Origin of the sequence: Thomasclavelia cocleata (genome assembly GCF_900102365.1) — a bacterium.
Taxonomy (GTDB): domain Bacteria; phylum Bacillota_I; class Bacilli_A; order Erysipelotrichales; family Coprobacillaceae; genus Thomasclavelia; species Thomasclavelia cocleata.
On sequence record NZ_FOIN01000017.1, the window covers coordinates 7,736 to 54,219 of the forward strand.

A 46,484-nucleotide genomic window follows, 5' to 3' on the forward strand; every position below is an offset into this window, starting at 1 on the left:
GCATTGAATTCAGTTACTACTGCTGGTACTACTTTATCTAATTGTTCTTCTGTTACATTACCTGCCATTTCAACTGCAATTTGTAATGCTGTTTTACTTACTGCTGTTTCTTCTGCTTTTACTAAAGCTTCTTTAGCTTCTTGTAATACTGTTATAGCATTATCTACTTCTTCTTGTGTTGCATTTACATTATACAAGACATCCTTTGCTTCATTCATTGCTTTTAATAATTCTTTATAGCTGGCACTTGTATATTCATTTTCATTTAATTCTTTTGCTTTTTGCAACTCTATAGATAAATTACTATAATCAGTTAATGCTTCTTTGTTCTTATATAAACTTATTTCAGCTATTGCACCAAATATATTTTCATTTGCTGCACTTGTTCCATAAGAACTGTTAATATTTATTCTTAAATAACGGGCAGTTATAGTATTTTCAAATTCAATCATAGTTGTACCATCTTTTTTCATTGTACCGCTATTAATTTCATGCCAGTTTTCACTATCATCACTTATCTCAATAGTATAATCTCTAATACTTCCATTACCATTACGACTTATATATTCTAATTTATCAAATTTCACACTGTCATTTAAATCTATTTTTAACCAGTGTGGACACTCTGGTTTACCACCTAAATATTGAGTATGCCAGAAAGTTGAAGGATTATCATCTATTGCATATTGAGCTGGACCTTCATTAGATGGTCCACCAGTTTCAACTGAATCCGCAGTTGCCTGCCAGGCTGTCTTATCAAGTTTAATATCACCATCAGCTAATTGATATTGATTATATTGTTGTTTAATTTCATCATAACCAAGTGCTCGATTAAGAACTTGAATATCTCCAACATTAGCATTGAAATTACTATCCCCTAATAATACTTCACCATAATTGAATTGTATTTGTTCATTTTGTTGATAAGAAGTTGTTGCAAGTTCACCATCTATATACATTTTTACCATTCCATTTAGTTCTCTAGTAACAGTAATATAATGTAAATTTCCATCATTAACTTTTCCAGTTTCTTCAGTTACAGTAGATGTAGGAACATAACTTTCTGTACCGAATCTACCATTTGCTTTTTCTACTACTGTAGTAATATTTTGTTTAGAAGACAATGTTGTTGTTGCATCTTGATAAACTACATAACCTTCTTTATCAATGCTTAATGTGTAACCATTATCTTGTTTTAAAATATTACTATTTTTATCAGATGTTTGAATAAGCATTGAAATACTGTAATCTTTAGTATTTGAATCAAATACATTGCTTGTATTTAATTTATAGCTATTATCTAATTTTAATAACTGTTGTTCATTTCGATTAAATGTTTGAGTTTCTACTTTAGCTCCATCAACTAGATCATCATTATTTTCTACTTTTGAAATAATATAATCTTGGTAAGCTTTAAAAGAAACAGTCTTACTTATACCTACTCCATTTAATCCTTTTAAATTATCAATTTCCAAATCAATATTACTATCTTTTATTAATTCTTCACTAGTTTTAATCTCAATTGTGTGATAATCAGCTAAAATATTTGCTTCATCTGCTTTTTTACCATTAACAGTGAATTTATTTGCATCTTCAATTCTTTTATTAAATTTAATTCTAATTGTATTTTCATCAATATTCTTTACATACTCTATTGCTGGTACTTCTGTATCCTTTAAACCATATTGATAAATAATTGTTTGATAAGGTTCTAATGTAACAGTGACCTCATCACCATAACTTACTGTTTGATTACTAATTTCTGATGTATATGGTAAAATTTGAGTTTGTCTTAAATTTTCCATATTTGTTGGTACCCCAACTAAATTATTTAAAGTCAAAGTATATGTCTTAGTTGTATTAGTTGGATTTCTAAAAGATACTATTCCCTCATCATTATTCCATGATGAATATCCATATACAGACTTTTGTTTTGGAGCATTACCAAATAATTTTGCATTTTTTAAAATATGATAATTATTTTGTGTAAACTCTAATACATCAGCTGTTACTTGCCATTTTTGCTCATCCATAATACTTGGTGAGAAGTACAATTCCCAAAAAGCTGTTCCACGTACTGCGTTTGACATTAAATATTGACGGAACTCATCTGTTGTCATAGTAACATTAGCTGATACCCCATAAATTGGATCATGATTATAAATATTTTTTAATGGGAACTGTAATTGTGCAGTTCTTACATTAGTAAAGTAAATATTATCACGTCCACTAATCATTCTTTGTGCAGAAGTTCCACCATTTGTAGAATCAAATTCATTATCTCCTGCATTTTGCATCCATACAGTATTTACCCATTGAAGCATCCATGGACTTGGATTAACATAACAAGTTGCATTTATAAATAACCCTTTACCTTCTTTTACTCTTTGAGCCCTCATTGCTTCAAAGGTATCAGTCCAGCTTTCCCATAAATCACTAGTAAAATACATATTGTTATAACCACCAACCATATGATCATGATCTTCTTGAACACATGGACGAGAAGCAAAACCATCTAGTTTCCAATAATCAATATCAAAACGTTCTTGATAGTCAGTAAATAAAGTTGTCAAGTTTTGAATATATTTTTTTGAACCTGTACAAATTACTTTCCCTAATGCAGCAGTAGGATGTACATATCCAGTATCAGAACTTTCAATATATTGTGAGAATGTTCCTTGTAATTCATATCCTCCCTGTGGCCCTAACCAAACTCCAAAACTTGAATCAAAATTAGCAGCCATTTGTTTAGCAGTATAAAATTCATTTGGAAATTTATCATTAAATTCCCAGAATCCAGTTTGGTTATAAGATAAACCTGAACGTCCTTCATCTATTCCTGTATAAGTAGGATCATTATAGTTATTCCATCCATCATCTACTACATAAGAATCTAATGGTTCTATACCATTTTGTGCCAATCCTTTTTCTGAACCAAAGAAAGATTTTTCAATACTTTCATCAGTAATAGCCATTCGATTATCATACCATGAATTATATTGTTTTCTAAAATCAGTTTTAGTTGCAATACTATCAATGTATGAAAAGAAGTCTGTTTGGACAACATCCATTTCTGTTCCCTGAGCTGCCCCTACAACATTAGGCCAGGTAACCATCTTACCATCAGTTGTTAATTTATTTTCTTCTCTCAATTGTTTTAACGTTTTTCCAGAATAATAACGTATTTGCATTTGATTGTTATCTACTTTTGTATCAGTAGCTGGGAATTCTGATCCAAAAAACATTCCTTGAGCATATATTGGCTGCCCAAGCAGCATTTCAGTCTCTTGAAAACTATATGCTCCTGCATTTACTTTGAAATCATCTGGCCTTGACCATACTCCTTTAGTATCTTCAGATAACTCAAAATGATCAAGATCAATATAATCTATTTTAGCTTCTTCTTCCTGATCAACTTTAGTTTCTAAATAGCTTCTCATAAAATGATCTTCATTTTCCATAACTACGATATAGTTAATATCCCAATTTATGTCATTGAACTCATATGGTTCAAATTCAAAAACTAATTTTTTACCAGCATCAATATCATCTACTTTAATATTTTCTATTTTTAAATCACTTGTTTTAATTTCTGTCTGCTGTTCAGGCGCTTTAACATACGCATCCTCATATAATCTAAATTCAGCTCCACAGAAAGTTGCTAGACTGCTTAATGAACAAGATTTTGTTATTAATCTAACATACTGTGCTGTATATTCTTGATCAAAATTTGCATATACTAGATCTGCTACATTATATACTCCATTAACCACATGTAAATTATAATCTTCTCTTGTAAACTCTCCACTACCTGCATCTAACCAGTTGCTTCCATCTGTACTAACCTGTAACTCGTATTCACCAATGGTTCCATTTATTCCCCAGGCAGGATTGCTGTTTCCAACTCTTTTTTGAAAAGAAAAAGATTTAAATGTTTCTTCTTTTCCTAAATCAACTGTTAAAACATAAGGAAAATTAGTTGATGTATCATAATATTCTGTTTCAGTTTTATCATCTCCATCAAATAAATTCTTAGCATCTATTTCCTTGCTGCTTCCCTGTCCTGTTACATGACCTTTCCATGTACTACGATCAATTTCCCTAACAGGATTTACATCTGTATCTTCTACAGGCACAATTGTATTAATTAAAAAGTCTTCTGAACCTGTTTGTGGAATTAATGTTTCCCCTATTCTTTTATTTACTAAACTGGTTGTTTGTAAAATATCATCATGAATTGAAAACTCTCTAGAAATATATTCATTTTCAATACTAATTTTCTCGCTGTCTTGATTTACTTCAACACCATTTTTTGCATATACACCCTCTGGAATATATTGAAAGAGCAGTGAAATAACCAACGCTGATGAAAAAACTCTTTTCAAATCCTTTCTCTTTAGCATAATTTCCCTCCTAATATAGTTTTTTAGCCACTAATCTTTCATTCGACTGCCCTCCTTCTTTAATTGTTAGCGGTTTCATATATAATTATATAGAGTTTACTATTTTTAGGTCTTTATATTATTTAGTGATTTTTTTGCTCTTTTTATTTTATAAAACAATTTATTATGTTATATAAATAAAAAATCCAACTCAAATATGAGCTAGATTTTTTATAATCCCTTAACATTTATTCTAGTAATCGCTTTTTTAAGAGCAATTTCTGCTCTTAATAAATCTGTTTGTTCAGTTACTTCTTTAATTCTCTGTTCAGCTCTACGTTTAGCTTCTTTAGCACGATTTAAATCAATCTCTTCTTTAGATTCAATTGAATTAGCAATCACTTTTGTTTCATCATCATTGACATATATAAATCCACCACCAACAGCAAATTCATAACGCTGTTTATCAATGATATAACTCATCTGTGATATTTCAACTCCACTTGCAAGAGGCATATGATGAGCTAAAATTCCCACTTGTCCTGCTGTAGTACGAAGATTTAATTGATCAACTTCCACTTCCTGGTAGATACCACCTGGTGTTACTATCTTAAGCTTAAATTTAGTCATTTGCTAATGTCTTCGCTTTTTCAATTGCTTCTTCAATTGTACCTACATTGTGGAATGCTTGTTCTGGTAAATCATCATGCTTACCTTCTAGAATTTCTTTGAATCCTTTAATAGTATCAGCAACACGGACATATTTACCATCCATACCAGTAAACTGACTAGCAACTGTAAATGGTTGTGATAAGTAGTTACGAACACGACGAGCCCGAGCTACTGTTAATTTATCTTCTTCACCTAACTCATCCATTCCTAAAATAGCAATAATATCTTGTAATTCCTGGAAACGTTGCAAAATCTGTTGTACCCCATGAGCTACCTCATAATGTTCAGTTCCTACAACTAATGGATCTAACGCTCTTGATGAAGAATTTAACGGATCTACGGCAGGATATATTCCTAGCGCCGCAATTGAACGATCTAATACTACCTTAGCATCAAGATGGGCAAAAGTTGTTGCTGGAGCAGGATCAGTTAAATCATCAGCTGGTACATATACAGCTTGAACTGAAGTAATAGATCCCTTTTTAGTTGATGTAATACGCTCTTGTAAAGCTCCCATTTCAGTTGCTAAAGTCGGCTGATACCCAGCTTGTGATGGCACCCGACCAAGTAATGCTGATACTTCAGAACCAGCTTGAGTAAAACGGAAAATATTATCAATAAATAATAAAACATCCTGCCCTTGTTCATCACGGAACTCTTCTGCCATTGTAAGACCAGTAAGAGCTACTCTTAAACGAGCTCCTGGGGGTTCATTCATTTGTCCAAACACTAGTGTTGTTTTAGATAAAACCCCACTTTCTTTCATTTCATAATATAAATCATTTCCTTCACGGCTACGTTCACCAACTCCAGCAAATACTGATAAACCACCATGTTCAGTAGCGATATTATTAATAAATTCTTGAATTAATACTGTTTTACCTACTCCAGCACCACCAAATAATCCAATCTTACCACCCTTAATAAATGGACAGATCAAATCAACCACTTTAATCCCAGTTTCAAGGATTTCAGTTTCTGTTCTTTGTTCAGCATATGTTGGTGCAGAACGGTGAATTGGCATTTTCTTAGCATTATCACCTAATGCTTCTTTACCATCGATTGGTTGTCCTAAAACGTTGAACATTCTTCCTAATGTGTCATTGCCAACAGGTACAGAAATTGGATTTCCAGTATTAAGAGCATCCATTCCTCTTTTTACCCCATCAGTTGGTCCCATTGCAACACAACGAACAACATCATCCCCGATGTGTTGAGCAACTTCAACCACTAGAAGTTCATCACCATTTTGAATTTCAATCGCCGTATTTAATGCTGGTAAGTTTTTATCACCATCAAATTGGATATCAATTACTGGCCCTTTGGCACTAATTATTTTACCAATATTTTGTGACATACGGCACCTCCTTATTGTGCATTAGCTCCAGCCACAATTTCACTAATTTCATTAGTAATTGCAGTTTGACGAGCTTGATTGTATTTTAATAATAATTGTTCTGTAAGTTCATCGGCATTATCATTAGCATTTTCCATTGATGTTCTTCTAGCAGCATTTTCACTTGTAGCCGATTCAATAATATAACCATAAATTACTGCTTGAAGATACATTGGAATTAAACTATCTAATACTTCCTCTGGACTTGGTTCAAATAATGTTGATTTTTTTGAGATTTCGATATGATCAAAATCACTTGGATCAACTGGTAATAACGTAACAATTCTTGGTCTAAATGTTAAGTTATTAACAAATTCAGTATAAACAATCTTAATTTTACTAATTTCTTTTTGACGATACATATTTGTTAATTCTACAACTAACTTAGTTACATCTTTAAAATCAAAAGTTGTATTTAAATCATCAAATTTATGATCTGTTACCCCTTGATGATTCTTTAATAAATAGCTAGTTGCTTTTGAACCAATACTATAAACATAATCACCTGGTTTAATAACACCCTTAATTTCTTTAAAAATATTAGCATTATATCCACCACAAAGTCCTAGACTTGAAGCAATAACAATAAACACTTCTTTTTCAATCTCTTTATTTTCAACTAAATAAACACTATCATTATTACCCTTACAGTTAGCTAAGATTTCTGCTACCATTTGAGCAACATTAGTATAATAAGGTTTTGATTGTTCTAACTGATTTCTTGTTTTACGAAGCTTAGAAGTTGCGACTAATTCCATTGCTTTAGTAATTTTTTTAGTCGATTCAACTGATTTAATTCTACGCTTAATTTCTTGCATTCCTCCAGGCATAGTAAACTACCCCTTTGTTTGAGTCTTTTCAAATTGTGTTACAAAAGCACTCATAACATCTTTCATGCGTTTTTCTAAATCAGCAGAGATAGCTTTTTGTTCATTGATTTCATCAATAATATCCCTTTGAGTCATATTGATATGTTCAACTAATTGATCCATAAAAGCAGCTACTTGCTCTACTTCTAAAGTTTTAGTAAATCCATATTTTAAAGCAAACAATGTGATTACTTGTGTAGATACAGTACGAGGCGAATATTGTGCCTGCTTTAAGACTTCACGCACTTTAGCCCCATGATCTAAAGTAGCTTTAGTTGCTGCATCTAAATCAGAACCAAATTGGGCAAATGCCTGCATTTCTGCATATTGTGCTAATTCAAGTTTTAATGAACCTGAAACTTGTTTCATCGCTTTAATTTGGGCAGCTGAACCAACTCGGCTTACTGAAAGCCCAGTATCTATTGCTGGTCTAAATCCTGCATTAAATAATTCTTGTTGTAAGAAAATTTGCCCATCTGTAATTGAAATTACGTTAGTTGGAATATATGCAGAGATATCTCCAGCTTGAGTTTCAATAATTGGTAAAGCGGTAATTGATCCTCCACCATTTTCTTCGTTTAAACGACAAGCTCTTTCTAATAATCTTGAATGTAAATAGAAAACATCTCCAGGATATGCTTCACGTCCTGGTGGTCTTTTTAATAATAATGATACAGTACGATAGGCTACGGCATGTTTAGATAAATCATCATAAACAATTAAAACATCTTTACCTTGGTCTAACCATTCTTCAGCAATTGCACATCCTGCATATGGTGCAATATATTGCACTGGTGCAAGTTCACTAGCAGATGCTGATACAACAGTTGTATATTCCATCGCACCACCTTTACGTAACTTTTCAACAATTTGAGCAACAGTTGAATTCTTTTGTCCAATTGCTACATAAACACAATAAATATCTTGATCCTTTTGATTTAAAATAGTATCAATTGCAATTGCAGTCTTCCCTGTTTGGCGGTCTCCAATAATCAACTCACGTTGCCCACGACCGATTGGAATGATTGCATCAATCGAAGTAATTCCAGTTTGTAGCGGCTGATCAACTGACTTTCTTGTCATAACCCCACTAGCAACTCTTTCAATTGGGCGAGTATGTGCTGTAATGATTTCTCCATTACCATCAATTGCTTGTCCTAAAGGATTTACAACTCGACCTAACATCTCATCTCCAACTGGTATTTCCATAATCTTTCCAGTACGTTTAACTTCGTCTCCTTCTTTAATCGTACTTTCAGATCCAAGTAGTACGGCTCCAACACAATCTTCGTCTAAGTTCATTACCATCCCATAAACATCATTAGGGAAGGCAAGTAATTCACCTAGCATGGCATTATCTAAACCATGAATTAAACTAACACCATCTCCAACAGTCATGACTGTTCCGACATCTTTAAGTTCGATTATATCATCAAAGTGCTTAATTTGTTCTTTAATTAGAGCACTAATTTCATCTGGTCTAAGCCCCACTATTTTCACCTACTTTCTTAATAGTTCTTTTTTCAATAATGCAACTTTGTTTTTGATAGAGCCATCAAAAACACGATTATTTATTTCGACTTTAATTCCACCAATTAATGATGAATCCTTAACTACTCTTAAATGAATCGTTTTATTTTCTTTTTTACTCAAAGCCTTTTCTACTACCTTAACTTCTTTTGCACTAATATCATAGTTAGCATATAAAATACCTTCTAAGATTCCAAAATGCTCATTAGTTAACGCTTTAAATGCTTCAATAATTTCCATAACGTAACGCATTCTTCTTTTTCTAACTAAAAGCTTTAAAAAATTAACAACATAATCATTAACTTGTCCTTTAAAACTTTTATCAAGCAATGCACATTTAGCTTCATCTTCTATTAAAACATGACTAAAGAACGGAACAAAACTTGGATCACTTTCAAAAACATTTCTAATTAAATCAATATCTTTAGAATATGCCTCAATTTGATTCATCTCTTTCGCTAAATCAAATAGTGACTCAGCATATCTTATGGCTATTGCATTCATTAGTTAACCACTTCTTCAACAAAGTCTTCAACTAAAGCTTTGTTTGTTTTTGTATCCATTTCTTTGTTCATAACTTTACTAGCTACATCAATCGCAACTTCAACAATTTCTTGTTTCATTGCTGCTTTTGCTTGCACCTTTTCAGCTTCAATCTCACGACGTGCTTGATCAAGTTTAGCTTTATATTCCTGATTAGCTTGTTCTTGGATTGTCGCTTTAGTTTTTAAAGCATCTTCTTTAGCTAAATTAACAATTTCACGATATTGAACTGCAGCTTGGCGTGCTTGTTCTTCACTTTCTTCCATCAGTTTTCTAGCTTTTTCATTCATATCTTTAGCTTCGTTTACAGTTCCTTCAATAAATTCTGCTCGTTTTGCAAAATAGTTTTGTACAGGAACCCATAAATACTTTTTAAAGACAAAAAGTAAAACCCCTGTTGAAAGTAATTGAATAATAATTGTAGTTACATTAGGGAATAATTTCGATGCTATATCTGGCATATTTATTCCTCCTCAGTTTGTATTAATATACGAATAATAATATTAATGAAATTAATAAACCATAGATAGCTGCAGTTTCAGTTAATGCGATTCCTAAAATCATTAATGTTCTAATTTTACCTTCCATTTCAGGATTTCTACCTAAAGCTTCTACTGCTTTACTAGCACAAATCCCTTCTCCGATACCTGTTCCTAAACCAGCACATACTGCAATACCTGCACCGATTGCAATTAAACCTACATCTGTCATAATTTAAATTTCCTCCAATATTTCTATATATTTTTTGTAATTTATATCTAACTAGTATCACTAGATTAGAGCTTATTCATCATCTTCGTTTTCCATCATGATCAAGATCGATGATAAGGTTACGAAAACTAATGTTTGGATACACCCTGCAAAAATATCAAAATAACAATGGAATACAGGGGCAATGATTGGACCTAAAAAGTTAAAGTTGATTACATGAAATGAAATCCATGCTGTAAACTGGTAAATCAAGGTCATTAAAATTGAACCACTTAAAATATTTCCAAATAAACGCATTGAAATTGAAATTAATGGTGATAGCACACTTAAAATATTAGTTGGGGGCCATACTGTATCCCACACATATTTAAAAAATCCTTTTTTCTTCAATGCATTATATTGAATCAATACAAACGTAATAAATGTCATTGCAAAAGTAATAGAGTAATTAGATGTTGGTGCTTCAAAACCAATTAAACTTGATAAGTTACTGATCAATATATAACAAAACACCATGGCAAAGTATGGATAATAATTTTTAGCAAACTTTTTTGGCATAATTGTTTTCATATAATCATCAATTGCTTTAACACCAGTTTCAACAACTAATACAATTCCTTTTGGCTTGACGGTTGGATCAGCTAACGCTACCTTTTTACCAGCATAAACAAAGAAGATTCCTAAACAAACCATAATGATTAGTGAATAAATTAATTCTACTTGAATTGCCACTCATTTCACCTCCTTAAAATATTTAGCGTTTTATATATCCTAAAATATTAATTGTAATCTTCGTTACAAAATAACCAAAGAAAACACTAATTAAACTAAAAGTATTATCAAATTTAATTGCTAACATAAACCCTGCAATATATAACAACATTTTTGCTACAAACATTATTACAACAAAACGAATTGTCTGACCCATTTTTAGAATCATGTCACTCATTACTATAATAATGTAAAATGATAAAACACTAACTGCATATCCTAAGATAAATCCTAATGGATAACTAACCTGTTTTAGGACAAATCCCAAAATACTAAAAATAATTAATCCGCCAATAAATACTTTTACGGATTGTTTTAAAACGTCTTTTTCGTTCATTCTTTACCTGCTCCTAAAAGTATTTTAATAACGTAGCCAAAGGCTAAAAATAATAAAATTAGTAGAATCACTGGTTGGGTATTGAACTGCTTATCTAGCCATAATCCAACAATTACAGCAAACAAAAATATTCCAATTACTTGAAACCCTAATTGTAAGCAAAAGAATAAATCCTTTAATAATTTCTTTTTTTCTTTATCCATAATACCTCTTGTATTCTACTATAGTCTCTTGATTATGTAAACTTATTATAACCACTCACAAAAATCACTTTACATCATAATAATTTATTTTTTAAGCAAATAGTAAGTTGACTTATAAATAATATGTTAATAATGTGTCTTAAATATTAATCTGTACCAAATAACCGATCTCCAGCATCTCCAAGACCTGGAACAATATATCCATGCTCATTAAGTTTTTCATCAAGTGTTGCTAAAATAAGTTCAACATCAGGATGATCTTCTTCAATCATCTTCACACCTTCTGGTGCTCCAACTAAACAAACCAAACGAATATCTTTTGCCCCACGAGCTTTAATATTAGTAATAGCAGCACTCGCACTACCACCAGTAGCAAGCATTGGATCAACAATAATTACAATCGAATCTTCTAAACCACTAGGAAATTTAGCATAATATTCTTCTGGTATTAAAGTATCTTCATTTCGTGCCATTCCAATATGACCAATTTTAGCAGTTGGGATAATTCTTCTAAAACCATCTACTAAACCAATTCCTGCTCTTAAAATTGGTACTAAAATTATTTGCTTTTTTAATTCTTTTCCAATCATTGGACAAATTGGTGTCACAATTTCTTTATCTACTAGAGGTAACTCTTTTGTTACTTCATAAGCCATTAACATTGCAATTTCATCTAGATTATCTTTAAATACAATTGTTTTAGTATCTTTTTCACGCATAATTGTTAATTTATGATCAATTAATGCATGATTAAGTATGGTCGTTGCCATTTATTTTTCACTCCTTAAATGTATTTTATATCATGATACATTTCTATTTTATCAGTTAATGCTTTAACTCTTTTCAAGCATTCTTCTTTGATTTCATCAGTTTCTTCATTTTTTAAACGATAAGCAATAATCTTACCAACTTCTCTAAAATCTTCTTCCATAAACCCTTTAGTAGTCATTGCAGGGGTTCCAACCCTAATACCACTAGCTTTAAATGGTTTTTCGCTGTCGAATGGGATAGCGTTTTTATTTGCAGTAATATTAATTTCATCTAATAAACGTTCCGCTTTTTTACCAGAAATACCACAACTTGCTTTAACATCAATTAAAATCAAGTGATTATCAGTCCCATCTGCTACTAATCTAAATCCTTCTTCTTTTAAAACATTTTCTAATGTTTTAGCATTTTTTATTACTTGCATAGCATATTCTTTAAATTCCGGCTGCATTGCTTCATAAAAACAAGCTGCTTTAGCTGCAATTATATGCATTAAAGGTCCACCCTGCATCCCTGGAAAAACAGCTCTATCAATATCAGCAGCATACTTCTCTTTACACATAATTACTCCTCCACGAGGTCCTCGTAAGGTTTTATGAGTTGTAGTTGTTACTACATCTGCATGTGGAAAAGGTGAAGGATGCAATCCTGCTGCTACTAATCCTGCAATATGTGCCATATCAACCATAAATATAGCACCAACTTCATGAGCACATTTAGCCATAAATTCAAAATCAATTGTTCTTGAATAAGCACTTGCTCCAGCAACCACTAATTTTGGTTTGATTTCCTGACATTTTTTCTTAAAATCTTCATAATCGATTGTTTCAGTTTCTTTACTTACTCCATAACTATAAAAGTCATAATTAATTCCTGAATAATTTAATGGGTGTCCATGAGTTAAATGTCCCCCATCAGCCAACGACATTCCTAATACTTTGTCACCATGATTCAACAAAGCCAAATATACAGCTGTATTTGCTTGTGCTCCACTATGAGGTTGAACATTGGCATATTCAGCACCATAAATTTCACAAAGTCTTTCTTTAGCTAGTGTTTCGACTTCATCTACAAATTTACATCCACCATAATATCTTTTTCCTGGATAACCTTCTGCATATTTATTTGTTAATACTGTTCCTGCTAATTCTAATATTTCTGGTGAAACAAAGTTCTCAGATGCAATTAGCTCTATATTATTTCTTTGACGATTTAGTTCTCTTTCAACACTTTCAAACACTGCAATGTCTTTCATCTTATTCATCCCTTTCATAAGCCATCATTTTTGCAATTCTCTGATCATGACGACCACCTTCATATTCGCCTTCCAACCAGGCAGATAAAATTTCTATAGCTAAACCCTCGCCAATTACTCGTTGTCCCATGGCAATCATATTAGTATCATTATGAGCCCGAGTTGCTTTGGCACTAAATACATCATGGCACAAAGCACAACGAATACCTTTTACCTTATTTGCAGTAATACTTACACCAATACCAGTTCCACATACGACAATCCCCCTGTCACACATCCCACTAGCTACTGCTTTAGCTGCTTTTCCAGCATAATCAGGATAATCACAACTATCCTCACTGTATGTTCCAAAATCTTCTACCATATAACCATTAGTTTCTAGATAGTTTTTTAAAACTTCTTTTAATCTTAAACCACCATGATCACATGCAATTGCAATTTTCATTTAATTACCTCCGCTATTTGTTCTTTAGAAATATCACCTATTCTTAATATTTCCACTTTACCCTTACTTAAATCAACAATCGTACTTGCCCTTTTGCTGACACTTTCACCTTTAACTATCAAAGGAATTTTTCCATTAAATACTTTCATTACAGCTTTGTCATCAACAAGACTATCTTCCCCAGAAAGATTAGCACTAGTTACCAACATTGGCCCTGTCATATCTAATAATGACAAAACAAATGGATCATCAGGAATTCTGATTCCAATCGTATTTAATGATGCTGTAAAATAATCATCAATCTCTGGGCGTTTTTTTAAAATGATAGTGATCATCCCTGGCATAAAAGCGGTAATAATTTTTTTAGAAATTTCACTTACATAAGCATACTTTTCAATATCTTCTGCCTTACTAATCATCATAGAAATTGCTTTTCCCCTATCACGATGCTTTAAATCATATAATGCTTCTAAAGCCTGGTAAGAGCCAAATTTAACTCCCAAACCAAAAACAGTCTCAGTTGGAAAAGCTACAACTCGACTATCGCTAACTAATTTAGCAACTTGTTCAATAGCATCTTTTTCGACCGAAACTGTATACATGGAATCACCTCATTTGTCCCATTATACAATAAATATTTAAAAATTTGTAGCTATTTCGTAGATATTTTTTTTTACATTAATTTTAAAACAAGTATTATAATTAAAGATCTTGTTTGATACCCATATTAGATATAATATAGGCTTTTTTATATAATTGATAAGGAATATAAAACTAATACACCAAAATTATTTTTTTATAATATTTATAGTAGTTTCTTTTTTATTTTGATAGAATATATTAAGGAAAGGATTTTATTTATGAAAAAATTAGGGAAATTATTATTTGCATTAATATTATGTTTTAGTATTGTAGGATGTGGAGAAAGTAAAGATACAAAAGACTCTGCTGAAATAACTAAGGCTTTTAAAGAAATTGGTTATGAAACAAAAGCGGTTAAAGAAGATGGGGTTGATACACTTTCTTTTATTAAAGATGATAAGGGGATGACTAACCAATTTATTAGTTATTTTGAAGATAACAAACTACATTCAATAGCATATCTTTCATCACCTACTGATTCTAAAAATTATGACGATTTAACTATTGGTTTTATTTATGTATCTGACAATATTGATGAAAAAGACAAAGAAGTAGTTAAAATTAATAAGGATGTTGTTAAAACTGCTGAAACAATTTTAGAAAAAGTTGATCTAAGTCTTGATGAATTTATTAAATATGTTGAAGATATTCATAAATAAAAATTACTAAACCTATGTGATATCTATAAAGATATCACTTTTTCTTTACTCCATTATATGCCACTTACACCTTTTTAAATCTACATTTCCATTATCTTTAAAAATTACTCCTTCTTCCAATAATAAATCTCGTTGCTCAAACCAGCCTGGTACTAGTCGACCAGCACTATTAACAACACGATGACATGGATAATCTCCATACATTGAAGCATAACTTAATATTTTACCTACTAAGCGAGCATTTTGTGGTCGACCAATTAATATTGCAATTTGTTTATAACTAGCTACTTTCCCATGAGGGATCTCTGATACAATAGCTAAAACTTGAAAAATTAAATCCGTATCCATTACTTCATCCTCTTTTCTAAATACCCATAAATAATAATAACACTAATTAAAATAATTATAAAATCTGTTATATATTTAACTAATAAATTTTACAATTTCATTAGTTATTTTACTTTTTTCAACTATTAAGATATAATGTATTTTGGAACAAATACAAAGGATGGTAAATATATGAAAAAGTTTAGCAAGTTATTATTAGTTTTATTATTATGTTTTACATTTATTGGCTGCAGTAGCAAAAAAAATACTGCTGAAATCACTAAATTATTAAAAGATGCTGGTTATACAGTTAAATACAACAAAGATGACTATACAACTATAACTATTAGTGAATCTAAAAGCGGTAAAGATAAAAGTCAATTCATAGCATATGTAGAAAAAGATGATATTAGCTCAATTGCTTTTATTCAATTACCTGAAGATTCACAAAATTATGATGATATGATAATTGGTTATATTTATGCAAATGAAAAAAGTGATGCACAAGTAGATGATAAAGCACAAAAAGCATCTGAAAAAGTTTTGAAAAAATTAAATATTTCTATTGAAGAATTAACTGATTACTGCTTAGATGTTCATAAAGATGAGGGTAAATCATTAAAAGATTAATTTTTTAATCTTTCACATATAAACAAAATCATACAAGAAGAATAAAAAGTCAGGAGAAAAATTTCTCTTGGCTTTTTTATTCAGGAAATTCTTACATCATAACAATCAAGTTATATGTGTCTACATATTACTTTATTCATTTTTCTTATCCGTCCAATCCTTAATTTCCTTTTAACAAAATATTCTCTTTGCAGACAATATTTTTATTCATTAAAATAATATAACCAATGATTTATGATACTTAATCTTTACAAATCATTGGTTATATATTTCACTATTTTAAATTTTTTCGTTTTTTCCAAGTCTGATATAGAATGTCTTTTAATACCAGCATAGCATCCTGCTCACTATACTGATATTCTTGTTTTAGTTCATCAATCATTATGTTTATCCTACGTGCATAGTTTAGAGTGTTCACTTTCTGCTGATATTGAACTAAAATTGGAAATTTTTTCCCCCATGCAGATGTCCAATTAATCTTTTCTTCAATATTTTCATCTGTTTTTTCAATAATTTCTTGTATTTCATCTAATTCAACATCAAATTCGATTAAACTGTCCAACGAAATATTGTAGAGTCTTGCCATTTTCTTCGATTGATAAATATCTGGGATTGTTTCATTGGTTTCCCATTTAGAAATAGTCTGCCTACTTACTCCAAGTTTTTCAGCCACTTCTTCTTGTGATAAACCACATTTTTTCCTTGCATGAAATAAACTATTACCTAAATTCATCTTCATTCCTCCTATCAATTGACAGTTAAATTATAAAGAATGACAAAATAAAATTCCACCAATCATTTTTTACATTTTCGCCCGATAACTTTACAGTTGAATAATTAACAACAAAAAGTCTTAAATCTCCTACACTATTTACAACAAAGAAACCATTTACAAAAAAGTACAGATTTTATTGATACTGTAACAGTGTCATTTTCAATAAAGCAACTGTTCCTAGTACTATCATTAGACTAGAATTTAATCCATCAATCTTAATTTTTGTTAAAATAGAAGTTAATACTGCAAGAATAGCTAATAAAAGTATAAAAGCTACTTACATTATTTCACTACCTTTAATTGTTTCAAAACGCTCTAATATCAGATAATTCAAATCTTACTATTCTATAATTCTCTCAAATAAAATATTATATATACTTTACATTTATAAATAATAAGTGCAATAGTAAAATAACTTTCTCTAAAAAACAATTAATTTTTTAATTTTAGTATTTTTCGATTATAAAACTTTGAAGATTTCTGAACTTCTTCATTTAATTTTTCAAAACCTATTTCTTCTATTAAAGTTGCTTTATTAGAATATAAATTAGTTCCTAAACCCAGTTTATCACCATCAATTTTAGCTCCCATTGATGCCAAAATAGTTGGATATAAATCCATTGTACTAAATTCCCTATTTTTATCATTTATTGGTTTTAAAGTACTATTTATAATACAATTATATGGTGTTCTAATATAATCTTTATCAAGTTCAGTAAAAAATTTCTCTGACATACTATTATGATCCCCAGTAATTACTATTGTAGTATTTTCATACCATGGCTGACTTTTACACCACTCAATAAAATTATTTACTTGCCTAGACTGACATTCAATAACATTTGCATATTGGCTTTTATGATCTTCTTTACATAAATCGCATAAATATCCATCAGGTGTATGTGTATCGATAGTTGCAATCTCCATATTAAACGGTTTCCCTTCATCAGCTAGAAGTGATAAATCTTTTTTTGCTAGTTCAAATAATTTAGCATCTTCAATACCCCAAAACACAAAATAATCCTTTGATATTTCACCACTTTCAACAAAACTATCATAATCACGAATAATATAATTTCCATGTTGCTTATAAAAATTTGAAGTTCCACCAAAATCTGCTTTCGAGCCACACATAAATTCATTTACATATCCATTGTTCTCTAAAATTTCACCAATTGAATACGCTCCTGGTAAAAAAGCTCTATCTTCATCATAATCCGGACTCGTTAATGGCAAAGTTAATGGAATTCCCATATTTTGTGATACCTGAGAAGCAATTGTCCACTGAGTTCCATCAACAGTTTTGCTTCCTCCCAAATCATTATTATTAGAAAAACTAATATTTTCTTTAGCTAAAGTTGTTAATTCTGGAATATAATTAGTTGCTTTTTCATTTGCTATTTTAAGATTTGAATAAGTATTTTCTACTGATTCTAAATATAAATGAATCAAATTACGTTTTTCATTATTAAAACTGATATTCACTTCTTTAGGATCTACATAATATTTTTCATATATATCTGTTTCTTCAAATATGTTAAACATATACTTTATAAGATTATAGTTGTTAATTGTAAATATTAATGATCCAACTACTGCTAATATTCCTATTTTAATATAGTTGTTTCTCATAAATGAAAAAATTTGTTCTTTTCTTTTTTTAAAACAACAATGCAAATTAAAAATTATTAATGTCATTATTCCAGTAATTAATATGCTAAATGGGATTGTTGTAATGAACCAATCTAAATATATTCCATTATCTGTTCCTTCCATTGGAACTTTTAAATGAAAAACAATTTGACTAAATGTTTTTACTGAAAATGTTCTATTCCCCCAAATAACTGACATAATTATCAACACACTAATAAACAATAACACTGATCCAATTATATATTTTTTATTCTTCATTTTCTTAAACCTCTTTAAATTTTTTTATTTAAATACAATAAACATTTTACATGTCAAATATTACCAGAAAATGTATTAATAAAAAATAGGTTTCCTATATAAAACCTACTTTTAAAATTATTAAATTCTATTTAAAAACAACGCCTCATATTTATTTATAATTAAATCCCATGAATATCGATCTTGGATTATTTGTTTAGCTTCATTTCCTAATTTTTGAATATATTCATTAGAAAATGTCTCTACATTGTTTATAATATCTGCTAAACTATTTATTTGTTTTCCCCAATATATTGCTGCACTACTACCAACTTCAATATTAAAATCAACATTTAATAACAAATTAATTTTTGTTGTTGCCATAGCTTCTAATAATGATGGATTTGTTCCACCAACTGAATGTCCATGAATATACGCATAAGCATTTATTCTTATTGCCTTTAATAATTCCTGATCATATACAGTTCCTACAAATTTAATTCTTAAATCTTTTTCAAAATCTGTATTTTTTTTAAGATTATCATAAAATTTATTATTTTCAAGATTAGTAATAATTACCAAATCCTTTTTTGAATTGGAAATCATAAATTCCCTAATCATTATTTCAAAATTATTTTCTGGAACAAATCTTCCTACGATTAAATAATAATTATTTTTTTCTATTTTATTACTCTTATACCACTCATCTAGTTTTTCTTGATTTATCATAAAATTATTATCTATGTTAGCACCATAAGCAATATAGGTTGTATTTGGCTTATATTTTTTATAATCCTTTTTAATATAATTTTCAATGCCAACAGAATCACATATTGCCAGATCACAGTTTTTAATCATTAATCGCTCTGATAATTTCCAATATTTTTTTATAAAAATATTCCATTTAGCTCTTTTCCATTCATGACCATCTGGATTCACATACAAAAAACAATCTAACTTATGTAATTGTTTTTTATAATGATTTATAAATGGTCCAATTCTACATGCCAATATATATACAATTGATCCATTTAAATTATTTGTTTTAATATACTTCATTACTTCTTTAAGTGCATAAAGATCGTACAAAACAGCTTTTGCTGGACCAATATCTGGTACACTTACTTTAAAACATCTTGCATTATTGTATTGAAACTCCTCATTATTCTCCCCCATACAAGCTACATGATACTTTATTTCTTTATTTATCTTATTTTCTGTTAACTTTTCTACAAATGTTTCAAAACCACCATAATTTGCTGGAATACCTTTGGATCCAATTATAAATACATTTTTCATATTTACCTCCATTTAATAAAAAGACTTGGCAAAAAGCCAATCTTTTTATTTATGTTTTATTCAACTGGTTGAGGATATTTAATAATAAAACCTCTAAAAATTCCTTTTCTATTTTCATTACAACAATCAAAAGTATATGAATATCCTAATGAATCACTATAATCTAATCTTCCATCTGTTGCATGTTCTGGATCACCTAAAATATTATAGAACTTATGCAGATTTACTTTTCCATCCATTTTAAATGTATAATCTTCAGTAACTACTTCAACTGAGTTAAAAACTTTTTCATAATCAAATGAAGATAAACCATCATATTTTACTTCAATCTGGGTTACTTTTGCTTGTGCTACTGAAATTTCTTTATCAAAATCATTTTTGTATCTAACTGGAAAACGTTGTGATTCTCCATCTTCTGTTTCAACATTAAGATAAGCAACCATAGCAGATATTCCATTTGCATCTATTTCTTCATCTTCTACTGAATTTCCAGTATCATTCAATGTAACAGTTCCTAATTGACTTAAATAGTTAGCATATTCACCAACAGTTTCAGGAATAGAAAAGTTTTTATCTTCAATTGTAAAATATTTGATTAAACCTTGTGACTCTTGAAAATCATCTACTGTTTTAATATCAACATTTACTTCCTCAACATCATTATCTTTTTTATCAGCTTTATCATCTTTTTCATCTAATTTGCTACATCCAGTTAATCCTAAAATAAGTCCTGATGTAATAACCAAAGTACATAGTTTTTTTAACATTTTATTTTCCTCCATGTCACATAACACATCTATATATTACACTAATTTTAATTTTGCGACAATATTTTTTTATTCTAACTTCATTTTAATCAAATACCAGGTAATATCTGGATAAAGCAACATTGCAATAATTTTTTTTATCTTGGATTTACTTTCATAAAATCTTCGCATATTCAAACGTCGTATATATGTTTTCTTTTCACTTTCTGATATAAAATTTTTATCATATAAAAATTCAATAACTTCATTTGATGAAATTACCATTTTATCAAAATCACTTGATACATTTTTACCAGAATAAGTATGAATATACAAATTTTCATAATTTATAGTTATTTTACAATTATTTTTTAACATTAAAATCCATAAGAGTAAATCATCAGCACCGTTAGTTTTCACTCTATATTCTAACCATTCTTTTGCAATTGCATCTTTTTTTATAATACATTGCCCTGGTGAAACAATCATACATCCGATTTTAAAATAATACTTTAAATTTTGGCTTTTCTCTTGATGTTTTCTACTATGATATATCATTCCATAATTGAGTGGATTTTCATCAAAACCATTTGCAATAATCATGTCATTATCTTTGATTTTTGTAAACTGTGATACTAGTGCATTTTCTTTAATTAGATCATCTTGATCAATCATAAAAATATAATTTCCACTTGAATTTAAAATACCATTAACTCTAGAACCATGAATCCCTATATTTTTATGATTAGTTATTATCTTTATATTTAATCTCTCAAATCCCTGGTAATTTACCTTACAATTTGGACTATCATTAACTATGATTATTTCTACTTTTATTTTATCTATCTGTTTAATTGCTATCTCTAAAGCAGATAATAACTTTGATAATTCATTATTTCCATTATAAAATGGAATTATTATCGATAAATCGTATTGCATCATTATTTCCACCTATCCACTCTTTTATATACAACTTTTAATAAAGGTCGTAAATAAATATATATGTACAGTGCATATCTATTTTTCTTTCTAATATTTTGATCTTTTAATACATCTTTTCCATATTTTCTAATTATTTTTTTTGCTTTTTCAATTGTATCTTTATATTCAAAAGTATTTGGTGCATTTAAATAAACCCTTAAAGCTCCTGCTACATTATATGATTTAGCAGCATTTTGCAGATTAATATCTTTATCACTAGCAAACTCACATATTTTATCACATATATTTAAAATAACATTATCTTTCTTTGAATATTTTTTAGTCGTTATACTATTTTCATGATGTACATATCCATATAATTCCATTTCTCCATAAATAATTTTATTACATTGATAAAATAATTCATGCATTATATCAATATCCTCAAAAATTATTCCTTCTGTAAACCTAATATTTTTAAATAATTCTCTTTTATACAATTTACCCCAAGCACTTGGTAAAAAACTTTTTTGATACCAAAGCTCACATATTGCATTATTACGATTATAGAAATGAAGCTTCCCAGTACTTTTAAAGCTAACAACATCATCAAAAATATGTTTTGCGTTACAAATTGATATATCAGCATCATTATTTTTCATCATCTCAATAAGTATCCTGCACAATTCATCTGATACAATATCGTCACTATCAATAAACATTAAATATTCGCCATTAGCATGTTCAATTCCAACATTTCTTGCACTCGACAAGCCACCATTAGTTTTATGAATAACTTTTATTCTACTATCTTTTTTTTGCCACCTATCACAAATGATCCCACTATTATCACTAGCTCCATCATCAATTAGAATTATTTCAATATTTCGATATGTTTGGTTTACTACACTTTGTAAACATTTATCGAGATACAGTTCGACATTATACACAGGTATTATTATACTAATCATTTTTTTCTCCTAAATCATTTTTTCTTACTATACTTACTATATCACCTAAAAATGTTTTTAATCTTCCAAATTCATGATATTTTCCACTAATATAATATTTAACTAATTTAAATATCTTTGCTTTTTTAATATATTTAATTCGATCTTTTAAATATCTCTTATTTCTTAAACACATTTCACGATCCTGAGATGTTAAATCTAAATTTAGTACATATTCAATATTTTCTAATTCTGATTCTAAATAGCTGATTCTATCTTTAGTTCGTTTATCTTTATTTTCTAAAAAAGTTTCATCAACTTCATCCAATCCAATTGTATTAGCATCATGAATTCGATAATCAATTAATTTCTCATTATAAAAATAACACCCATTATGTATTGAAGCAATTAAATTCAAATCCCAATCATGTGGCAATTTACCTTTAGTAACCTGCAAATATTCATTAACTAATTCTTTTCTAACTGCCATTGTACACCCTTGAGCAATATTATTTCTCAAAAGATACTTTAAATCAATCTCAGTTAATTTTTTTGTTATTTTAAAATCAATTATATTATTATTTGATTTATTTTTACTTTGTTTAATTGTGAATGGCTCATCATTTTGGTTTATGAAATTAAAACTTGATGATATCGCCAATATATCGTTATTCATCACTGCTAGAATCTTTTCAACTTTATCAGTATGCCATATATCATCTTGATCTGCTAAAAATATAATATCTCCATTTACTAATGATAATCCTTTTTTAAAATTATTTTTATATCCTAAATTTTTTTTATTTATAATTAGTTTCCAATTATATAACTTATTTTTTTTAATAAATTCTTCAATTATTTCAACTGATTTATCTTTTGAACAATCATCTATCAAAATAACTTCTTCTATTTTTTTTGTTTGATTAATAATTGATCTAAGTTGTCTAATTAGATATTTTTCACCATTATAAACAGCCATAATTATTGATATTTTCATAATCCCACCACACTTTATTTTTTATAAAAAACTAGTATCAATTATAACTAATACTAGCATTTTTATTTTTAATAATCAATTTCTTTTAAGTGTTTAAATTTTAAATCTAAATTTTTATTAATTATATCTTAAATATTTATTAATAATTATTAATAAATTCTTTAAGAATTCTACAACCTATGTTAAGATATTTTGTAATAAAGATAAAAAGGAACGATAAAATGAAACAAATTTCTTCTCAAGACATACAATCATTAGAATTAAATATTTTAAAAGCATTTAAAAATTTTGCTCAGGAAAATAATATAATATATTATTTATGTGGTGGAACTTTATTAGGTGCTATACGTCACAAAGGTTTCATACCTTGGGATGATGATATTGATATCTGTATTCCAAGAAATTCATATGATAAACTAATAGAATTAGTAAAGGAAGATAGATATATTGAAAATACTTCTTATAAATTCTGTCTGCCATTAGATGATAATTATATTTATCCATATATTAAAGTTGTTGATACTAATACTATTGTATATGAAAAAGATATAAAAAAAGAATATTGTTTAGGAGTATGGATTGATATCTTCCCATTAGATGAATTTCCAAAAACTAGTCCTGAAATAAAAAAAGTAGTAAAAAAACATTCAAATTATAAATTTTTTAATAAAATCTATGTATCAGGGAATTTATCAACACCATTAAAAAAAATAATTGCTTTTTTTGCTAAAATATTTTATTCAATTGTTTGCTTTAATAAAGACAATAAATATTGGGTTACAAAAATATTATCACTTGTTAAAAATTATGATTCTAATTATATTGGTAATTTAGTGTGGCCAAATCAATATAGAGAAATATTTGATAAATCAGTTTATGCTGAGACTTTAGAATACCAATTTGGAGATGAATTTTTTCCTATTCCAGCTGGTTATGACGAATATCTAACAAATATGTATGGAAACTATATGGAATTACCTAAACCATCTGAGCGTGTATTTCATGATTTTGAAGCATATATTTTAGACAACGATAAAAATTAAAATTATACTTGATCACGCATTGCGTGATTTTTTTATAAAAAAGAAGAAGCAAGATATCTGCTTCTAATTTTAGTCATACTTATTTTTCAATTTTCTCTAAATATCTACCTAAAGCATCTTGCCATGTAGGTAAACGTTTAAATCCATTTTTATCTAACATTTCTTTTGACATTCTACTATTGCTTGGTCTTTTAGCTTTAGCTGGAAAAGCATTTGAATCTACTGGAGTAACCTCAACATCCATTTTTGCTTGTTTGAATATTTCACATGCAAATTCATACCATGAGCATAATCCCTCATTAGTTGCATGATAGGTTCCATATTTGTCAGTTAAAATCATATCTACTGCTAATTTAGATAGATCATATGTATATGTTGGTGATCCAATTTGATCATTTACAACACTTACTGCCCCTCTTTCTTTTCCTAAACGAAGCATAGTTTTAATAAAGTTATTACCATTAACACCAAATACCCAGGCAATTCTAACAATAAAATGCTTTTCTAAAGCTTCAACTGCTAATTCCCCTTCATATTTAGTTTGACCATACACATTTAATGGATTTCTTTTATCATATTCATTCCAAGGCTGATCTCCTTGTCCATCAAATACATAATCTGTAGAAAAATACATTATTGGGATATCTAATTCTTTGCAAACCTTAGCAATATTTTTAGTTCCATCTACATTTACTTTAGTACATGCTTCAACCTCATCCTCTGCTTTATCTACTGCTGTCCATGCAGCACAGTGAACTATAGCATCATAATTTCCAGATTTAATTATTTCTTCTACCTTTTTAGAATCTGTAATATCCATTTCTTCGACATCTACACCAATTGCTTCAATATTTCTTTTTTTGCATTCATTTACAATATCATGCCCTAATTGACCTTTAACACCAGTTACTAATAATTTCATAGATGTTTTCCTCCTATTTTCTATCTAACACAAACGCTTTTTTTAAACTAAAGTTTGGGTTATAAAACTTATCATCAAATAAAACATTTGACCATTTATCTTTCATATAATCATGCTCTGAAACAAATCTCTTGTATTTTTCACTTGTAGTATCTAATCCTCTAGATTTTGATTCATGATGATATAATTCCACATGATTTAAACATACATTGTAGTAACCTTTTTCTAATAATTTTAAATTAAAATCGATATCATTGAAAGCTACTTGTAAATATTCTTCTAAACCACCAGCTTCGATAAATTTTTCTTTTGATACCATCAAACAAGCCGCAGTTACTGCACTATAATTAAATGGCACAGATAATCTTCCATAAAAACCTGGATCCTCTTTTCCACATCCAATAAATGTATGTTGAGCAATTCCACCAATTCCTAAAATTACTCCTGCATGTTGTACTGTATTATCTGGATATAATAATTTAGCTCCTACAGCTCCAATATGTGGCTGCATTGCATACCCTACCATTAATTCTAACCAGTTTGGAGTGATAATTTCAGTATCATTATTTAAAAGTACTATATATTCACCATTAGCTTCCTTTACACCTTGGTTATTTATTTTAGAATAGTTAAATTCATAGTTTGCATCAATTACTCTAAAATTATCATACAAACCTTTATATTTATCAAATAATGCAAATGTTTCTTCTTTTTGGCTATTATTATTCATTACAATAACTTCAAAATTTTTATATGTTGTTTTTTCATATAAAGATTTTAAACATTGTTCTGTTACATCAGGGTAATCTTTTGTCGGAATAATGATAGAAATTAATGGTTCAATTTCATATTTATACTCAACTATATAATATGGGACTTTTGGATGTACTTTAACATTAGCATTTATCCCTCTACGTTCCATAGCATCTGCTACAGCCTGACGTCCTCTTTCAATTGCATAACCTTTGTTATCGATTTCAGCCGCAGTTGAGCCCTCAATCATTCGCCAATGATAAAGTATCTTAGGAATATGATAAATTCTTTCTGGTGTAGTTTGTTCAAAGAAGCGTAAGAATATATCATAATCTTGTGCACCTTCTAACCCTACTCTAAATCCACCGATTTTATCAACAATACTTTTTCTCATAATTTCAAAATGACAAATATAGTTACTTCCTAAAATACTATCAGGTGCATAATCTGATTTAAAATGAGGATCTCTTCTTTTTCCAGCTAAGTCTATTTTATCCTCATCACTATAAATAAAATCTAAACTCTGATTTTCATTTAATACTCTTACACATTCATATAATGCATTTTTTGTAAGTAAATCGTCATTATCCATCAAACCAATAAATTCACCTGATGCAATTGATAGAGCATCATTAGTTGCTTTTGAAATATGCCCGTTTTCTTTTCGATGAAATACTTTAATTCTATTATCCTTTTTCTCATACTCAGCTAATGTATCTAGTGTTTCTTTTAATGTAGAACAATCATTAGATAAACAAATCTCAAAATTTTGATATGTTTGATTCAAAATAGAATCTAGGCATTCAGATAAATATTTTCTTTCAACATTATAAACAGGAATACAAATACTAATTAACGGATTATAATCAAAAGATAATATTTCTTTTTCTTCTTTTTCATTGATTTCTAACCATTCTAAATAATCTTCTTGTTTCATAAAATTATAGAATGTTATTTCTTCTTCTAAACGACTTAAATTATATTTTACTCTTTTTATACTACCTTTAAAAGTATGATTTTTTAATATAAACTTTAACTCCTTAAATAATACACGAATTATATATTTTAACTTTCTAAATCGATGAGACATATTTCCAAATATTTTTCGCAAAATCATTCGGATTTTAGACTTAATTCTTTTCATTCTTGTATTTTCTCTAATACAAACCAACTGTCTTTCATTATTAGCTATCAAATATACTTTTACAAGCTTGTCATTATTTGTTAATGAAACAATTAATTCATAATTATCAGATGCTAAATCTGGTTTAAATTTGGCATTCCTTTTAACACCATCAACTTCAACTTCAAAATCATATTTTTCTAAATCACAGTTTCCATACATAATAAAGGTTGGATTAATAATCCCATGTACATGGGCATCTCTAACATTTATATAATCTATATCAATAATTTCTTTCATAATCAACCTGCCAAATTTAAATTTCTTCTGCAAAACCTTTTTCAAGTTTTCTAAATATTTTCAAACCGATATAAAAACATATTCCAGCAATAACTAGTATATAAATAATACTAGCAAGTGATGGTAAAGTATGATACATAAATAAATCACGATATGCATTTACAATTTGTGTAAATGGATTTAAATTTAAAACCCATCTTATTACACTTGGAAATACTTCTGCTGGATATAATATTGGTGTAGCATAAAATAACATATTAATAATAAATTGGATAATATATTCAGTATCCTGAACATATACATTAATCGCACTTAACCCTAATACTAGACCAGATGTAATTAAAAACTGAATTATTGCGATAAATGGCACTAAAATTATATGCCAGCTTACTCCCAAGCCTCCAAAAACACAGAATAAAACAATAATAATACATGCAATAAAAAAATTAACTAAACCACTTAAAGAAGCAGATATTGGTAAAATTTCTCTGGGAAAATATACTTTATTAACTATACCTGCATTATTTTTAATACTTCCCATTCCTAGTCCCATTACTGTTGTAAAGAAATTCCAAGGGATTACTCCACAAATTAGATATTGTAAATAGTTTTCAGTTTTAATTCTCATAATATATGGAAAAACAATTGCATATACAACAACCATTAATAAAGGATTTAAAAAAGACCAAAGTATACCTAAAAAAGATCCTTTATATTTCCCTCTAATATCTTTTTTTACATTGGTTTTCAGTAATTCACGATATTCATATAAATCTTTTATTAGTTTCATTTTTATACCTCTATATAATATTTACTTTTAAATCCTTTTGAGAAATTATATTACCTTTATTATCTATTAACTGTGCTATTATTAAATGTTCTCCCATTTCATGACCATTCATATCTACAACATAAGTAAAACCACATTCATCATCGTTTGTTCCATAACCACCATATTTTTCCTGATATGCCATTAATACATCTTCACGTTTTACTAAATGATGTAATGTCAATTCTTCATCATCAAAAAATACTTTCAGCTTTCGATCAATACAATCACTTAGATACCATCCTGAAACTGCAAAACTATTTCTCTTAAAATTAATTTCTTCAAATGATTTAGGAACATCTATAACAATAATTCCATGATAATTATCATCTTCTTTTTGTTTCTTTTTTGCTTCCTCTTTATGATCTATTTTAACTTGTTTTAAATATTCATCAATTACATATACTGGATCACCATCTAACCTAAATTCACCTTTATAAATCCATACTGCTCGATTACACAAATCTTTTACTGTATCTAAACTATGTGAAACAATCACAATTGTTTTATCACTATCTCGTAATTCTTTTAATTTATCAAAACATTTGTCTTGAAAATGTTGATCACCAACCGCTAAAATTTCATCAATTAATAATATCTCAGCATCTACATTTATCGCAATCGAAAAAGCTAATCTCATATACATCCCAGATGAATATGTACGTATTGGATTATCAATAAATTCTCCTAATTCAGAAAATGCAATAATATCATCAACGCGTTTTTCTATTTCTTTTCTAGTTAATCCAAATACTGCTGCATTAAAATATATATTCTCTCTTCCAGTAAAATCTGGGTGAAACCCTGCTCCTAATTCTAATAAGGAAGTTAACTTACCATTTGTTTCAATTGTTCCATCATTTGGATAAATAATCTTTGTCATCAATTTTAAAAGTGTTGATTTACCACTACCATTTGTTCCAATTAAACAAACACTTTCACCTTTTCTTATATCTAAATTAATATTTTTTAAAACAGTATGTACTTCTTTTTTATTTTTTCTAGAAGATACTAGTCTTTCTTTTAAAGTATGTGCCTTATCATATTCCATTTTGAAGTATTTGGTCATATTTCTAACTTCGATCGCATTATTTATATCCATAAGTCCTCCATTTATATTTTGCCCGTATTATATCATATAAATGCTTAATTTCAAATTTATTATATTTTAACACATAATTTTTATTGTGCATACATAGATACATTAGTAATTATCAGGTTGAAAATAATCTTCTTCTAATCTTCTTTAATCTAGACCAATTATACTCAAATATTAACTTTTCTTCATTCATGTCAACCTTAGAAAAGCAACGAATACAATTTGAATTAATTGGAATTTCAATAATTGTCTGATTTGTTTTAAAATTATAATTACAAAACGCTTGCAAAACTTCAGCTTTATCATTTTTGATAATAAACATATCAGGTTGAATTTTATCACTTATTATAATAACTAATTTAGGTTTGAAAAAACCTTTAACATATTTTTCTGCATGTACTAAATCATTTACTTTTAAATAATTTGCAGAATAATAACTATTTCTAATTTCATCATTATAATCACTAATATTAAAAGATAATTCTAAATAATTAAGATTTTTAATTTCTACCCATGGATCATCATTCATTGATATTAGCGATTTGCTTACTGTTAATAACCCACTTGTTGTTAGCTTATCTATTGAATTACTTTCACCATTAATAATTAAATTATCAATTTTATACCCTGCTCGATTAACTAAATCAATTCTAAAGTTTAGTGATCTTGAAAATTTTTTACTGTTAAATTTTACAGTTTTATCTATTATTTCAACTTTAATAGATTCTTTTTCACTATAATTTCCATCTTTTGCATAATATATTTGTAAAAACAATTTACCTTTATTAATTAAATTTTGTCTAATTCCATTTTCTCTTACAAATAATGGTGATTTTCTAAATAGAAGATTATAATTTTGATATAATTTTTCATAATCCATTGGTTGTTTATGCATATTTTCAAAAGCTTTATTTATAATAGTTTCAAACAAAAAATGTTCTTTAGCAAATTTTTGACATTCTTCAATATCTTTTAAACATTCCCCATATCCTTGAATAATATTTTCTACTAATTCAATATCACTATATTTACATCTTGAATATCTACCAGAAAAGTTAAACTTAAATGAATTATTAATATTTTTTTTAGTAATATAACCATCTCCTCCAAAATGATCATAAACATAACATGGTATTCCTAAAGCTATTCCTAAATTTATTGTTTTTCCAATAGAAATTATTACATCATATTGTAACAATAAATCTGCACTTACCAATTTATAAATATGCTTTTTACCATAAATATCTACACTTATTCCCTTTTTTTCAAAAATAGCTTTTATTCTTTCAACTTCATTAGGAACATGATTAGAAACAACACAAATGCTTTCTATTTTATTTTTTGCATTATGTAATACCTTTAATTCTTTCTCCATAATATAATTTGGAAATATATTAAAATATTTATTATCATATCCTTCAATTCTATTTTGTTCTTTAGCTTCATAACTCAATGTAGATACTAAACTTAGAGATTGATAATAATCTGGATATGCTTCATAATTTGCATAAGATGACAGACTTAAATAATGAATATATGTAGCTTTTATTTTTTTATCAAACAAAAGAAAGTCTAAAAATGGATAATGATGCGCCCAAATATAATCATATCTATCATTTAATTCCTCATTTTCAAGATAATCTATTACTCTTACTCGATGATCAACACTTTTTAATAAAGGATAACCTTTATCTAAGGTAAAGATATCTACACAATATCCATTTTCTACGAAATAATTTGCAATACTTACAGTATCAACTTCTGAACCTGTATAATTTTTAATATATGCATTGGTCATTAAAATTTTCTTCATAAATTTTACCTGATTTTCCTTTCAATAACCGCTCCTAAAGAAATTAATTTTTTATCAATATTTGCATAACCTCTATCAATATGATAAACATTATTAATTTCTGTACTCCCATTTGCAAGTAATGCTGCTATTATTAACGCAGCTCCACAACGCAAATCAGTTGCATAAACAACTGTACCATATAATTGAGTAGGTCCAATAATATTACATTCCCCCTCTTTTTTCTCTATTTTAGCCCCCATACAATTCAATTGCTCACAATGTCCAAATCTTTCTGGATATATTCTTTCTACTACTTTTGATGTCCCATGACATTGAGTTAATAATACAGTTAGAGGCTGTTGTAAATCAGTTGCAAAACCAGGATATATTTCTGTCATCACATTTACTGGCTTTAAATTATTTTTTCTTCCATAAACTATAATACTATCTTCCATGATATCCATTTGTATCCCTATTTCTATCAGCTTTGATATTAATGCTTCTAGATGGTGAGAAATAATATTTTTTATCTCTATTTTTCTTCCAACTGTTGCAGCTATTATTAAAAATGTACCAGCTTCAATACGATCAGGGATCATTTCATGATAACACCCATGTAAAGTTTCTACACCATCTATTACAATTTTATCTGTTCCAGCACCTTGTATTTTAGCACCCATTTTTGTAAGTAAATTAACAATATCAATTATTTCAGGCTCTTTAGCTGCATTTTCTATTATTGTTCGACCCTGAGCTTTAACTGCAGCCAATAAAATATTAATTGTCGCCCCAACAGAAGCAAAATCAAGGTAGATTGTATTTCCTACTAGTTGCTTTGCAGTAATTATATAAACATCATCTTTATACTCTATCTCTGCTCCTAAAGCTTCAAAACCTTTTAAATGTAAATCAATTGGTCTTGGTCCTAAATAACAGCCACCAGATGATCTTATTATTGCTTTTTTAAATTTTCCCAATAATGCACCCATTAAATAATAAGATGCTCTTAACTTGTCTACAGAATCCTTAACCAATTTAGTATTTTTTAAATTTGTTGGATCTATTTGTAAAATATTATTTTCTTTTTTTATATCACAGTTTAGCTCTTTTAATAAATTACTTAAATAATCAATATCACTTATCTCTGGTATTCCACTAATAGTTACTTTACTATCTGCAAGTATTGCCGCAGGAATCAATGCTACTGCTGCATTTTTTGCACCAGAAATAACTACTGTCCCATTTAATTCATGACCACCTTCAATAATTATTTTTTCCATCATGTTCATCTCTGTCCCTTTCATCTCTTTTTAAACATAGATAGCCCTGATAAAACAGGGCATTTATTTACTATTAAAATTACATTTTTAAAATAACTAATTCTTAAATCAAATTTTTTGTTTCCCTTCAAACATTAATACCTTTGAATATAAACCAAAATAAGCTATCTGTGTAAAAACATTAATAATAACTATCAAAATTAAACATATTATCCAACAAAAAACATAATTCAAACAAAATTTATCAACTTTTATTTTCATATTTTATCTTCATTACTATTTTTTATAATAAATATTGTACCTAACACCTGCATTAATATCATCAATTTTATCAAATGATTCAAATCCCATACTTTCAAGATAAAGATTATCTTCAGATGTTGGTAGTACAATACAATTTATTGGATATCTTAATAGCATTTTTTCTAATTCATCTGCAGTATCTGTATTTGGATTAACTAAAAAATTATCAAATATTCTCTGTTCATCTGCATTATAATCCGCAAACGCCCCTGTTTCACATGTCCCAAATCTTCCAATTGCAGAAATAGAGCGAATTTGGGGAGCAAATGTTCTAATAATTATTGCTACTGAGTGCATATCACCATCAGCCATAACCCCCTCTGGCATTATTACATTAATCGCTTTGTTTCTTTGATTAGCCAATGTTGTCAATTTACTACCTAGCTTAATTGTCGACGAAGGTATAATCGCTTTGTTTTGCCATACTGTTTTATATGATGATAAAATACTCCCTTCATAAATATGGGCTGATCCCAATGCTCCAATAATTAATAAAATAGTAGATAATGAATACATCAATACTAATTTATTTTTCATAAATTCTAATTTATTTAATAATATATATATATATATGCTTACCATTATAATCATTGTATAAATTAATGTTGTTAAATTCCTTGCTGCAACAAAATCATAAACAGATAATTTTTCAAATATATTATTAATAGGATCGAAAATTATTAATATACCAATTATTAATATAGTTAAGTTACATTTAGTAACTACTTTTGATTTAAAACTAAAACTAACTAATAAAATTATAACAGCTAATACTAAAAACCAATTATCTATATTATATGAAATCTGGGTTAAAATAACTGAACTGATTTTTTCTGTATTACCTAAAATAGTCCCAATTACTATTAATATAAATGTTATCATAATTGCAATGAATCGGTATTTTTTTTCTGAAATAATATATGTACTAAGTAAATAAGCGACTCCTGATGTAAAAATTACTGGTAAAGCAATAATAGATTTAGATGTTAATGCAATAGAAATTAGCAATACTATTAAAACATCTTTTAACCCTATTTTTTCTTTATCAATAAAATGTATTATTATCAACATTATCCCCATAGTCCTTACAATGGATGAGCCATAATACATTGCAGTATTAAACTGCCAAGAATCTTGTACCATAATAATACCACTTTGATTTAAAAAATCCCAATTAAAAATAAACAAAATAACAATACAACTTATGTATTGAATTGTACTTTTATTATAATTAATATTGCATGATTTAATAATTTTTTCCGCAAATACAAATATACAATTAACTAATAAAAAATAATTAAAACCTGACATGAATATTCTTGCAAATATTGAAGGAGTTACTTGGGTTAAAAACATATATACTGAATTTTCAAGTTCACCAGTAGTAAACACATCAAGTCTAAATATATTACTAGACCCTAATAAACCTGTGGCCGGAGCTATGATAAAAGGATTATCTATATATGGTAAAGTTGCCATTTTATTCAAATATTGCCCATCATCTAAACAATTATTTAACCAAATCCAATCCTGATAAGAGAGCGAAATTACAATCAGTATTAAAGATATTACAAATAAAAACCAATAATTTTTCAAAAATTTTTTTAAACTTAGAGGAAATAATTTAATATTTTCTTTCTTAATCTTATAAAATGAAAATATTAATAATATTATAACTACTAAAATAAAATATCCAAAAAATACATTCCAGGAGGTATTTAACTGCTGTATTATAATTCCCCCTACACCAATTAAAACACTATAGATTAAGTATCCTGTAAGAAAACGATAAGGTTCTGAATCATTTTTTAATATTGAACTACCTACAAAATACAGAAACAATATAAATACAATATAAAATATCATTCCTATAACATAATCATATATCATAATTATTTAATAAACATTAACTTGTTTATTTTCTCCTTTCATCAAATATTTTCCTCTACTATTCTATAAAAAACGCACTGTTATTATACATCAAACACACGGTATAAACAACCTTGCATAATAGTTATACAGTAATATAAAAATGTTTAATATTTTAATCCAATTTCCATAAGCACTTTATAAAGAAAATTTCTCATATCCTTTTAAAACATTACTATAATATTTCATCATTATTACTTACAACTTCTACAATTTCTTTACCAGTGCTCTTTCAGCATTAATATAAAATCATCAATACTATTCTTAACAATTTCATAAACAGCATCATCTCATCTATTAGTTATAGTAAATATGACATTTTGATTAACTTCAATTACAGTTATTCAAAATCCTTCATCTTTTAAAATCATTATAAGTAAGAATTATTTTATCTGTAATAAATCTTTTCATTTAGATCATGATATATTCTTCTAGTTTTAACATAATAAATTTTTCTCTATTACTCAATAACTAATATAATTTTCAACATAATTAATATATCTATCTTTAAAAGTATCAGGTGAAAAATTATAATAATTATTCTCAGCATTAATTGATATTTCTTTCAGTAATTTCTGTTCTGTAGTTAATAAAATAACTTTTTCAATAAATTCATCATCATTATCAACAATATATCCATCAACATCATTATTTACAACTTCATTTGTCGAATCTCCCCAACTAAAAGTAACAATTGGTACTCCACAACGTTTAGCCTCTAATACCGTTAATGGTAATCCTTCATTAATTGATGCTGATAAAAGTGCTGTATATTGATTGTATATTTCTTTATTGGTTGTAAAACCTTTTAAAAAAACTATTTTCTCTAGATTATGAGTATTAATATATTCTTCTAATTCTTTTTTCAATTCACCTGAACCATATATATCTAAATGTAGTGAATAACCTCTTTCTTTTATTTTTTCAAATATTTTAATTAATCGTAAAGGATTTTTATTTCTATCTAATCTTCCCATAAATAAAAAATTATTTTTTCTTTGGTCAAAATTATATTCTGGCCTAATTACATTTCCAGCAAAGTTATAAATATAATCTGCATTATAACCTTTATTCAAGGCTTTTTTTGCATCTGCCTTACTCCTAAAAAGAATTAAGCCAGGTTTTGTCATTAACTTAATTTGTAATTTAGATCCAAAATTCCCCTCCCAAAAATATTCATATTTAGTATGAATTTCTAGAATAAATTTATTTTTTTTACTCATAAATATTCCAGCAGCAGGTGATGTGACAACAATTCTTTTTTCATCTCTAAACATTTTTGCCATTTTATAACGACAAATTGGAATATATAAAAAGAAAATAATAACACTAACAATTGCTTTAAATACCTTTTTTATTTGCTTATTTTTTAAATATTGAATAACTTTAAAAAAACGATTATCAATATTAAATTTATTAGTAATTATTATATTATAATCTTTAAATAATTTTAAATTATCTTCATCACAATTATAAATACTAACAATATTTATATCATAATCATATTTTAATTTCTCACAAATATTTAAATACATTCCAATTAGTCCCCCACTTTGTGCAGAAGGAATTTGATCAAAAACAAAATATATTTTTTTCATCACTTTACTCCCTTTTTCGTGAAAATCATCAAAAGCTCATCCTTAGTTATAATTAATAAAAACATATAAATAATAATTGCTACAAAAATTTGTAATACTGTAGTATATATATGGGTCCCTAAATTAATAAAAATAAAGTAACACGGTATTACAGAAATTAATGAAAATAATAGATATTTAAATACTCTTTTATATAAACCATTTAATTTAATATCTTTAGTCATATAATAGTATTGAATAATTGTTACACTGAATTCCGCAAAAATTGTTCCTAATACTGCACCATAAACACCCCAAATTGGAATCGTTAAATAATTTACAATTACATTCAAAATTGCAGAAAAAATACTAGAAATAGTAAGATATCTCGTATTTTTAGTTGGCACTAAATATTGTGTACTAGATATACTTGATAGTCCTCTAGCAATGATAACAGGACATAATGAAATAATAATTGGTGCCACTTCATCATATCCAGGACCATAAAACCATGGCACAAAACTATAAGCAATACTAATTAATCCTAATGTCATTGGAAAAACTAATAAAAGTGTATATTTTATTGTAATACGAATACTTTCATTTAATTGATTTCTATCATTACTAGCAAATAGATTTGCACTTCTAGGCAACATTACAGCAGAAACTGCGGTAATTGCTGTAACTGGAATTTTTACAATTTTATCTGCTTGATCATAGAATGCAATAATAGTAGAATCATGAGTAAAATATTCAAGCATAATCTTATCCATTTGATAATATACTAGGATAATAATTTGAGGTAATGCTATTTTTGATGTGGCTAAAAGATGAGGAATAATTTTTATTCTTTTCCAATTAGGTTTACAAATCAATTTGATCATACTTGGATAACAAATCAATACCCCTAACACTTGGCAGAACCCCATAATCAAGATGTATTTAGTAATATCTTGTTGTGATTTTACTAATAAAAAGATTAATAAAACATTGAATGTTTTAATTATACAAGTTCTTAAAACAACTGTTTTAAAATCCTCTAAACCATTATAAAACCAAATCACATCTAAAAAACTACCAATAAACCAAATTAATTGATACATTGAATATTTCTCATATCGTGTACCTACAAAAAAAGCATAATAAAGCACGAATGTAATTATCAAGAGGATAATCTTTAAAATCATAATCTCAAAAAATATTTGAGATCGTTTTTCTTTATTATTTTTAACATAGGCTATTTCACGGATACCATAATTAGTTAATCCTAAAGCACCAATTACTGCAAATATTTGAGCAACAGAATCAATATAACTATAAATTCCTAAATTAGTTGGCAATAAAACCCTTGAAATATATGGAGAGGTTATTAAAGGTACAATTATTGCTAATAATTGTGATGCACAATTATAAAAAATATTACTAATTGTTTTTTTCATCCTATTTATCCCTCTTTGCTAATGCAACTGCTTTGATAAAATCTTTTAAAATAGGTTTATCAACATTACGATTGCTCACTTGTTCCTTTTTTATTGCTCCTTTAATTACAATTATTACATTAGTTATAATTCCTTGTTGTCCAAAATGTTCTCTTTTTTTCCAAAAATCTAATTTTTTATCTAAAATTTTTTGATAACAAGCATCTAATTTTTGTTCTTTAATAAATTTATCCAAATAAATTAATTGAGGTAATCGTAATTCTGCATACTGATTTTCTATATTATTCTCTTTATTTTTAGAAAATAACTTTTTTATTTTATCAAATCCATATTTTTTTCCAATTCCAATTGTATTTTTATCATGCTGACGATAATAAATTAATGGCTCATTTATATTTTTTAAACCTCCATACAATGCTGCAACAATTCCAAACCAGTAATCATGAGCCCATCCATTATCTAAATCTCCTATATAATTCAATATTTCTTTCTTAATTGCTGTAGTTGCTCCAGTAACAAAATTATCATTCAACAAATAATTAACTGTTTCATATTGATTATTCAAATAACTATTTTGATAACTCAAATTTTCAAAAAGATTACCTTTAATCTCTAAATTTTCATTTGTAATATGTGCATTTGAAAATACTAATAATGCATTTGGATTATCATTAAATACTTGACACATTAATTCAACTTTATTTTCTTTCCAAATATCATCTTGATCACAAAAGAAAATAATATCACCTGAACATAGTGTTATTGCCTGATAAAAATTCTTAGCAAATCCTAAATTTTTTTTATTTATTTTTAACTTATACTCAATATTACTTGTTTTCAAAATTTTATTACAAATTTCTAATGTACTGTCTTTAGATCCATCATCACAAATAATGATTTCATCCACTTTTTTTGTTTGATGTAAAATACTATTTAATTGTTCTACAATATACTTTTCTCCATTATAGGTACACATTGCAACTGATATTTTCACATTTACACCTCTTTATCATGTAATTCTTTTTCTAATATAGCTATATGTTGTATTAAATTTTTTTGCTTTTCTTCTAATGATGACACTCTAACAAATAATGTATAAACTACTATAATTAATAAAAAGATTATAAATGCGAACACCATATTGGCAGTTGAAATAACTCCTATAAAATCTGCAGCAAAATAGGCAATCTGAGGAAAAACAGCAACAATAATTAAAGCAATAGATGATAATAACCATACAAGAGCATAGTCAGAACGTAATTTACCCTTTTTTACACTTTTTATCAGTATTAAAAATAGAAAAACTGATAAAATAATTAAAATTAATTGTAACGTCAATGTCATATTTTTCACCTATCCTTTAATTAAAAAATATAATCGTAATAAGTACTCTCAACATATATTGTATCGAACTACCAATTCCAGCATAAATACTTGTTCCTGCAACACGATCTTCCATTTTTACCTGAATTTCTTTTACCCTAAACCCCTTTTTCATCTGATATGCTAAAGTATCTGGTTCAGGTTTCCGATTTAATTCATAAGCATAATCTTTAATTAGTTTACGATTAATAATTCTCATCCCACTTGTTGGATCATTTATTTTCTGACCTGTTGTTAATTTAATCATAGCTGTAATTAAACGACTTCCTAACATACGAGCAGATAAATGTTTTTTTTCTTCAACGAATCTTGAACCAATTACAATATCATACCCATTTTCAATTTCTTTTACTAGTGCTGGTATATATTCTGGTAAATGTTGTCCATCTCCATCAAATTGAATTGCAGCATCATAATTATTTTCATATGCATATTTGTATCCAGTTTGTACTGCACCAGTCAATCCTAAATTTACTGGCAAATCAATATGATTTATTTTATTTTCATCAAGAATTTTAGGTGTACTGTCTTTTGAACAATCATTGATTACCACATAATCACTCCCTATATCAGCTTCTTGCAACTGTCTAACAACCCTTAAAATATTCTCTTCCTCGTTATATGCAGGAATTATTACTAAAACTTTCATTTTTTCTCCTTTAACCATTATTATTTTAACTATTTATTGTTACCATAAAAAAACGATATATTTTATTCAAATAACTTTTAGATGTAAATGTTAATAAAAATCCATCTTTTATAAATTTCAAATATTTTTTTTCTTCTATATCTTTCAATACAATATTAAATCTTTCATTTGCTTTTAAATATCTTTTTGCCCTACTATAATTATTATAATTATTTACATATTCTTTTGCCTTATCAATATCAGCAATTTCTTTTTCTGAATACTTTTTAGTTATAAATCTTGCAAAAAGATACTGCTCATATAAATTACTTCTAGAAATACTAGAGGATGTCATTCGATACTTTAATATCGTTTCATTAATATTAGATATTTTATATCCATTTAAAACTGCCCTTAGTGTAAAATCATAGTCTTCACATAACGGCATATTTCGATAACCATTTAATTTATCAAAGACTTCTTTTTTCCCAAACCAGGTTGGATGTGAAATAATTTGATTATATCTTAGTGCTTTCTTTATTTTATTTATATCAGTAGGTACTTTTTTTATTGAATAGATGCTTTTTCCATTTTCATCTATCATTTGTGATATTCCACCAATTAGATCATATTTATTTTCTTCTAAATACTTCTTTTGGTTTTCTATGCGATTACTAATTGAAATATCATCAGCATCCATTCTACAAATATATATACCTTTAGCCAATCCTAGCCCTTTATTTAAAGATGCTGTAAGTCCTATGTTTTTTTTATTTATATAAAACTTAATTCGTTTATCTATATTTGTATATTCTTCAATAATTTTAATATGTAAATCATTATCAGGATTATCTAAAATGATTATATATTCAAAATCTTTATATGTTTGATCTAATATAGATTCTATTGCCTGTCTTAAAAATATTTCCTCTTCTTTATAAGTAGACATAATAACTGATACTAAACACATTTTATTCTCCTTGATCTTTACTTATTTTTTAAACTATCATACAATATTTTAATTATTTTATCATCAATATTTTCATCAAACTTTCTTGCCATTAAATATTTTGAATTAGCCAATTCATCATAATCATTTATAGTAAAAGTTTTAGGATGTTTATTTTGTCCTGTCCAATCAATAAAGACAGGAATCTCAGCTTGTGTCTTATAATATGGTGATGATACAAAGATACTTTGGAATAAGGATTCATCTGGACAAATAGCATTATCAAAATATTTCATAATATTTGGATTAGTTTTAATTTTATCATATATATAATGTATACACTCATTAGTTAATAACCACCACGAACTTCCAAAATTAAAATCTAATCTTGTTACATTTTTCCTTTTAAAAATTAATGTTTTATATGGACCCCCAGTAACTAAAATATATAAATGTTTTAAAATTGTTATTAATAAATTTGAGCTTGTCATAAAAGGTGCATATTTTAATTCATTTCTTTTTAAAAATCTTTTATACAACTGATTATTTTTAGACATTATTTCTATATAATTTCTTTCCTTATTTTTTTCTAAGAAATCTTTTATATAACTAATTGACTTTATTGGAAAGTCTTGTCCACTTAAAAACCAAAAATAATCATATTTAATGTTATTATTAAGAGCACACTCAATTAAATTTACTGTAGCATGAATCATCTGACTCTGCCCCCATTTAATATCTAATCTTTTTCTTTTATCTAAAAAATAAATATTATCTTTTTTCTTGATTTCATTAATTATATTACTTTTTTTATCAATATGAAGATAAAAATCGACATCTTTATCATCTAGTGTATCTATTAAATAATTTATTTGTACAGGATTTTTATGACATAATATTAAAAATGCTATTTTCATAAGATCAATTCCTTCTCCTCTATTTCTTATAATGATCCTTTTCCATAAACCACGCTTTTTACTGTTTTATACATAATTGTAAAATCTAACCAGATTGACCAATTATGATAATAATAATCATCTAGTTTACAACGATAACTAAATTCAACATCACTTCTACCATTAGCTTGCCACATTCCTGTAACTCCTGGCTTTAACTTAATAATTGAATCATAATATTGTCCCATATCGCTCTTTTCTCTAGGAAGGTATGGTCTAGGACCAATAAAACTCATTTCTCCTTTTAATACATTAATAAATTGTGGCCATTCATCTAAAGAAGTTTTTCTTAGAAAATGACCAACTGGAGTAATTCTAGGATCATCTTTTAACTTTTTATTAGTCAAATACTCCACTTTTATTTCAGGATTTTCTTTCATTAATCTTTCCAATTCTTTTTCAGCATCAGGTATCATTGATCTAAATTTATAAATCTTAATCAATTTACCATTTTTACCTATTCGATGCTGCGAAAACATGATATTATCATGATCCCCGCTTTTTACATATTTATATTTTACATATGCCATTAATGGTAATAATGTTATTACCCCCACAATTCCTGCTAGAATATCAACAAATCTCTTAAAGAACTTATCCAATATACTAATTGTATCATTTGATGTAGCTATTAATAATTGTCCATCAAAATCCTGTACTTCTGATGAAAAAGTCATTGTTCCATTAACATTTGGAAGATATTTTACTGATTCAACCTTTCCATAAATGTCGCTCATAATTTTATCAATCACTTGTTGATTAGCTTCAGGTAAAGCTATAATTATTTGTTCAATAGCATTATTTATAATAGCTTCATTTAAATTATCATAATTATATACTTTACTATGTTTAATTATATTTTCCTGTTTAAATCCAAATAAATCTTTAGTATTATTTACATCTACATATCCTCTTACAGTAGTTAATGCAAATCTATTATTATTAGATATTTTTCCAAGACGGGCAGCTTCATAACCTGTACCTATTACTAAAGTTTTTCTGGCAAAAACTTCTCTAAATGCAATTCTTAAAAACCTTGATGCAAGTAAGCTTATAACAAACATTGCCACAACCATAATTGTTAGATGAATCCTGCGATCATACCCATAACTTTTAGGTACTAAAACTAATAAGGCTATAAAAAAACAAAAACTTGTTTTTACCAATTGTTTAATCTCGTTCCAAATTAGACATGTCTTTAATGAGTAATGACCATAAATAAACATAAATAAAAAATATAAGGTTCCTGAACCAACAATAAGCTGCATATCCATATGAAAATATAAACAAATAAAATAATACATTACTACTTCAATTGAAAAAAGCATAATGGGCATTAATTTTCTATTCACTGTTTCACCTCTTATCTTTTGTTAATAATATTTTTATAAAGTTTTCGCATTTATAATAGCATATATAGCGATATTTGTCATTTTTACCTCTGCTCATTTTCTACTATTTCTTAAAATCGACAAATATTATTATATAGGTTATAATAATAAAAGGAGGTTTTGCTTGATGGAGATATTCTATAAACGCATGAACAATTTTATTTGGCAACATTCATTTATTAAAGGATGTATACATTTTATATCTAGATTTTGCCCATATATGATAATAATTTTCTATTCTTTATTTTTATTAAAAATTTATATTGAATGGCAAAGTCACCTCTTTTTCTTTATTAAAATTCCTTTATACTCTGTTTTAATTGTAACTATATTAAAATTAATAATTAATAGAAAACGTCCAATCCAAAAATATGATATAAAACCTATTGATGATTTAAAAAGAAAAAATTATTCTTTTCCAAGTATTCAGGTCGTTTTTGCTGTTTCGATTGCTCTTACTGTTCTTAGATATGGTCCTAATATGGGGTTATTATTATCAACATTAGCTATAGCACTAACTGTTTCTAGATTCCTATCTGGTGTTCATTACCTAAGTGATGTAGTTGTTAGTATCTGTATTGCATTTATTATTAACATAATTTTTATTTAATTATCAAAAATAAAATCCAAACTTAAACTAATTTTGAATTTTAGGTTAAGCTTGGATTTTATATTATATATTAGTATCAGTTGGATCCCATGTCTGATTTAGTGGGATTTTTTTAATTGCTGGTTTACTTAATGGATCAAATTTTTCTGACACTATTTCTACTTTTGTCTTTAATGCACAGTTATCATATATCCATTTAGCATTTTCACAAGTTAATCTTATACATCCATGTGAACATGTTGTTCCTAACTTATTGTATTCTTCTGTAAGTAATGTATATGGATCTTGCTTATCATATGGAACTGAATGGAATAAAATCCTGTTAACTATTCTTGTGGAATATTGTCCATAACTAGATTCTACTAGTGCTCTCCAGCGATATTTAGCTGGAGTATAGAATACTCCAATTGGCGTATCATCACCAACTGAACATATAAAACGTTTATATGCTATTTCATGTTCACCTTCACCATTTGGAATTAAAACAGTTACTACATTAGTTTGTTTATTTACTCTTAATTCATATGATTCTTGTAATCCTAATATTTCTTCTAAATCTTTACATAAATCCCCATTAGCGTCATAACAAACTTTAAATCCATTTTTGTATGAAAAAGTTAATGATGATTTATTTGTTTTTATTAATTTTTCATCATTTTTAGAAGAAAGCTTGATTTGTATTGCTTCTAATTTGTAACTCCCCCCTACTGTCCCTGCGATTTTACCATTACTTGTCCAATCTAACCATCCTATATTTTGACAATATACACGATAATTTACATCATAATAATCAGATATATCTCCACTCAATCTAATCTTTATTGCTTCTAATCTTCTAGATTCCCCAGTTGTCCCACTAATAGATCCATTATTTACATAATCTAGCCATCCATAATCTTCCACATGGGCACTATATTCGATACTTCCATTATAAATATTATCATTTAGAGATATTTGAATTGCTTCTAATCTCTTTGATTCATCAATTACTCTATTAATAGATTCATCATTAACATTATCTAACCATCCATAGTCTTGCATATGAATATTATAAACAATACTCGGCATACTTTTGCCTTTTAAATTATTATCTAAGATTATACCATCTGTCTGTTGTATATTTTTTATATTATCTTCATTATCATTTACAGCGTATACAAAATTCAACATTGTAGTAAAAAATAATCCTAAGCTAATTAATATAAATGTTATCTTTTTCATTCTTATTCCTCCCACTTAAATAAAATATATTGTACTTTAAGATTAATTAAAAATTTATTTTTAATTAATTAACTTCACTAATTACATCCTCTATTTTACTACATAATATCATATTTTTTAAGTCCTATTTTAAAAATTGAATACATATTTTTTAACAAGAATTAGTTAATATTCTAAAAAATAATAATAGAAATTATAATTTTATTTTTATCTGATACCTTTAAATGACGTCAGAATTTAACTTAAAAAAACTCTCGAAATTAATGACATATAAAAAAGGGGAAGTGATTCCCCTAGATATTAACACTCTAAAATAATTTAGATTTATAAATTATCCTATTTTTTTATAAATGGTCTTACTGTTTTTCCTGGTGCACTTCCACCTTTTTGAACTACCTTTATTTCAATTGCCTCTATTCTTTTTGACAATCCTTCACTTCCTGCACTCTTTCCATTTGCTGTCCAGTCTAGCCATCCATAATCTGCTATATGTGCTCGATAGTAGATATCATATTCTTTCTCCATCTCTCCTGTAAATCTGATCTCTATCGCCTCCATTTGTTTATTTCTTCCTGTTACTCCTGCTGTCTCTCCATTTCCTGTCCAGCTCTGCCATCCGATATCTGCACTATGTACTCGATATTCAATATCTCCTTCATATGCTGGATTCTCCAATGAAATCTTTATCGCTTCCATCTGTTTGCATTTCCCTATTGTTCCTGCAATACTTCCATCATATACACTTGACAGCCATCCATAATCTGCTACATGGGCTGATGTTTTTATATTTTTCTTTTGTACATATGGTTTCACTGTTGCTCCTGGGGCACTGCTTCTTTTTCTTACCAATTTTATTTCTATCGCCTCAATCTGATAGCTGTATCCTGCACTCCCTGCCGCTTTTCCATTTGATGCCCAATCCAGCCATCCCAGATTCTCTGCATGTACACGATAATAGATATCATATTCGTTTTCAAGTTCGTCTGTCAGCCTGATTTTGATAGCTTCAATCTGTTTGTTTTTACCAGTCGTTCCTGCCAGTTTTCCGTTATCTGTCCATGCCATCCAGCCATAATCTTGAACATGTACACTGTATTCGACTGTCCCGTTATAAGCGTTATTTGTCAGACTTATTTTAATGGCTTCCATTTGTTTATTTTTACCTGTTGTTCCTGCTTTTTTTCCATCACTAACTTCTTCTAACCAACCATAATCTGCTACATGCGCTTGATAATT

The 46,484-nt window shown here is 27.6% G+C and carries 44 protein-coding genes; 4 read left to right on the top strand and 40 right to left on the bottom strand.

Going from position 1 to position 46,484, the window contains the following annotated elements; genetic code table 11:
* From BMW96_RS07480 to BMW96_RS07550, 15 genes are all read right to left on the bottom strand, one after another.
* Positions 1–4,403 (bottom strand): discoidin domain-containing protein (locus tag BMW96_RS07480; RefSeq protein ID WP_092354073.1); only part of this gene is annotated, 4,403 nt, incomplete at its 3' end.
* Positions 4,404–4,613: 210 nt separating this feature from the next.
* Positions 4,614–5,012: an ATP synthase F1 subunit epsilon gene (atpC, locus tag BMW96_RS07485; RefSeq protein WP_092354075.1), complete on the bottom strand. Its 399-nt coding sequence runs from the start codon at positions 5,010–5,012 to the stop codon at positions 4,614–4,616.
* On the bottom strand, positions 5,005–6,411 hold the full coding sequence (atpD, locus tag BMW96_RS07490) for a F0F1 ATP synthase subunit beta (protein ID WP_092354077.1): 1,407 nt from the start codon (positions 6,409–6,411) through the stop codon (positions 5,005–5,007). The genes atpC and atpD overlap by 8 nt, the downstream gene beginning before the upstream one ends.
* A gap of 11 nt (positions 6,412–6,422) precedes the next feature.
* The gene (gene atpG / locus BMW96_RS07495; protein ID WP_092354079.1) at positions 6,423–7,280 is read right to left on the bottom strand and encodes an ATP synthase F1 subunit gamma; all 858 of its coding nucleotides are present in this window, start codon (positions 7,278–7,280) and stop codon (positions 6,423–6,425) included.
* 6 nt (positions 7,281–7,286) lie between these two features.
* Positions 7,287–8,810 carry a F0F1 ATP synthase subunit alpha gene (atpA, locus tag BMW96_RS07500; protein WP_092354081.1) on the bottom strand — a complete coding sequence of 508 codons (1,524 nt, stop codon included), beginning with the start codon at positions 8,808–8,810 and terminating at the stop codon, positions 7,287–7,289.
* Between the two features lie 9 nt (positions 8,811–8,819).
* Positions 8,820–9,353, bottom strand: coding sequence for a F0F1 ATP synthase subunit delta (locus BMW96_RS07505; protein WP_092354083.1), 534 nt, complete (start codon positions 9,351–9,353; stop codon positions 8,820–8,822).
* Positions 9,353–9,853: a F0F1 ATP synthase subunit B gene (gene atpF / locus BMW96_RS07510; protein ID WP_092354085.1), complete on the bottom strand. Its 501-nt coding sequence runs from the start codon at positions 9,851–9,853 to the stop codon at positions 9,353–9,355. The genes BMW96_RS07505 and atpF overlap by 1 nt, the downstream gene beginning before the upstream one ends.
* 22 nt (positions 9,854–9,875) lie before the next feature.
* Positions 9,876–10,103, bottom strand: coding sequence for an ATP synthase F0 subunit C (gene atpE / locus BMW96_RS07515; protein WP_003535296.1), 228 nt, complete (start codon positions 10,101–10,103; stop codon positions 9,876–9,878).
* Positions 10,104–10,175: 72 nt separating this feature from the next.
* On the bottom strand, positions 10,176–10,835 hold the full coding sequence (locus BMW96_RS07520; protein ID WP_092354087.1) for a F0F1 ATP synthase subunit A: 660 nt from the start codon (positions 10,833–10,835) through the stop codon (positions 10,176–10,178).
* A gap of 22 nt (positions 10,836–10,857) precedes the next feature.
* Entirely contained in the window at positions 10,858–11,211 is a 354-nt protein-coding gene (locus BMW96_RS07525; protein ID WP_092354089.1) for an ATP synthase subunit I, read from the bottom strand.
* Entirely contained in the window at positions 11,208–11,414 is a 207-nt protein-coding gene (locus tag BMW96_RS07530) for an AtpZ/AtpI family protein (RefSeq protein WP_092354091.1), read from the bottom strand. Before BMW96_RS07530 ends, BMW96_RS07525 begins: the two co-directional genes overlap by 4 nt.
* A gap of 146 nt (positions 11,415–11,560) precedes the next feature.
* The gene (upp, locus tag BMW96_RS07535) at positions 11,561–12,184 is read right to left on the bottom strand and encodes a uracil phosphoribosyltransferase (RefSeq protein WP_092354093.1); all 624 of its coding nucleotides are present in this window, start codon (positions 12,182–12,184) and stop codon (positions 11,561–11,563) included.
* 14 nt (positions 12,185–12,198) lie between these two features.
* Positions 12,199–13,437, bottom strand: a complete 1,239-nt coding sequence (locus BMW96_RS07540; protein ID WP_092354095.1) for a serine hydroxymethyltransferase — start codon at positions 13,435–13,437, stop codon at positions 12,199–12,201.
* Between the two features lies 1 nt (position 13,438).
* The gene (gene rpiB / locus BMW96_RS07545; RefSeq protein ID WP_092354097.1) at positions 13,439–13,882 is read right to left on the bottom strand and encodes a ribose 5-phosphate isomerase B; all 444 of its coding nucleotides are present in this window, start codon (positions 13,880–13,882) and stop codon (positions 13,439–13,441) included.
* Positions 13,879–14,484, bottom strand: coding sequence for an L-threonylcarbamoyladenylate synthase (locus BMW96_RS07550; protein ID WP_092354099.1), 606 nt, complete (start codon positions 14,482–14,484; stop codon positions 13,879–13,881). Before BMW96_RS07550 ends, rpiB begins: the two co-directional genes overlap by 4 nt.
* 258 nt (positions 14,485–14,742) lie before the next feature.
* Here BMW96_RS07550 and BMW96_RS07555 point away from each other — a divergent pair, with 258 nt between their 5' ends.
* Complete coding sequence (locus tag BMW96_RS07555) at positions 14,743–15,183, top strand: hypothetical protein (protein ID WP_092354101.1); 441 nt, start codon at positions 14,743–14,745, stop codon at positions 15,181–15,183.
* A 45-nt stretch (positions 15,184–15,228) separates the two neighbouring features.
* Here BMW96_RS07555 and BMW96_RS07560 read toward each other — a convergent pair whose 3' ends face one another.
* Positions 15,229–15,531, bottom strand: a complete 303-nt coding sequence (locus tag BMW96_RS07560; RefSeq protein WP_092354103.1) for an MGMT family protein — start codon at positions 15,529–15,531, stop codon at positions 15,229–15,231.
* Between the two features lie 171 nt (positions 15,532–15,702).
* Between BMW96_RS07560 and BMW96_RS07565 the strand changes: the two genes are divergently transcribed.
* Positions 15,703–16,140, top strand: a complete 438-nt coding sequence (locus BMW96_RS07565) for a hypothetical protein (RefSeq protein ID WP_092354105.1) — start codon at positions 15,703–15,705, stop codon at positions 16,138–16,140.
* Positions 16,141–16,414: 274 nt separating this feature from the next.
* Here BMW96_RS07565 and BMW96_RS07570 read toward each other — a convergent pair whose 3' ends face one another.
* From BMW96_RS07570 to BMW96_RS07600, 7 genes are all read right to left on the bottom strand, one after another.
* Positions 16,415–16,873 (bottom strand): helix-turn-helix transcriptional regulator, encoded by a 459-nt coding sequence (locus tag BMW96_RS07570; protein ID WP_092354107.1) that lies wholly within the window; start codon positions 16,871–16,873, stop codon positions 16,415–16,417.
* Positions 16,874–17,347: 474 nt separating this feature from the next.
* Positions 17,348–18,826 carry an LTA synthase family protein gene (locus tag BMW96_RS07575; protein ID WP_092354109.1) on the bottom strand — a complete coding sequence of 493 codons (1,479 nt, stop codon included), beginning with the start codon at positions 18,824–18,826 and terminating at the stop codon, positions 17,348–17,350.
* Between the two features lie 120 nt (positions 18,827–18,946).
* Positions 18,947–20,104, bottom strand: coding sequence for a beta 1-4 rhamnosyltransferase Cps2T (cps2T, locus tag BMW96_RS07580; protein WP_092354111.1), 1,158 nt, complete (start codon positions 20,102–20,104; stop codon positions 18,947–18,949).
* A gap of 56 nt (positions 20,105–20,160) precedes the next feature.
* Positions 20,161–20,871, bottom strand: a complete 711-nt coding sequence (locus BMW96_RS07585) for a hypothetical protein (protein WP_092354113.1) — start codon at positions 20,869–20,871, stop codon at positions 20,161–20,163.
* 69 nt (positions 20,872–20,940) lie between these two features.
* Positions 20,941–21,792 (bottom strand): glycosyltransferase family 2 protein, encoded by an 852-nt coding sequence (locus BMW96_RS07590; RefSeq protein WP_092354115.1) that lies wholly within the window; start codon positions 21,790–21,792, stop codon positions 20,941–20,943.
* Positions 21,792–22,742, bottom strand: coding sequence for a glycosyltransferase family 2 protein (locus tag BMW96_RS07595; RefSeq protein ID WP_092354116.1), 951 nt, complete (start codon positions 22,740–22,742; stop codon positions 21,792–21,794). Before BMW96_RS07595 ends, BMW96_RS07590 begins: the two co-directional genes overlap by 1 nt.
* Positions 22,735–23,718, bottom strand: a complete 984-nt coding sequence (locus tag BMW96_RS07600; RefSeq protein WP_092354118.1) for a glycosyltransferase — start codon at positions 23,716–23,718, stop codon at positions 22,735–22,737. The genes BMW96_RS07595 and BMW96_RS07600 overlap by 8 nt, the downstream gene beginning before the upstream one ends.
* A 221-nt stretch (positions 23,719–23,939) precedes the next feature.
* Between BMW96_RS07600 and BMW96_RS07605 the strand changes: the two genes are divergently transcribed.
* Entirely contained in the window at positions 23,940–24,761 is an 822-nt protein-coding gene (locus BMW96_RS07605; protein WP_157796095.1) for a LicD family protein, read from the top strand.
* 79 nt (positions 24,762–24,840) lie between these two features.
* On the opposite strand, the gene rfbD is transcribed toward BMW96_RS07605, so the two are convergent.
* The 15 genes from rfbD to BMW96_RS07680 all read right to left on the bottom strand — a co-directional run bounded on the left by rfbD (position 24,841) and on the right by BMW96_RS07680 (position 43,378).
* Positions 24,841–25,683 carry a dTDP-4-dehydrorhamnose reductase gene (gene rfbD, locus BMW96_RS07610; protein WP_092354122.1) on the bottom strand — a complete coding sequence of 281 codons (843 nt, stop codon included), beginning with the start codon at positions 25,681–25,683 and terminating at the stop codon, positions 24,841–24,843.
* A gap of 13 nt (positions 25,684–25,696) precedes the next feature.
* Positions 25,697–27,859: a glycosyltransferase family 2 protein gene (locus BMW96_RS07615; RefSeq protein ID WP_244881284.1), complete on the bottom strand. Its 2,163-nt coding sequence runs from the start codon at positions 27,857–27,859 to the stop codon at positions 25,697–25,699.
* 16 nt (positions 27,860–27,875) lie between these two features.
* Positions 27,876–28,649, bottom strand: a complete 774-nt coding sequence (locus BMW96_RS07620; RefSeq protein WP_092354126.1) for an ABC transporter permease — start codon at positions 28,647–28,649, stop codon at positions 27,876–27,878.
* 10 nt (positions 28,650–28,659) lie between these two features.
* Entirely contained in the window at positions 28,660–29,790 is a 1,131-nt protein-coding gene (locus tag BMW96_RS07625; RefSeq protein ID WP_092354128.1) for an ABC transporter ATP-binding protein, read from the bottom strand.
* A 112-nt stretch (positions 29,791–29,902) separates the two neighbouring features.
* Positions 29,903–31,600, bottom strand: a complete 1,698-nt coding sequence (locus BMW96_RS07630) for a hypothetical protein (protein ID WP_092354130.1) — start codon at positions 31,598–31,600, stop codon at positions 29,903–29,905.
* 5 nt (positions 31,601–31,605) lie between these two features.
* Positions 31,606–32,865, bottom strand: coding sequence for a UDP-N-acetylglucosamine 1-carboxyvinyltransferase (locus tag BMW96_RS07635; RefSeq protein WP_092354151.1), 1,260 nt, complete (start codon positions 32,863–32,865; stop codon positions 31,606–31,608).
* A 273-nt stretch (positions 32,866–33,138) separates the two neighbouring features.
* On the bottom strand, positions 33,139–34,653 hold the full coding sequence (locus BMW96_RS07640; RefSeq protein ID WP_143050724.1) for a hypothetical protein: 1,515 nt from the start codon (positions 34,651–34,653) through the stop codon (positions 33,139–33,141).
* Between the two features lie 905 nt (positions 34,654–35,558).
* On the bottom strand, positions 35,559–36,692 hold the full coding sequence (locus BMW96_RS07645; RefSeq protein ID WP_092354134.1) for a glycosyltransferase: 1,134 nt from the start codon (positions 36,690–36,692) through the stop codon (positions 35,559–35,561).
* Positions 36,692–38,110, bottom strand: coding sequence for an oligosaccharide flippase family protein (locus BMW96_RS07650; RefSeq protein WP_092354136.1), 1,419 nt, complete (start codon positions 38,108–38,110; stop codon positions 36,692–36,694). Before BMW96_RS07650 ends, BMW96_RS07645 begins: the two co-directional genes overlap by 1 nt.
* Position 38,111: 1 nt before the next feature.
* Complete coding sequence (locus BMW96_RS07655) at positions 38,112–39,104, bottom strand: glycosyltransferase family 2 protein (RefSeq protein WP_092354137.1); 993 nt, start codon at positions 39,102–39,104, stop codon at positions 38,112–38,114.
* 2 nt (positions 39,105–39,106) lie between these two features.
* Positions 39,107–39,454: a DUF2304 domain-containing protein gene (locus tag BMW96_RS07660; RefSeq protein ID WP_092354139.1), complete on the bottom strand. Its 348-nt coding sequence runs from the start codon at positions 39,452–39,454 to the stop codon at positions 39,107–39,109.
* A gap of 16 nt (positions 39,455–39,470) precedes the next feature.
* Positions 39,471–40,142 carry a glycosyltransferase family 2 protein gene (locus BMW96_RS07665; protein ID WP_092354142.1) on the bottom strand — a complete coding sequence of 224 codons (672 nt, stop codon included), beginning with the start codon at positions 40,140–40,142 and terminating at the stop codon, positions 39,471–39,473.
* 25 nt (positions 40,143–40,167) lie between these two features.
* Entirely contained in the window at positions 40,168–41,091 is a 924-nt protein-coding gene (locus tag BMW96_RS07670; protein ID WP_244881285.1) for a glycosyltransferase, read from the bottom strand.
* A gap of 17 nt (positions 41,092–41,108) precedes the next feature.
* Complete coding sequence (locus BMW96_RS07675) at positions 41,109–41,987, bottom strand: beta-1,6-N-acetylglucosaminyltransferase (protein WP_092354144.1); 879 nt, start codon at positions 41,985–41,987, stop codon at positions 41,109–41,111.
* Between the two features lie 26 nt (positions 41,988–42,013).
* A complete protein-coding gene (locus tag BMW96_RS07680) occupies positions 42,014–43,378 on the bottom strand; it encodes an exopolysaccharide biosynthesis polyprenyl glycosylphosphotransferase (protein ID WP_092354146.1) in 1,365 nt (454 codons plus the stop codon).
* Between the two features lie 166 nt (positions 43,379–43,544).
* On the opposite strand from BMW96_RS07680, the gene BMW96_RS07685 reads away from it, so the two are divergent.
* Complete coding sequence (locus BMW96_RS07685) at positions 43,545–44,027, top strand: phosphatase PAP2 family protein (RefSeq protein WP_092354147.1); 483 nt, start codon at positions 43,545–43,547, stop codon at positions 44,025–44,027.
* Positions 44,028–44,090: 63 nt separating this feature from the next.
* Here the strand turns inward: BMW96_RS07685 and BMW96_RS07690 are convergent, their stop codons facing one another.
* Both BMW96_RS07690 and BMW96_RS07695 read right to left on the bottom strand, forming a co-directional pair.
* Positions 44,091–45,248 carry a L,D-transpeptidase family protein gene (locus tag BMW96_RS07690; protein ID WP_092354149.1) on the bottom strand — a complete coding sequence of 386 codons (1,158 nt, stop codon included), beginning with the start codon at positions 45,246–45,248 and terminating at the stop codon, positions 44,091–44,093.
* 336 nt (positions 45,249–45,584) lie between these two features.
* Positions 45,585–46,484, bottom strand: a 900-nt coding sequence (locus BMW96_RS07695; protein WP_143050725.1) for an Ig domain-containing protein, incomplete at its 5' end; no start/stop codon positions are given.

Bases quoted from the DNA above. Each gene is read 5' to 3' on its own strand.
- atpC (WP_092354075.1), bottom strand. From the start codon at position 5,012: ATGACTAAATTTAAGCTTAAGATAGTAACACCAGGTGGTATCTACCAG.
- atpD (WP_092354077.1), bottom strand. From the start codon at position 6,411: ATGTCACAAAATATTGGTAAAATAATTAGTGCCAAAGGGCCAGTAATT.
- atpG (WP_092354079.1), bottom strand. From the start codon at position 7,280: ATGCCTGGAGGAATGCAAGAAATTAAGCGTAGAATTAAATCAGTTGAA.
- BMW96_RS07505 (WP_092354083.1), bottom strand. From the start codon at position 9,353: ATGAATGCAATAGCCATAAGATATGCTGAGTCACTATTTGATTTAGCG.
- atpF (WP_092354085.1), bottom strand. From the start codon at position 9,853: ATGCCAGATATAGCATCGAAATTATTCCCTAATGTAACTACAATTATT.
- atpE (WP_003535296.1), bottom strand. From the start codon at position 10,103: ATGACAGATGTAGGTTTAATTGCAATCGGTGCAGGTATTGCAGTATGT.
- BMW96_RS07525 (WP_092354089.1), bottom strand. From the start codon at position 11,211: ATGAACGAAAAAGACGTTTTAAAACAATCCGTAAAAGTATTTATTGGC.
- BMW96_RS07530 (WP_092354091.1), bottom strand. From the start codon at position 11,414: ATGGATAAAGAAAAAAAGAAATTATTAAAGGATTTATTCTTTTGCTTA.
- upp (WP_092354093.1), bottom strand. From the start codon at position 12,184: ATGGCAACGACCATACTTAATCATGCATTAATTGATCATAAATTAACA.
- BMW96_RS07540 (WP_092354095.1), bottom strand. From the start codon at position 13,437: ATGAAAGACATTGCAGTGTTTGAAAGTGTTGAAAGAGAACTAAATCGT.
- rpiB (WP_092354097.1), bottom strand. From the start codon at position 13,882: ATGAAAATTGCAATTGCATGTGATCATGGTGGTTTAAGATTAAAAGAA.
- BMW96_RS07550 (WP_092354099.1), bottom strand. From the start codon at position 14,484: ATGTATACAGTTTCGGTCGAAAAAGATGCTATTGAACAAGTTGCTAAA.
- BMW96_RS07555 (WP_092354101.1), top strand. From the start codon at position 14,743: ATGAAAAAATTAGGGAAATTATTATTTGCATTAATATTATGTTTTAGT.
- BMW96_RS07560 (WP_092354103.1), bottom strand. From the start codon at position 15,531: ATGGATACGGATTTAATTTTTCAAGTTTTAGCTATTGTATCAGAGATC.
- BMW96_RS07565 (WP_092354105.1), top strand. From the start codon at position 15,703: ATGAAAAAGTTTAGCAAGTTATTATTAGTTTTATTATTATGTTTTACA.
- BMW96_RS07570 (WP_092354107.1), bottom strand. From the start codon at position 16,873: ATGAATTTAGGTAATAGTTTATTTCATGCAAGGAAAAAATGTGGTTTA.
- BMW96_RS07575 (WP_092354109.1), bottom strand. From the start codon at position 18,826: ATGAAGAATAAAAAATATATAATTGGATCAGTGTTATTGTTTATTAGT.
- cps2T (WP_092354111.1), bottom strand. From the start codon at position 20,104: ATGAAAAATGTATTTATAATTGGATCCAAAGGTATTCCAGCAAATTAT.
- BMW96_RS07585 (WP_092354113.1), bottom strand. From the start codon at position 20,871: ATGTTAAAAAAACTATGTACTTTGGTTATTACATCAGGACTTATTTTA.
- BMW96_RS07590 (WP_092354115.1), bottom strand. From the start codon at position 21,792: ATGATGCAATACGATTTATCGATAATAATTCCATTTTATAATGGAAAT.
- BMW96_RS07595 (WP_092354116.1), bottom strand. From the start codon at position 22,742: ATGATTAGTATAATAATACCTGTGTATAATGTCGAACTGTATCTCGAT.
- BMW96_RS07600 (WP_092354118.1), bottom strand. From the start codon at position 23,718: ATGAAAATATCAATAATTATGGCTGTTTATAATGGTGAAAAATATCTA.
- BMW96_RS07605 (WP_157796095.1), top strand. From the start codon at position 23,940: ATGAAACAAATTTCTTCTCAAGACATACAATCATTAGAATTAAATATT.
- rfbD (WP_092354122.1), bottom strand. From the start codon at position 25,683: ATGAAATTATTAGTAACTGGTGTTAAAGGTCAATTAGGGCATGATATT.
- BMW96_RS07615 (WP_244881284.1), bottom strand. From the start codon at position 27,859: ATGAAAGAAATTATTGATATAGATTATATAAATGTTAGAGATGCCCAT.
- BMW96_RS07620 (WP_092354126.1), bottom strand. From the start codon at position 28,649: ATGAAACTAATAAAAGATTTATATGAATATCGTGAATTACTGAAAACC.
- BMW96_RS07625 (WP_092354128.1), bottom strand. From the start codon at position 29,790: ATGGATATAAATAATGCGATCGAAGTTAGAAATATGACCAAATACTTC.
- BMW96_RS07630 (WP_092354130.1), bottom strand. From the start codon at position 31,600: ATGAAGAAAATTTTAATGACCAATGCATATATTAAAAATTATACAGGT.
- BMW96_RS07635 (WP_092354151.1), bottom strand. From the start codon at position 32,865: ATGATGGAAAAAATAATTATTGAAGGTGGTCATGAATTAAATGGGACA.
- BMW96_RS07645 (WP_092354134.1), bottom strand. From the start codon at position 36,692: ATGAAAAAAATATATTTTGTTTTTGATCAAATTCCTTCTGCACAAAGT.
- BMW96_RS07650 (WP_092354136.1), bottom strand. From the start codon at position 38,110: ATGAAAAAAACAATTAGTAATATTTTTTATAATTGTGCATCACAATTA.
- BMW96_RS07660 (WP_092354139.1), bottom strand. From the start codon at position 39,454: ATGACATTGACGTTACAATTAATTTTAATTATTTTATCAGTTTTTCTA.
- BMW96_RS07665 (WP_092354142.1), bottom strand. From the start codon at position 40,142: ATGAAAGTTTTAGTAATAATTCCTGCATATAACGAGGAAGAGAATATT.
- BMW96_RS07670 (WP_244881285.1), bottom strand. From the start codon at position 41,091: ATGTGTTTAGTATCAGTTATTATGTCTACTTATAAAGAAGAGGAAATA.
- BMW96_RS07675 (WP_092354144.1), bottom strand. From the start codon at position 41,987: ATGAAAATAGCATTTTTAATATTATGTCATAAAAATCCTGTACAAATA.
- BMW96_RS07685 (WP_092354147.1), top strand. From the start codon at position 43,545: ATGGAGATATTCTATAAACGCATGAACAATTTTATTTGGCAACATTCA.
- BMW96_RS07690 (WP_092354149.1), bottom strand. From the start codon at position 45,248: ATGAAAAAGATAACATTTATATTAATTAGCTTAGGATTATTTTTTACT.